This is a genomic window from Pantoea sp. M_10, from assembly GCF_008631515.1.
GTDB classification, from domain to species: Bacteria; Pseudomonadota; Gammaproteobacteria; order Enterobacterales; family Enterobacteriaceae; genus Pantoea; species Pantoea anthophila.
The window spans coordinates 57,672-114,492 of sequence record NZ_VWUL01000011.1; the positions used below are offsets into that span (position 1 = coordinate 57,672).

Annotated in this window: 55 protein-coding genes (2 of these 55 only partly in view); 37 read left to right on the forward strand and 18 right to left on the reverse strand. The window is 55.8% G+C overall.

Annotated features, from left to right (window positions below; all coding sequences use genetic code 11):
* Both F3I47_RS21035 and F3I47_RS21040 read left to right on the forward strand, forming a co-directional pair.
* Positions 1-563, forward strand: partial view of a glycosyltransferase gene (locus F3I47_RS21035; RefSeq protein ID WP_058957366.1) — the end only. Its footprint begins 667 nt before the window's first position; the window shows 563 of its 1,230 coding nt (coding positions 668-1,230); the start codon falls outside the window, past its left edge; its stop codon occupies positions 561-563.
* Positions 556-1,467 carry a hypothetical protein gene (locus tag F3I47_RS21040; protein WP_009088083.1) on the forward strand — a complete coding sequence of 304 codons (912 nt, stop codon included), beginning with the start codon at positions 556-558 and terminating at the stop codon, positions 1,465-1,467. Before F3I47_RS21035 ends, F3I47_RS21040 begins: the two co-directional genes overlap by 8 nt.
* Positions 1,468-1,495: 28 nt before the next feature.
* Here the strand turns inward: F3I47_RS21040 and tdh are convergent, their stop codons facing one another.
* Positions 1,496-2,524: an L-threonine 3-dehydrogenase gene (gene tdh, locus F3I47_RS21045; protein WP_140029948.1), complete on the reverse strand. Its 1,029-nt coding sequence runs from the start codon at positions 2,522-2,524 to the stop codon at positions 1,496-1,498.
* 10 nt (positions 2,525-2,534) lie between these two features.
* The gene (locus F3I47_RS21050) at positions 2,535-3,731 is read right to left on the reverse strand and encodes a glycine C-acetyltransferase (RefSeq protein WP_140029972.1); all 1,197 of its coding nucleotides are present in this window, start codon (positions 3,729-3,731) and stop codon (positions 2,535-2,537) included.
* A gap of 230 nt (positions 3,732-3,961) precedes the next feature.
* On the opposite strand from F3I47_RS21050, the gene rfaD reads away from it, so the two are divergent.
* The 11 genes from rfaD to coaD all read left to right on the forward strand — a co-directional run bounded on the left by rfaD (position 3,962) and on the right by coaD (position 15,211).
* The gene (rfaD, locus tag F3I47_RS21055) at positions 3,962-4,894 is read left to right on the forward strand and encodes an ADP-glyceromanno-heptose 6-epimerase (protein ID WP_009088090.1); all 933 of its coding nucleotides are present in this window, start codon (positions 3,962-3,964) and stop codon (positions 4,892-4,894) included.
* Positions 4,895-4,911: 17 nt separating this feature from the next.
* Positions 4,912-5,967: an ADP-heptose--LPS heptosyltransferase RfaF gene (rfaF, locus tag F3I47_RS21060; RefSeq protein ID WP_150030374.1), complete on the forward strand. Its 1,056-nt coding sequence runs from the start codon at positions 4,912-4,914 to the stop codon at positions 5,965-5,967.
* Positions 5,955-6,932, forward strand: coding sequence for a lipopolysaccharide heptosyltransferase RfaC (gene rfaC / locus F3I47_RS21065; protein WP_150030373.1), 978 nt, complete (start codon positions 5,955-5,957; stop codon positions 6,930-6,932). The genes rfaF and rfaC overlap by 13 nt, the downstream gene beginning before the upstream one ends.
* Positions 6,929-8,005, forward strand: a complete 1,077-nt coding sequence (locus F3I47_RS21070) for a glycosyltransferase family 9 protein (protein WP_009088095.1) — start codon at positions 6,929-6,931, stop codon at positions 8,003-8,005. The genes rfaC and F3I47_RS21070 overlap by 4 nt, the downstream gene beginning before the upstream one ends.
* A 9-nt stretch (positions 8,006-8,014) precedes the next feature.
* Positions 8,015-9,004: a glycosyltransferase family 8 protein gene (locus tag F3I47_RS21075; RefSeq protein ID WP_150030372.1), complete on the forward strand. Its 990-nt coding sequence runs from the start codon at positions 8,015-8,017 to the stop codon at positions 9,002-9,004.
* Between the two features lie 325 nt (positions 9,005-9,329).
* Positions 9,330-10,316, forward strand: a complete 987-nt coding sequence (locus F3I47_RS21080; RefSeq protein WP_223812786.1) for a glycosyltransferase — start codon at positions 9,330-9,332, stop codon at positions 10,314-10,316.
* Between the two features lie 73 nt (positions 10,317-10,389).
* On the forward strand, positions 10,390-11,466 hold the full coding sequence (gene rfaQ, locus F3I47_RS21085) for a putative lipopolysaccharide heptosyltransferase III (RefSeq protein WP_150030371.1): 1,077 nt from the start codon (positions 10,390-10,392) through the stop codon (positions 11,464-11,466).
* Entirely contained in the window at positions 11,459-12,592 is a 1,134-nt protein-coding gene (locus tag F3I47_RS21090; RefSeq protein WP_150030370.1) for a glycosyltransferase family 4 protein, read from the forward strand. The genes rfaQ and F3I47_RS21090 overlap by 8 nt, the downstream gene beginning before the upstream one ends.
* A 92-nt stretch (positions 12,593-12,684) precedes the next feature.
* Positions 12,685-13,959 carry a lipid IV(A) 3-deoxy-D-manno-octulosonic acid transferase gene (gene waaA, locus F3I47_RS21095; protein ID WP_009088102.1) on the forward strand — a complete coding sequence of 425 codons (1,275 nt, stop codon included), beginning with the start codon at positions 12,685-12,687 and terminating at the stop codon, positions 13,957-13,959.
* Positions 13,959-14,735, forward strand: a complete 777-nt coding sequence (locus F3I47_RS21100) for a glycosyltransferase family 2 protein (protein ID WP_150030369.1) — start codon at positions 13,959-13,961, stop codon at positions 14,733-14,735. The genes waaA and F3I47_RS21100 overlap by 1 nt, the downstream gene beginning before the upstream one ends.
* Positions 14,732-15,211 carry a pantetheine-phosphate adenylyltransferase gene (coaD, locus tag F3I47_RS21105; protein WP_150030368.1) on the forward strand — a complete coding sequence of 160 codons (480 nt, stop codon included), beginning with the start codon at positions 14,732-14,734 and terminating at the stop codon, positions 15,209-15,211. The genes F3I47_RS21100 and coaD overlap by 4 nt, the downstream gene beginning before the upstream one ends.
* Here the strand turns inward: coaD and mutM are convergent.
* From mutM to radC, 4 genes are all read right to left on the reverse strand, one after another.
* On the reverse strand, positions 15,208-16,017 hold the full coding sequence (gene mutM / locus F3I47_RS21110; RefSeq protein ID WP_009088108.1) for a bifunctional DNA-formamidopyrimidine glycosylase/DNA-(apurinic or apyrimidinic site) lyase: 810 nt from the start codon (positions 16,015-16,017) through the stop codon (positions 15,208-15,210). The genes coaD and mutM overlap by 4 nt on opposite strands.
* A gap of 69 nt (positions 16,018-16,086) precedes the next feature.
* A complete protein-coding gene (gene rpmG / locus F3I47_RS21115) occupies positions 16,087-16,254 on the reverse strand; it encodes a 50S ribosomal protein L33 (protein ID WP_001051798.1) in 168 nt (55 codons plus the stop codon).
* A gap of 20 nt (positions 16,255-16,274) precedes the next feature.
* Entirely contained in the window at positions 16,275-16,511 is a 237-nt protein-coding gene (gene rpmB / locus F3I47_RS21120; protein ID WP_006121249.1) for a 50S ribosomal protein L28, read from the reverse strand.
* A gap of 240 nt (positions 16,512-16,751) precedes the next feature.
* Entirely contained in the window at positions 16,752-17,408 is a 657-nt protein-coding gene (gene radC / locus F3I47_RS21125) for a DNA repair protein RadC (protein ID WP_150030367.1), read from the reverse strand.
* A gap of 180 nt (positions 17,409-17,588) precedes the next feature.
* Here radC and coaBC point away from each other — a divergent pair, with 180 nt between their 5' ends.
* The 3 genes from coaBC (at position 17,589) to slmA (ending at position 19,960) form a co-directional block, all read left to right on the forward strand.
* A complete protein-coding gene (coaBC, locus tag F3I47_RS21130; RefSeq protein WP_150030366.1) occupies positions 17,589-18,809 on the forward strand; it encodes a bifunctional phosphopantothenoylcysteine decarboxylase/phosphopantothenate--cysteine ligase CoaBC in 1,221 nt (406 codons plus the stop codon).
* A complete protein-coding gene (gene dut, locus F3I47_RS21135; protein ID WP_150030365.1) occupies positions 18,787-19,245 on the forward strand; it encodes a dUTP diphosphatase in 459 nt (152 codons plus the stop codon). The genes coaBC and dut overlap by 23 nt, the downstream gene beginning before the upstream one ends.
* Before the next feature lie 118 nt (positions 19,246-19,363).
* Positions 19,364-19,960, forward strand: a complete 597-nt coding sequence (slmA, locus tag F3I47_RS21140; protein WP_009088113.1) for a nucleoid occlusion factor SlmA — start codon at positions 19,364-19,366, stop codon at positions 19,958-19,960.
* A 28-nt stretch (positions 19,961-19,988) separates the two neighbouring features.
* On the opposite strand, the gene pyrE is transcribed toward slmA, so the two are convergent.
* Both pyrE and rph read right to left on the reverse strand, forming a co-directional pair.
* Positions 19,989-20,630, reverse strand: coding sequence for an orotate phosphoribosyltransferase (gene pyrE, locus F3I47_RS21145; RefSeq protein ID WP_009088114.1), 642 nt, complete (start codon positions 20,628-20,630; stop codon positions 19,989-19,991).
* Positions 20,631-20,679: 49 nt separating this feature from the next.
* A complete protein-coding gene (gene rph, locus F3I47_RS21150; RefSeq protein WP_009088115.1) occupies positions 20,680-21,396 on the reverse strand; it encodes a ribonuclease PH in 717 nt (238 codons plus the stop codon).
* 150 nt (positions 21,397-21,546) lie between these two features.
* Here rph and F3I47_RS21155 point away from each other — a divergent pair, with 150 nt between their 5' ends.
* Positions 21,547-22,731, forward strand: coding sequence for a NupC/NupG family nucleoside CNT transporter (locus F3I47_RS21155; RefSeq protein ID WP_150030364.1), 1,185 nt, complete (start codon positions 21,547-21,549; stop codon positions 22,729-22,731).
* Between the two features lie 35 nt (positions 22,732-22,766).
* Here F3I47_RS21155 and F3I47_RS21160 read toward each other — a convergent pair whose 3' ends face one another.
* The gene (locus F3I47_RS21160) at positions 22,767-23,192 is read right to left on the reverse strand and encodes a DUF3574 domain-containing protein (protein WP_150030363.1); all 426 of its coding nucleotides are present in this window, start codon (positions 23,190-23,192) and stop codon (positions 22,767-22,769) included.
* A 157-nt stretch (positions 23,193-23,349) separates the two neighbouring features.
* Between F3I47_RS21160 and F3I47_RS21165 the strand changes: the two genes are divergently transcribed.
* The 9 genes from F3I47_RS21165 (at position 23,350) to F3I47_RS21200 (ending at position 31,643) form a co-directional block, all read left to right on the forward strand.
* Positions 23,350-24,213 carry a YicC/YloC family endoribonuclease gene (locus tag F3I47_RS21165; protein ID WP_009088118.1) on the forward strand — a complete coding sequence of 288 codons (864 nt, stop codon included), beginning with the start codon at positions 23,350-23,352 and terminating at the stop codon, positions 24,211-24,213.
* A 297-nt stretch (positions 24,214-24,510) separates the two neighbouring features.
* On the forward strand, positions 24,511-25,323 hold the full coding sequence (locus F3I47_RS21170; RefSeq protein ID WP_150030362.1) for a DUF3289 family protein: 813 nt from the start codon (positions 24,511-24,513) through the stop codon (positions 25,321-25,323).
* The gene (locus tag F3I47_RS21175) at positions 25,323-25,802 is read left to right on the forward strand and encodes a DUF943 family protein (protein ID WP_150030361.1); all 480 of its coding nucleotides are present in this window, start codon (positions 25,323-25,325) and stop codon (positions 25,800-25,802) included. The genes F3I47_RS21170 and F3I47_RS21175 overlap by 1 nt, the downstream gene beginning before the upstream one ends.
* Positions 25,803-26,216: 414 nt before the next feature.
* Positions 26,217-26,393, forward strand: a complete 177-nt coding sequence (locus F3I47_RS22400) for a hypothetical protein (RefSeq protein WP_158000249.1) — start codon at positions 26,217-26,219, stop codon at positions 26,391-26,393.
* Positions 26,371-27,294 (forward strand): kdo(2)-lipid IV(A) palmitoleoyltransferase, encoded by a 924-nt coding sequence (gene lpxP, locus F3I47_RS21180; protein WP_009088122.1) that lies wholly within the window; start codon positions 26,371-26,373, stop codon positions 27,292-27,294. The genes F3I47_RS22400 and lpxP overlap by 23 nt, the downstream gene beginning before the upstream one ends.
* A gap of 218 nt (positions 27,295-27,512) precedes the next feature.
* On the forward strand, positions 27,513-28,655 hold the full coding sequence (locus tag F3I47_RS21185) for an alanine racemase (protein WP_150030360.1): 1,143 nt from the start codon (positions 27,513-27,515) through the stop codon (positions 28,653-28,655).
* Between the two features lie 135 nt (positions 28,656-28,790).
* Complete coding sequence (locus F3I47_RS21190; RefSeq protein WP_009088126.1) at positions 28,791-29,186, forward strand: hypothetical protein; 396 nt, start codon at positions 28,791-28,793, stop codon at positions 29,184-29,186.
* A 762-nt stretch (positions 29,187-29,948) separates the two neighbouring features.
* Positions 29,949-30,593, forward strand: a complete 645-nt coding sequence (locus F3I47_RS21195; protein ID WP_111207998.1) for an oligosaccharide flippase family protein — start codon at positions 29,949-29,951, stop codon at positions 30,591-30,593.
* Between the two features lie 432 nt (positions 30,594-31,025).
* Positions 31,026-31,643 (forward strand): trimeric intracellular cation channel family protein, encoded by a 618-nt coding sequence (locus tag F3I47_RS21200; RefSeq protein ID WP_009088129.1) that lies wholly within the window; start codon positions 31,026-31,028, stop codon positions 31,641-31,643.
* Here F3I47_RS21200 and ligB read toward each other — a convergent pair.
* Positions 31,581-33,332 carry an NAD-dependent DNA ligase LigB gene (gene ligB, locus F3I47_RS21205; protein ID WP_150030359.1) on the reverse strand — a complete coding sequence of 584 codons (1,752 nt, stop codon included), beginning with the start codon at positions 33,330-33,332 and terminating at the stop codon, positions 31,581-31,583. The genes F3I47_RS21200 and ligB overlap by 63 nt on opposite strands.
* 239 nt (positions 33,333-33,571) lie before the next feature.
* Here ligB and gmk point away from each other — a divergent pair, with 239 nt between their 5' ends.
* The 7 genes from gmk to F3I47_RS21240 all read left to right on the forward strand — a co-directional run bounded on the left by gmk (position 33,572) and on the right by F3I47_RS21240 (position 42,705).
* Positions 33,572-34,195: a guanylate kinase gene (gene gmk, locus F3I47_RS21210; protein WP_009088132.1), complete on the forward strand. Its 624-nt coding sequence runs from the start codon at positions 33,572-33,574 to the stop codon at positions 34,193-34,195.
* A gap of 54 nt (positions 34,196-34,249) precedes the next feature.
* Complete coding sequence (rpoZ, locus tag F3I47_RS21215; protein WP_003851346.1) at positions 34,250-34,525, forward strand: DNA-directed RNA polymerase subunit omega; 276 nt, start codon at positions 34,250-34,252, stop codon at positions 34,523-34,525.
* 20 nt (positions 34,526-34,545) lie between these two features.
* Entirely contained in the window at positions 34,546-36,651 is a 2,106-nt protein-coding gene (gene spoT, locus F3I47_RS21220; RefSeq protein WP_009088134.1) for a bifunctional GTP diphosphokinase/guanosine-3',5'-bis pyrophosphate 3'-pyrophosphohydrolase, read from the forward strand.
* A 3-nt stretch (positions 36,652-36,654) separates the two neighbouring features.
* Positions 36,655-37,353 (forward strand): tRNA (guanosine(18)-2'-O)-methyltransferase TrmH, encoded by a 699-nt coding sequence (trmH, locus tag F3I47_RS21225; protein ID WP_009088135.1) that lies wholly within the window; start codon positions 36,655-36,657, stop codon positions 37,351-37,353.
* Entirely contained in the window at positions 37,350-39,428 is a 2,079-nt protein-coding gene (gene recG, locus F3I47_RS21230; protein ID WP_046100871.1) for an ATP-dependent DNA helicase RecG, read from the forward strand. Before trmH ends, recG begins: the two co-directional genes overlap by 4 nt.
* A 105-nt stretch (positions 39,429-39,533) precedes the next feature.
* Positions 39,534-40,907, forward strand: a complete 1,374-nt coding sequence (locus F3I47_RS21235; RefSeq protein ID WP_046100872.1) for a uracil-xanthine permease family protein — start codon at positions 39,534-39,536, stop codon at positions 40,905-40,907.
* A gap of 118 nt (positions 40,908-41,025) precedes the next feature.
* Entirely contained in the window at positions 41,026-42,705 is a 1,680-nt protein-coding gene (locus F3I47_RS21240; protein ID WP_150030358.1) for an AsmA family protein, read from the forward strand.
* Between the two features lie 32 nt (positions 42,706-42,737).
* Here F3I47_RS21240 and fabY read toward each other — a convergent pair whose 3' ends face one another.
* The 5 genes from fabY to typA all read right to left on the reverse strand — a co-directional run bounded on the left by fabY (position 42,738) and on the right by typA (position 47,679).
* Positions 42,738-43,685: a fatty acid biosynthesis protein FabY gene (gene fabY, locus F3I47_RS21245; RefSeq protein ID WP_009088141.1), complete on the reverse strand. Its 948-nt coding sequence runs from the start codon at positions 43,683-43,685 to the stop codon at positions 42,738-42,740.
* A gap of 56 nt (positions 43,686-43,741) precedes the next feature.
* Positions 43,742-44,179 carry a D-aminoacyl-tRNA deacylase gene (gene dtd, locus F3I47_RS21250; RefSeq protein ID WP_009088144.1) on the reverse strand — a complete coding sequence of 146 codons (438 nt, stop codon included), beginning with the start codon at positions 44,177-44,179 and terminating at the stop codon, positions 43,742-43,744.
* Positions 44,176-45,045, reverse strand: a complete 870-nt coding sequence (locus F3I47_RS21255) for a virulence factor BrkB family protein (RefSeq protein WP_009088146.1) — start codon at positions 45,043-45,045, stop codon at positions 44,176-44,178. The genes dtd and F3I47_RS21255 overlap by 4 nt, the downstream gene beginning before the upstream one ends.
* A 3-nt stretch (positions 45,046-45,048) precedes the next feature.
* The gene (yihX, locus tag F3I47_RS21260) at positions 45,049-45,645 is read right to left on the reverse strand and encodes a glucose-1-phosphatase (RefSeq protein WP_140029965.1); all 597 of its coding nucleotides are present in this window, start codon (positions 45,643-45,645) and stop codon (positions 45,049-45,051) included.
* Between the two features lie 210 nt (positions 45,646-45,855).
* On the reverse strand, positions 45,856-47,679 hold the full coding sequence (typA, locus tag F3I47_RS21265; RefSeq protein WP_009088150.1) for a ribosome-dependent GTPase TypA: 1,824 nt from the start codon (positions 47,677-47,679) through the stop codon (positions 45,856-45,858).
* A gap of 438 nt (positions 47,680-48,117) precedes the next feature.
* On the opposite strand from typA, the gene glnA reads away from it, so the two are divergent.
* The 3 genes from glnA (at position 48,118) to glnG (ending at position 52,132) form a co-directional block, all read left to right on the forward strand.
* Positions 48,118-49,527: a glutamate--ammonia ligase gene (gene glnA, locus F3I47_RS21270; RefSeq protein WP_009088151.1), complete on the forward strand. Its 1,410-nt coding sequence runs from the start codon at positions 48,118-48,120 to the stop codon at positions 49,525-49,527.
* A gap of 138 nt (positions 49,528-49,665) precedes the next feature.
* Positions 49,666-50,715, forward strand: coding sequence for a nitrogen regulation protein NR(II) (glnL, locus tag F3I47_RS21275; RefSeq protein WP_009088153.1), 1,050 nt, complete (start codon positions 49,666-49,668; stop codon positions 50,713-50,715).
* Between the two features lie 7 nt (positions 50,716-50,722).
* Entirely contained in the window at positions 50,723-52,132 is a 1,410-nt protein-coding gene (gene glnG, locus F3I47_RS21280; protein WP_009088155.1) for a nitrogen regulation protein NR(I), read from the forward strand.
* A gap of 40 nt (positions 52,133-52,172) precedes the next feature.
* Here the strand turns inward: glnG and hemN are convergent, their stop codons facing one another.
* Together hemN and yihI are read right to left on the reverse strand one after the other, a co-directional pair.
* Positions 52,173-53,546 (reverse strand): oxygen-independent coproporphyrinogen III oxidase, encoded by a 1,374-nt coding sequence (gene hemN, locus F3I47_RS21285; RefSeq protein WP_150030357.1) that lies wholly within the window; start codon positions 53,544-53,546, stop codon positions 52,173-52,175.
* A 233-nt stretch (positions 53,547-53,779) separates the two neighbouring features.
* Entirely contained in the window at positions 53,780-54,304 is a 525-nt protein-coding gene (yihI, locus tag F3I47_RS21290; RefSeq protein WP_009088161.1) for a Der GTPase-activating protein YihI, read from the reverse strand.
* Between the two features lie 549 nt (positions 54,305-54,853).
* Between yihI and yihA the strand changes: the two genes are divergently transcribed.
* Positions 54,854-55,489 (forward strand): ribosome biogenesis GTP-binding protein YihA/YsxC, encoded by a 636-nt coding sequence (gene yihA, locus F3I47_RS21295; protein ID WP_150030356.1) that lies wholly within the window; start codon positions 54,854-54,856, stop codon positions 55,487-55,489.
* Between the two features lie 418 nt (positions 55,490-55,907).
* Here the strand turns inward: yihA and polA are convergent, their stop codons facing one another.
* Positions 55,908-56,821, reverse strand: partial view of a DNA polymerase I gene (polA, locus tag F3I47_RS21300; protein ID WP_150030355.1) — the 3' end only. The gene runs 1,873 nt beyond the window's last position; the window shows 914 of its 2,787 coding nt (coding positions 1,874-2,787); the start codon falls outside the window, past its right edge; the stop codon is at positions 55,908-55,910.

Here is a 56,821-nt window from a genome sequence, read left to right on the forward strand (position 1 = left end):
CGACCACCTTTGTGTTTGGCACCATCGGCTCACTGATATTACGTAAATCCAATCATCACATTCTGCAGGCGCTGGGCCGTTTCAAACGGGCTCATCCCGACGCAGACTGGCGGATGGTGATTGTCGGTGCCGGCCCGGAACTCCAGCACCTGCTGCAACTCGCAACGGCGGAGAATATCCAGCAGCATGTGGTCTTTACGGGCTTTCAGAACAATGCGCTGGATTACCTCACCGCCTTTGATACGTTTATTCTTGCCTCACGCAGTGAGGGCTTACCTCGGGTCGTGCTGGAGGCGATGCTGGTGAATACCGCCGTCATCGGTTCCCGTGTGGTCGGTACTGCCGAATTGATCAGTCATGACGAAACCGGGTTGCTGTTTGATTATGGCAACGTGGTGCAGCTGACCCAGCACTTAACCGCGCTGTGGCAGGATGCCGGCTTACGTCAGCGCCTGATCAATGCGGCAGCGAAACGCGTTCGTGAACAGTACGCCATTGAAACCTACATCAGCGGCGTTGAAAATATTCTGCAAAGTGTCGCTAATAAGAAACCTCATGCTTAATTTTTTAAATCCCCGTTATCGCCATATCCGGGCGAGCCATAACCTGCCTTATTCGCTAAAAGAAGTTCAGGGCTCGGTACCGGTTACCTCTGTTGTGATCCCCTGCACGGGCGCGGACTATATCGAAGAGGCGCTGCTCAGTGCCGATTTTGCGGCGCGCTTTGCCACGCAGGCAGAGGAGATTGTGATTGTCAGCGATCAGCCTGCCGACGCCTTTGGCAGCCTGCCCGCTAAAACCCGCGTGGCCACGCTGGATGTACCGCAGCGCGAAGAGCACTATCGCTACAAGCAGATCTATCGCAGTCGCTTAATCAAACTGCAGGCCCCGTTGCAGGCAAAAGGCGACGGCATTCTGATGATCGATTCCGACCTCAATCTGCTCAAGATGCCGGAGATCATGATGAAACCTGGCCATCTCTACTCCAGCTTTCGTCAGGGGAAAATGATTGCCAAGCTGGCTGATGCGCCGCAGGAGGCGATTCCTGCCTACTACCCGCACAGTATCCGGCCTTATCTGGTGGATCACGTTAACGGTGCCTATCTGGCGGCGACCCGTGAGGTCTGGCAGCGTATTTCACCGCTGTGGCTGACGCTGTTCAATGACACCTGGCATCTGATGAACGACAGTCAGCCGCCGACCGATCAGCTGCCGCTCGCGGTGCTGCTGGATATGCTGGACATTAAAACCGTCAATCTGGGCGAATGGGCTAACTGGCCGGTCTCCAAGAAAATCGGCGGTCAGTCTGCGGTGATCCCGGCGGAAGTGGTCGGCGCACACGGCGGCTTTCCGCTGTCGGAATGGCAAAAATATCTGGCCGATCCGCAACAGCCGCTCCACTTTAAAGGTCAGGATTACACGCGCAAGGTGCGCTATCTGACCGACGAAGAGAAGAAACAACGCTGATTATCCGGCCGCTGCGGCGGCCGGTGTGTTAATCCCAGCTCAGTATTACCTTTCCCGAGCGTCCTGAACGCATCTCATCAAAGCCCTGCTGGAAGTCGTCAATCCCATAGCGATGCGTAATGACCGGCGTTAAGTCGAGACCGGACTGGATCAGCGCCGCCATTTTGTACCAGGTTTCAAACATCTCCCGGCCATAAATGCCCTTGATAAAGAGCCCCTTGAAGATCACCTGATTCCAGTCGATAGCCATCTCACCCGGCGGAATACCCAGCAGGGCAATCCGCCCGCCGTGATTCATTACGTCGAGCAGCGCGCGAAACGCAGGAGGCGCACCGGACATCTCCAGTCCGACATCAAATCCTTCCGTCATCCCCAGCGAATGCATGACGTCGCGCAGATTTTCATGGGCCACGTTGACCGCGCGGGTGACGCCCATTTTTCGCGCCAGCGCCAGTCGGTAGTCATTGATGTCGGTGATCACAACGTTACGCGCGCCAACATGGCGGCAGACCGCCGCGGCCATGATGCCGATAGGCCCCGCGCCGGAGATCAGCACATCCTCGCCAACCAGATCGAACGACAGCGCGGTATGCACGGCATTACCAAACGGGTCAAAGATCGCGGCCAGCTCATCGGAAATGTTGTCGGGAATTCTGAAGGCGTTAAAGGCCGGGATGACCAGATATTCCGCAAAGCAGCCCTGACGGTTAACCCCCACGCCCATGCTGTTCCGGCACAGATGCGTTCGCCCGGCGCGGCAGTTGCGGCAATGCCCGCAGGTGATATGCCCCTCTCCCGACACCCGATCGCCAGGCGTAAAGCCCTTTACCTCCTGACCTGTAGCCACCACTTCACCCACATATTCATGACCGACGATCATCGGCACCGGAATGGTTTTGCGCGACCAGTCATCCCAGTTGTAGATGTGGACATCGGTGCCGCAGATAGCGGTTTTACGGATTTTAATCAGCAGGTCGTTGTGGCCCGGCTCAGGAACCGGCGCATCGGTCACCATCCAGATGCCCGCTTCCCTCTTCAGTTTGGCGAGTGCTTTCATAACAGACTCCTCAGGCGATGACGCCCAGCTGTTTACCGATACGGGTAAAGGCGGCCACCGCACGTTCCAGCTGCTGCTGGGTATGTGCCGCAGAGATTTGCGTGCGAATACGAGCCTGCCCTTTTGGCACGACCGGATAGAAGAAGCCGGTAACGTAGATGCCTTCCTGTTGCAGCAGGTGGGCAAACTGCTGAGCGACGCTGGCCTCACCCAGCATCACCGGAATAATGGCGTGATCGGCCCCGGCCAGCGTAAAACCCGCTGCGGTCATCTGCTGCCGGAAGAAACGGGCGTTATCCCGGAGACGCTGACGCAGCCCATCGCCTTCACTGAGCAGATCCAGCACCCGCAGCGAGGCGGCCACAATCGCCGGGGCCAGCGAGTTGGAGAAGAGATAGGGACGGGAACGCTGGCGCAGCCACTCCACCACTTCCGCTTTTGCTGCGGTGTAGCCACCGGAGGCGCCGCCCAGCGCTTTGCCCAGCGTGCCGGTAATGATGTCAACCCGACCCATCACGTCACAATATTCATGGGTGCCACGTCCGCCATTCCCGACAACACCCACCGCGTGGGAATCATCCACCATCACCAGCGCAGAGAACTCTTCAGCCAGGTCGCAGATGGCGGGCAGATTGGCGATGACCCCATCCATGGAGAAAACGCCATCGGTGGCGATCAGGATATGGCGTGCGCCTTTATCGCGCGCCTGCTGCAGGCAATCCCGCAGCGCCGTCATGTCGTTGTTCGCGTAGCGGTAGCGCTGCGCTTTGCAGAGCCGGATGCCGTCGATGATGGAGGCGTGATTCAGCGCATCGGAAATAATGGCATCCTCTGCATCCAGCAGCGTTTCAAACAGGCCGCCGTTGGCGTCAAAGCAGGAGGAGTAGAGAATGGCATCTTCCATACCGAGAAACGCGGCCAGCCGCTTTTCCAGCTGCTTATGGCTGTCCTGCGTGCCACAGATAAAGCGCACCGACGCCATGCCAAAGCCGTGCGAATCCATCCCCGCCTTCGCGGCCTGAATCAGCGCCGGATGATTGGCCAGGCCCAGATAGTTATTGGCGCAAAAGTTAATCACTGCCGGACCGTGATCTACCGCTATCTCTGTCTGCTGGGCAGAGGTGAGGATCCGCTCCTGTTTAAACAGCCCTTCCTGACGTGCATCATCCAGTTGCTGACGAAGTTGTTGATAAAATTGCGCAGGCATCATTGCTCTCCTCAGATGGCAAAAACCTGGCATATCTTACTGAACAGGGCGCTTATTAACGATAAAACGCCCAACATAATGTCATTTTTGCAGCATAGTTCACGCCACGAGGTGGCAGCCCTGTGGCGTTACAGAGTCATCTGGCTGTCTGCACCCTGATGAAATGTTATGATGTGAGGTATTCGTGTGTGAAACCTCCTGTTTCACCCCACAACATTGAAGGTAACAACATGATTATCGTAACTGGCGGCGCAGGAATGATTGGCAGCAACATCGTCAAAGCGCTGAACGATCGCGGTCACACCGACATTCTGGTGGTGGATAATCTGAAGGATGGCACTAAGTTTGCCAATTTAGTCGACCTGGATATCGTCGATTACATGGACAAAGAAGAGTTTCTGATGAGCGTGATCGCGGGCGACGATTTAGGCCCGATTGAAGCGGTATTCCATCAGGGTGCCTGCTCCTCCACGACCGAGTGGGATGGCAAGTACATGATGGAGAACAACTATCAGTACTCCAAAGAGCTGCTGCACTACTGCCTGGAGCGCGAGATCCCGTTCCTTTACGCCTCTTCTGCAGCGACCTACGGCGGCCGCAATGAAAACTTCATCGAAGAGCGTCAGTATGAGCAGCCGCTGAATGTGTATGGCTACTCCAAAATGCTGTTCGACCACTACGTTCGTCAGATGCTGCCGGAAGCGAACTCGCCGGTGTGTGGCTTCCGCTACTTCAACGTCTATGGGCCGCGTGAAGGCCATAAAGGCAGCATGGCAAGCGTGGCGTTCCATCTGAACACCCAGATCAGCAACGATGAAAATCCAAAACTGTTTGAAGGCAGTGACGGTTTCAAACGCGATTTCATCCACGTTGATGATGTGGCAGCCGTAAACCTGTGGTGCTGGGAAAACGGCGTCTCCGGGATCTACAACTGTGGCACAGGCCGCGCCGAATCGTTCCAGGAAGTGGCCGACGCCGTGCTGAAGTTTCATCAGAAAGGGCAGATTGAGTACATCCCGTTCCCGGAAAAACTCAAAGGCCGTTATCAGGCTTACACCCAGGCCGATCTCACGAAGCTGCGTGCCGCGGGCTATGACAAGCCGTTTAAAACGGTGGCGCAGGGCGTCGCTGACTATATGGTCTGGCTGAATCGCAACGCATAAAGGAAGCTGCTCCGGCGATGAAAATTCTGGTAATCGGCCCGTCGTGGGTCGGCGATATGATGATGTCGCAAAGTCTCTATCGCACCCTCAAGGCCGAACATCCCGATGCGGTGATAGACGTGATGGCACCGGCATGGTGTCGTCCCCTGCTGTCACGTATGCCGGAGGTCAGTCAGGCGCTGGCCATGCCCCTGGGCCATGGCGCGCTGGAACTCGGCGAGCGTCGCCGGCTGGGCAAGGCACTGCGCGACAGCCATTATGACCGGGCCTACGTGCTGCCTAACTCCTTTAAGTCGGCGCTGGTTCCCTTCTTTGCCGGCATCCCACGCCGCGTCGGCTGGCGTGGGGAGATGCGCTATGGCCTGCTGAACGATCTGCGGGTGCTGGATAAAGCCGCATTCCCGCTGATGGTTGAGCGCTACGTGGCGCTGGGCTACGACACGCCTGTCGCCTCGGCGGCGCAGCTGCCGCAGCCGCTCCTGTGGCCAAAGTTGCAGGTTGAAGAGCAGGAGATGCTGGAAACGGCCGCACAGTTTCAGCTCACCGCAACGCGTCCGATTATCGGTTTTTGCCCGGGCGCGGAATTTGGCCCGGCTAAACGCTGGCCCCACTACCACTACGCCGCCCTGGCCCGCCAGCTGATCGCCGAAGGCTTTCAGATCCTGCTGTTTGGCTCCGCCAAAGATCACCCGACCGGTGAAGAGATCATCGCGGCACTGCCGGAAGAGAGTCGCAGTCACTGCCGCAACCTGGCGGGTGAAACCCAGCTGGAGCAGGCGGTCATCCTGCTGGCGCAATGCCGCGCCGTGGTCAGTAACGACTCCGGCCTGATGCACATCGCCGCCGCGCTGGATCGTCCGCTGGTGGCACTCTATGGACCCAGCAGCCCTGACTTTACGCCACCGCTGGCCCGCCAGGCGCGTATTATTCGCCTGATTACCGGCTATCACAAAGTGCGTAAGGGCGATGCCGAACAGGGGTATCACCAGAGCCTGATTGATATTCAGCCTGAGCGCGTTCTTCAGACGCTGAATGAGCTCCTTGCGCCGCAGGAGGTGCCATGCACGTCCTGATTGTTAAAACGTCCTCAATGGGGGATGTGCTGCATTCGCTGCCGGCTCTGACCGATGCGATGCATGCCATTCCTGGCATCCGTTTTGACTGGGTAGTGGAAGAGAATTTCGCCCAGATCCCTGGCTGGCACCCTGCCGTGGACCAGGTGTTGCCGGTCGCGATTCGCCGCTGGCGCAAACACTGGTTTGGCAGTCAGCAGCGTGAAGAGCGCGTGCAGTTTAAGCGCGCGTTACAGTCGCGCGAGTACGATATCGTGATTGATGCCCAGGGGCTGATCAAAAGCGCCGCGCTGGTGACCCGTTTATCCAAAGGGGTAAAGCACGGGCAGGACAGCCGCAGCGCGCGTGAACCTTTTGCCAGCTGGTGGTATGACGTCCGCCATGAGATCAGCAAACGCCAGCACGCCGTTGAGCGGACGCGCGAGCTGTTCGCCAAAAGCCTGGGCTATGATAAGCCGCAAACGCAGGGTGACTACGCGATTGCCGGGCATTTTCTGCATCATCTGCCCGCGGATGCGCATCACTATCTGGTCTTTCTGCATGCCACAACGCGTGACAACAAGCACTGGCCGGAATCCCACTGGCGACAGCTGATTGAGCAGATGCAGCCCAGCGGATTGCGGGTGAAGCTGCCCTGGGGGGCCGAGCATGAGCATCAGCGTGCGCTACGCCTGGCTGAAGGTTTTGAGCATGTCGAGGTGCTGCCTAAGCTGACGCTGGAAGCGATCGCCCGACAGCTGGCAGGTGCACGCGCGGTGGTCTCTGTGGATACCGGTTTAAGCCATCTGACCGCCGCACTGGATCGTCCTAATCTCACGCTGTATGGCCCGACCGATCCGGGTCTGATTGGCGGCTACGGGCAGAACCAACAGGCGCTGAGCGCCCCGAATCACAATCTGGCGGAGCTGACAGCTGACGCCGTGGCAGAGAAACTGCAGGCCGTTATCGGGAAAAATGCGCCATGAACTATGTGCTGATCTATCTGCTGCTGCTGCCTTTCCGCACCCTGATGCGGCTCTTTTACCGGCCCACCGGCCGCAGTCTGGTGATTCAGACGGCGAAGATCGGGGATTTTATTAACATCACCCCGATGCTGCGCGCCCTGGGTCAGTCTGAACTGCTGATCAGCAAATCGGTAGAGCCGCTGGCGCGTCACGATGACACGGTCAGCCGCTATTTTCTGATTGAAGAGGCGAAGCGCAGCTTTTTTGCCAAACTCAGACTCGCGTTCACGCTGATGAACCGTTATGACCATGTTTATCTGGTTCAGCCCAACAGCGTTAATCTCTTTTTTGCGGCGCTGTGCAACGCACCGAACAAACAGTTTCTGCGCACCTATGTGCGTAAATCCTATCATGCGATCTTCTATCGCAGCGCCAGTGGCATCGTCGACCACGCAAAAACGGATTTGACGCTCGACAGCTATCTGAAGCTGATTAATCGGGACTACCGCTACACCGATTTTCCCAAGCACGCTACGTCACCGCTCTGGCAGCCGCCTGCGCCTCCCGCCGCGCTGCTGCATCCGCGCAGCGGGATTAAAATCGGTATCAGCATTTCTGCCGGGAATCGGGCCAAAACCATTCCTGCCGCCATCTGGCAGCAGCTGATGGCGTCGCTGGCTGAGCTGCCCTGCACCTTTTATGTCTTTGGTCCACCAGCCGAGCAGCCGTGGCTGGATGAATTACTGAGCCTGACCGGCCCGCAGGAGAATATTGTCAGCCTGATTGGCGCGCTGAAGCTGGAAGAGGTGCCATGGGCCATCTCGCAGATGGATTTTTATATTTCATCGGATTCCGGTAATGCTTATATTGCTGACGCCCGACAGATACCGGTCATTATGCTCTATGGCCCCTGTGAGATCAGGGAACAGCGCCCGGTTAATAATGTCCTGTTTATCGGACCAGACAATATCGCCGCATCGACCTTTGTTTTTGCCACGCGATTTAAGTTTGATCAGCCCGCTGAAAAATTATTCGGGCTGGATGCCGACAAACTGACTAGAATACAAACGTTTATTACTCATAATCTGGAATAGTGAAGCGTAATGGCAATTACCCCTCTTGCTGATGCCGTTCAGCAAAGTCAGCTGCTGGTCAACACGCTTGCGGATGCGGATGATAATCCGGTTCACGTTGCGTTTGGCATCAACCACGCTTACGCGCGTGGTCTGGGTATTACGTTGTTTTCACTTCTCAGCCATCACCCCGACACCGCTTTCCACGCCCATATTTTCTCTGACTCGCTGCAGAAAGAGGATGTGGAAAAGCTGCGCTCAATGGCGTCGGGCCATCGTCTGGCCATCACCCTGCATATTTTTAACAGTGCCTGGGTCGATCAGTTGCCGGCGGTCGGGCGCTATCCCAAAAGTATCCATTACCGCTTTCTGATCCCTGAAACGGTGGCGCGCTACAGCGACCGGGTAATCTACATCGATGCGGACACGCTGGTCGTCGGCGATTACTCCCCCCTGTTCACGCTGGATATCACGGACTATACGCTGGCAGCCTGCAACGATACCCCGCGTGCGCGTCATAACCAGTGCGCGCGACTCGGGTTGCAGCGTCATGACTATTTCAACTCCGGCTTTATGCTTATCAATATTCCACGCTGGCTCGCCAGACAGACTACCGCGCGGATCACTGAGGTTCTGGTGACCCGGGGCGCAGCGTTCGGTTTTCCTGACCAGGATGCGCTGAATATTGTGCTGGAGGATGAGGTGCTGATCCTGCCGGATCGCTACAACCACATCTACGACATCATCGCGAACAAGGTCTGGGACCACTCCCGCGTGCCCGCTGACACCGTGATGATTCACTACACCGGTAAGTGTAAGCCCTGGCATGCCTGGGCCGGCAGCGACCTGTCCCTGCTCTACTACAGCTATTACCAGCGCTCGCCCTGGGCTTCTCAGCCGCTTGATTTACCCAGACATTATAAAGAGATGAAGCGCTTTGCCCGTATCAAGTGGCATCAGAAGCAGTATGCAGAAAGCGTGAGCTGGATGATGCATTACGTCAGGCTAAAATTTTTTTAGTCAGCGCTCTCCACCTGTCAAACCGCTCCGGGCGCGGTGACTGCCGCGCCATCTTTTCCCTCTGACCCCACCGCTGTCTGCCAGATCCTTTTTAAAATGCTGCTGATAAACCCCAGGCACACTATGCTGTTTACCGGCGCGGCCACGTTGCGTAAAAAAGAGGCAGATAGTGCATTATTACGCGCGCGCGTGGTTTTTCGTGAAGCAGGGAGGCGACACCGTTTTATAATCGTGGATTAATGTATGCCATTCTGCTGATTTGGAAATGATTTATGACGAGGCAACGCCCTTTGACAGTGAACAGAATGCTGGTGCAGATATTGTCATGAGTACTTCTCCTCTGCTGAGTATCATTACCCCGATGTACAATGCGGGCAGCATGTTTGATGAGTTCATGCAGGCACTGCTGGCGCAGACGCTGACCTCGCTGGAGATCATCATCGTCGATGATGGTTCTACTGACGGCTCAGGCGAGCGCGCTGACCACTATGCAGAACATCACTCCCACATTCGCGTGATTCATCAGGAAAATGGCGGCGTGTCGCGCGCCCGTAACGCCGGGCTGGCGATAGCGCGCGGTAAATATGTCACCTTTCCGGATGCGGATGACACCATGCAGCCCGGGATGTACCAGACGCTGGTGACGCTGGCGGAAACGGACAATCTGGATGCGGCACAGTGCAACGCCGAATGGTTTTTCAAACACAGCCAGCGGGTAAAACCCCTGATACCACTGGATCGCCTGCGCAGCACGCCGGTGCTGAGCGGCGCTGACTGGCTCAATACCGCGCTGAAAACCCGCCGCTATATGCATGTGGTCTGGCTGGGCATCTACCGCCGGTCGCTAATCGAGCAGCATCAGTTGCAGTTCGAGCCGGGCCTGCATCATCAGGATATTCCCTGGACCACCGAGTTTATGCTGCTGGCAAAACGCGTGCGTTACACCGATGCGGTGCTCTACCGCTACTATATGCATGACGCGTCAATCAGTAACCGCAAACGCACCGGCGAGCGCAACGTCGAATATCAGCGCCACTACCTGAAGATTGCGCGGCTGCTGGAAGAGATTAATATCCGCTATCGTGACCGCGTGCGGATCTACCCGTCGTTTCACGCTCAGGTGACGCATGAAGCGCTCAGTGTCTGCCATAGCGTGAGACGTGAGCCTGATGCCCGCGCACGCCAGGCGATCATCGCCGATCTGTTCGCAACCCGGACACACCGGCGCATGTTACGCAACGCCCGCGGCATTAAGCAGTGGTATCAGTTACTGCTGTGGCTGGGACGGCTCTATCGCTGGCGCGATAAATAACCCCTGAGGCTGGCTTTATCCTAAAAAGCGTTTGCCCTACAATCGGTTCACTGAAATCTGAGAACCTTTGTTTATGGCCAGCCTGACTCCAGCAAACATCTCTCCAAAACGTATTTTACTGATTAAGCTGCGCCACCACGGCGACATGCTGCTCACCACGCCCGCCATCAATGCGCTGCATGCGCGTTATCCGCAGGCCAGTATCGACGTGTTGCTCTATCAGGAGACACGCCCGATGCTGGAAGCGCATCCGGCTATCCGCCATCTGCACGTCATCGACCGGAAATGGAAGCAGGAGGGCACCTGGCGCAAGCTGGGCCATGAACGGGCATTAATCCGTGCCATACGTGACGCCCATTATGACCTGGTGATTAATCTGGCAGACCAGTGGCGTGCGGCGCTGATCACCCGGCTCTCCGCTGCGCCGGTGCGCATTGGTTTCGCCTTTAAAAAACGCGATAACGTCCTGTGGCGCTGGTGTCACAACCGGCTGGTCCCGACGCATAATCACAGCAGACTGCATACCGTTGAGCAGAACATGTCCGCGCTGGCCCCGCTCGGTATCAGCAGCGACAATGCGCGCGTTTCGATGCACTACAGTGACGCTGACCAGCAGATCGTGCTGACCCGCCTGTCAGAACATCAGGTGACCACCCCCTATATCGTGGTTCAGCCTACCTCACGCTGGGGCTTTAAATGCTGGGAAGAGGAGAGCGTGGCCGCCACGGTCGATGAGCTTGCACGGGCTGGACGGAAGGTGGTGCTGACCGCCGGGCCGGACAAACAGGAGCTGGCGATGATCAACCGCATCCGCGCGCTGTGCGCCTCGCCGGATGTCGTGTCGCTGGCGGGTCAGTTTACGCTGCCGCAGCTGGCGGCGCTTATCGATCACGCCACGCTGTTTATCGGGGTCGATTCTGCGCCGATGCACATGGCGGCGGCGCTGGAAACGCCCTGTATCGCCCTGTTTGGCCCGACCAAGCTGCAGCACTGGCGGCCATGGGGGAACAACAACCATGTCATCTGGGCGGGGGATTATGGTCCACTGCCCTCACCCGATTCTATCGACACCCGAACGGATCAGCGTTATCTGTCAGCCATTCCGGTGAAGGATGTGGTCGCGGCGGCGAGGAGCTTCCTGAATGAGTAAGTTAAGGCTGGCGATTGTCCGGCAGAAATACCGGCCGGATGGCGGTGCTGAGCGTTTTATCTCCCGTGCGCTGGAAGCCCTGGGCAGCGAACAGCTCGATCTCAACATCATTACCCGCAGCTGGCAGGGCACGCCCAATCCGGACTGGCATCTCCATATCTGTAATCCTGCAAAGCTGGGCAGGGTTTCCCGCGAGCGCGGCTTTGCCCGTGCCGCACGCGCCTGCTGGGAGCGTGAAAAATTCGATATTGTGCAGAGTCATGAACGCATCGCTGGCTGTGACATCTTTCGCGCGGGTGATGGCGTGCATCGCGTCTGGCTGGAGCAGCGCGCCCGCATCGTCTCACCGTGGCAACGACTGAGCGCAACCCTCAGTCCCTATCATCGCTACGTTCTGCAGGCGGAAGCGGAGATGTTTAATTCGCCGACGCTGAAAGCGGTGATCTGCAATTCAGAGATGGTTAAACGCGATATCCTGCGCTGTTTCTCACTCGACGCCGGAAAAATTCACGTCATCCATAACGCTATCGATGCCCGTCGTTTTCAGCCCGCCACGGATGCGACCCGCCATGCGACCCGCCAGCAGCTGGGGCTGCCGGATGCGGCCACCGTACTGATTTACGTCGGTTCCGGCTTTGAGCGCAAAGGGCTGAAAGCAGCGATTCAGGCGCTGGCCGCCAGTGACCGTTACCTGATTGTGGTGGGTCAGGATAAACAGCTGCAGCGTTATCAGCAGTTGGCTAACCAGCTGAACTGCCTGGATCGCCTGCGCTTTGTTGGCGTACAGCAGGATGTGCAGCCGTTTTATCACGCGGCGGACGGCCTGCTGCTGCCCACGCTCTACGATCCTTTTCCTAACGTGGTGCTGGAGGCGATGGCCTGCGGCCTGCCGGTTATTACCAGCACCGGCTGCGGGGGGGCTGAGTTTATTACCGCCGGTCAGGAGGGCTTCGTCTGTGATGCGCTGGATATCAACGGATTAAATCAGGCCGTTTGCGCCATTCCGCCGCTGACGGAAGATTCACGCATGGGTGATGCGGCCCGGCGTAAAGTTGAACCCTATGGCCCGCAACGGCTGGCACAGGCGCTGACTTCGCTTTATCAACAGGTATTGAGTACCAACTGACAATCCGGGATGAGTGCATGCGGGGTTTCTGATAACATGCCGCCATCTGATTTTAACCTGTTTTTAGACGCGAACCTGCTGTAACGGTAACTATGACGACCATTTACACCGCATTGCTCTACTTTATTCAGCCACTGATTTGGCTGCGCCTGTGGCTGCGCGGTCGTAAAGCACCGGCGTATCGCAAACGCTGGGCGGAGCGCTATGGCTATTGCGTTGGCAAAGTGAAGCCCGACGGCATTGTGCTGCATTCGGTTTCCGTGGGGGAAACCCTGGCCGCGGTGCCGCTGGTGCGCGCGCTGCGTCATCGTTACCCGACCCTGCCGATTACCGTCACGACCATGACGCCAACCGGCTCTGAGCGTGCACAGTCAGCCTTTGGCAAAGATGTGCACCACGTCTATCTGCCTTACGATCTGCCCGGATCGATTAATCGTTTTCTGGACACGGTCAACCCCCGGCTGGTGATCATCATGGAAACCGAGCTGTGGCCGAACATCATCCGCATTCTGCATCAGCGTAACATTCCGCTGGTGATCGCCAACGCGCGTCTCTCAGCCCGATCCGCCAAAGGCTATCGCAAGCTGGGTAAATTCATGCGCAGGCTGTTGCAGAGCATCACGCTGATAGCAGCACAGAACAGTGAAGATGGCGACCGCTTCCTGGAGCTTGGCCTGAAACGCTCTCAGCTGGCGATCACCGGCAGCCTGAAGTTTGATATTTCTGTCACGCCAGAGCTGGCCGCCAGAGCCGTTACGCTGCGTCGCCAGTGGGCGCCACGCCGTCCGGTCTGGATTGCCACCAGCACTCACGAAGGCGAAGAGGCCATTGTGCTGGATGCCCATCGCCGCCTGCTGCAGACGTTTCCTGATCTGCTGCTGATTCTGGTTCCGCGTCATCCTGAGCGCTTTAACGATGCGCGTGAACTGACCCAGTCGCGCGGCTTCAGCTTTATTCTGCGCAGCAGCGGCGAGATCCCCTCGGGCTCCACCCAGGTGGTCATCGGCGACTCGATGGGTGAACTGATGCTGCTTTACGGCATTGCCGATCTGGCGTTTGTCGGCGGCAGCCTGGTGGAGCGCGGCGGACACAATCCGCTGGAGCCTGCAGCGCACGCGATTCCGGTTCTGATGGGTCCACATATCTGGAACTTCAAAGATATCTGCGGCAAATTGCAGGAAGGCCAGGGACTGATTACTGTCACCGACGTGTTCTCGCTGGAAAAAGAGGTCACCAACCTGTTGCAGGATGATGACTATCGTCGTTATTACGGCCGTCATGCCGTGGACGTGCTGCACCAGAACCAGGGTGCCTTACAGCGTCTGCTCCAGTTACTTGAACCGCATTTACCTCCACGGGCTCACTGATGTCAGCACGCCAGCGTCTTTCAGTCGTTATGATCGCCAAAAATGAAGCGGAACTGCTGCCAGACTGTCTGGCTTCAGTCAGCTGGGCGGATGAGATTATCGTGCTGGATTCAGGCAGTCACGATAACAGTGCCGATATTGCCACGCAGGCTGGCGCGAAGGTCTACCACAGCGATGACTGGCAGGGGTATGGCATCCAGCGCCAGCGCGCGCAGCACTATGCCACCGGCGATATGATTCTGATGATCGATGCCGATGAGCGCGTCACACCGGAACTGCGCGCGGCGATTGAGCAGGTGCTTATCGCGCCGCCGGGCCGCACGATTTACAGCCTGGGCCGCAGCAATCTGTTTCTGGGGCGCTTTATGCGCCACAGCGGCTGGTACCCTGACCGCGTGATGCGGCTCTATCCGCGCACCTTCCGCTACAATGATAATCTGGTGCATGAATCGCTGCAGCGTGACGGGGCACCGGTGGTGGCGTTACCCGGCGATTTACAGCATCTGACCTGCCGCGATCTGATCGCTTTTCAGCGTAAGCAACTGGCCTATGCCGAAGCTTGGGCCACGGAACGCCATCAGCGTGGTAAGCGTTGCGGTCTGTTCTCGCTGTTCGGTCATACCCTGGGCGCGTTTGTGAAAACGCTGCTGCTGCGCGCCGGTTTTCTCGACGGAAAGCAGGGCTGGATACTGGCGGTGGTCAACGCACAATATACCTTTAACAAATATGCCGCCCTCTGGGCGCTGAATCAGGCTGCGAAAAAAGGGCAGGTATGAGCACGAAAGCCATCTATCCCGGAACATTTGATCCTGTCACCCTTGGCCATCTCGACATCGTGACGCGGGCCGCGCAGATGTTTGATCAGGTTATTCTGGCCGTTGCCGCCAGCCCCAGCAAAAAGCCGCTGTTCAGCCTGGAGGAGCGCGTGGCGCTGGCGAGTGAGATGGTGGTCCATCTGCCCAACGTTAAGGTGGTGGGATTCAGCGACCTGATGGCCAATTTTGCGCGAGACCAGCAGGCGAATGTGCTGGTGCGCGGATTGCGTGCGGTGTCAGACTTTGAGTATGAAATGCAGCTGGCGCAGATGAATCGTCACCTGCTGCCGACGCTGGAGAGCGTTTTCCTGATGCCGTCTGAGGGCTTCTCGTTTATCTCCTCTTCGCTGGTCAAAGAGGTGGCGCGTCACGGCGGTGATGTCTCCGCCTTCCTGTCCGCGCCCGTCCATCAGGCGTTGCTGGCTAAGCTGGCTTAGTGCTGGCAGCGGGGGCACCAGTAGGTGCTGCGCTGCCCATGCCTGCCGCTGATAATGGGTGTCCCACAGGCCCGGCAGGGCTCACCTGCCCGTCCATAGACCTGCAGCTGCTGCGCAAAATAGCCCGGTTTACCGTCGCTCTGTAAGAAGTCCCGCAGCGTGGTTCCGCCCTGCTCAATGGAACGTAACAGCACCGCCTTGATGGTGTTGACCAGCAGCTCTGCTTCCGCCTGCGACAGACTGCCGGCGGCACGATCGGGCAGGATCCCGGCGGTAAACAGTGACTCGCTGGCGTAGATGTTGCCCACCCCCACCACAACTTTGTTATCCATCAGCCACTGCTTAATCACCGTTCGCTTGCCGCGTGACTTCTCAAACAGGTAAGCCGCGTCAAACTGGTCGCTCAGTGGCTCCGGTCCCAGATGCGCCAGCACGCTGCTGCCTGCCAGTTCGCTGCTCCAGAGCCAGGCACCAAAACGCCGCGGATCGGTGTAGCGCAGCACTTTGCCGTTGCTCATCACCAAATCAACATGGTCATGCTTCTCCGCAGGCCGCTCTTCCGGCAGCACGCGCAGGCTGCCGGACATGCCCAGGTGGATAATGATCCAGCCATGCGGCAGCTCCAGCAGCAGATATTTCGCCCGGCGCTGCACGCTGAGCACCGGCTGATCGCTCAGCGCATGGATCTCCTGTGAAACAGGCCAGCGCAGACGGGAATTACGCACCACGGCGTGAAGGATGGTTTCACCCACCAAATGCGGCTCGATACCGCGGCGGCTGGTTTCAACCTCTGGCAACTCTGGCATACCCTCTCCTCAGCGTTTTACACAAACAAAAAACCCGGCCGGAGCCGGGTTTTTAGCAGAACACTAAAATTACTTAATTTTAGCTTCTTTGTAGATCACATGCTGACGTACAACCGGATCGAACTTTTTCAGTTCCAGCTTCTCTGGTTTAGTACGTTTGTTCTTCGTGGTGGTATAGAAGTGACCTGTACCAGCAGAGGAAACCAGCTTGATCTTCTCACGAATACCTTTAGCCATGATTCAGTTCCTTAGTACTCTTAGTACTTCTCACCACGGGCACGCATGTCGGCTAACACCGTATCAATGCCCTTTTTATCAATAATACGCATACCTTTTACAGATACACGCAGAGTAACGAAGCGCTTCTCGCTCTCAACCCAAAAACGGTGTGAGTGCAGGTTCGGAAGGAAACGGCGTTTCGTCGCGTTCATTGCGTGGGAACGGTTGTTACCGGTCACCGGACGCTTTCCAGTTACCTGGCAGACTCGTGACATGTCTATTCTCCAAAAATCAAATCAGCTCGAGCTTTAAAAATTAGGTTTTGGCCGCCTCGTCAGGCTTGCAGCCCGCCAGGCGAGTTCCATGGAACCCGCTAAGCTGGCCTAACCGCCAAACCCGAGATTCTCAAAGGTGGCGTAGTATACGCCGCTCAGCCCAAGTGCTCAAGTCCCGAACAGATAAAGATCCCGAATGATCGGGCAAAAAGCCGCCACCTGGCGCGAATTTTCCCGCTATCAGAGCCATCCCCGCTCAGCAAAGGAGACATATTCGCCATGACCTATCACCAGATGATCGAGCAGGCGGATGTCGAGAAGCTGGCAGGCTTCGCTGACTTTATGGGTCACCTGGCGGTCAGCCCGGCTCGGTTCCGCCATGCCCGACGGATGATTATGCGCCAGAATCAGCGCGGCGGCGTTGAGCTTCAGCGCCTCCCGGACGATCTCGCGTGGGTGCACTTCCACGCTGTTAATCGACCCTGAGAACATTGTCTGTGCCCGCAGCACCCGGTGCTGATTATCCAGAAAGAGCGCCATAAAGATCTCGCGCTCCTGATGGGCTAATAAACTTTGCAGATACTGGCGGGTAATCTGGGGATTTTCCATGACGCTTTCGCGCGCCAGCTTGCTGGCGAAGAAACGCTTCGCCAGTTCGGCAATCGCGTGCAGCTGGGCCAGCTTGGCATCACCAACGCCTTTTATGTTACTGAATGCCGCCTTGCCCGATGTCATCAGCTGATAAAGCGAGCCAAACTCCTGCAGCATCTGTCCGGCCAGCTCAATGACGTTCTGCCCCGGCGAGCCGGTGCGGAGAAAAATGGCCAGCAGTTCGGTATCGCTGAGGGCATGCGCGCCCAGCTTCTGCAGTTTTTCCCGTGGTCCACTGTTTTTCATGTCTGCTCTCCCTGAGATCAACCCCAGCATGACCCAGCCATGCCCAGGGTGCCATCAGCGCAGCCACAATCTTCGAGGCGGCTCGCAAACGCAGTCCGTGAAAAGGCGCATCCGCACTTTTGTGATAAAGTCCGTGCATTCGCCGCCCCGTGCGGCAGAGAGCTTAGTGAGGCCAACATCATGATGGGATTAGCCGGCAAAAAAATTCTTCTTGGCGTAAGCGGCGGCATTGCTGCTTATAAAACTCCGGAGCTGGTGCGCCGCCTGCGCGATCGCGGTGCCGATGTCCGCGTCATGATGACGCAGGGCGCGAAGGCGTTTATTACGCCGCTCAGCTTACAGGCCGTCTCCGGCTATCCGGTGTTTGACGATCTGCTCGACCCGGCGGCGGAAGCCGCGATGGGTCACATTGAGCTGGCAAAGTGGGCCGACCTGATTGTACTGGCACCGGCGACGGCTGATCTGATAGCCCGTATTACCGCCGGTATGGCAAACGATCTGGTGACCACCGCCGTGTTAGCGACCGCCTCGCCCGTGGCCGTGGTGCCCGCCATGAACCAGCAGATGTATCGCGCGGCGGTGACGCAGCACAACCTGGAGCAGTTACAGGCGCGTGGCGTGCTGATCTGGGGACCGGACAGCGGCAGCCAGGCCTGCGGCGATGTCGGCCCCGGCCGGATGCTCGATCCGCTGGCGATTGTGGACCATGCGGTCACGTGGGCCACTCCCGTCAACGATCTGCAACATCTCAACATTATGATTACCGCCGGCCCGACCCGTGAGGCGCTCGACCCGGTGCGCTACATCACCAACCACAGCTCCGGAAAAATGGGGTTTGCGATTGCCGCCGCCGCCGCCCGACGCGGCGCAACGGTTACGCTGGTCAGCGGCCCGGTCACGTTGTCTGCCCCTGCCGGCGTGCGGCGCATTGATGTCACCAGCGCGCTGGAGATGCAGGCCGCGGTGATGAGTGAGATAGATAAACAACATATTTTCATTGCAAGCGCAGCCGTGGCAGACTACCGGGCAGCCGATATTGCGGCCGATAAAATCAAGAAACAGGGCGGCGATGATACCGTTACGCTGAACCTGATAAAGAATCCCGACATTGTTGCCGGCGTCGCCGCACTTCAGGAAAACCGGCCATTCGTCGTTGGATTTGCTGCTGAAACACAGAATGTGGAAGAATACGCCCGGCAAAAACGGGTGCGCAAGAATCTGGATCTGATCTGCGCTAACAACGTCGCTCAAACCGGACAGGGGTTTAATAGCGACACCAATGCTCTTCACCTTTTTTGGCAGGATGGAGAAAAGCGCTTACCGCTCAGCGATAAGTCTCTCCTTGGCCAACAATTAATAGACGAGATTGTCAGCCGTTATGATGAAAAAAATAGACGTTAAAATCCTCGATGCGCGCGTCGGCAAAGAATTTCCTCTGCCAACCTACGCCACGTCAGGTTCCGCTGGGTTAGATTTACGCGCCTGTATTGATGATGTTCTCGACATCGCACCGGGCACCACGACGCTGGTTCCGACCGGTCTGGCGATTCATATTGCCGATCCCGATCTGGCTGCGGTCATCCTGCCGCGCTCCGGCCTTGGCCATAAGCATGGCATCGTGCTGGGCAACCTGGTCGGTCTGATTGACTCCGACTATCAGGGGCAGCTGATGGTTTCCGTCTGGAACCGCGGTCAGGAAAGCTTCTCACTGCAGCCTGGCGAACGCATGGCGCAACTGGTCTTCGTTCCGGTAGTGCAGGCGGAATTTAATCTGGTAGAAGAGTTTGACGCCAGCCTGCGCGGCGAAGGCGGCTTCGGCCACTCAGGCCGCCAGTAACCCGTATTACCGACTTTCACTTACGCCCGTTATTTTTCCTCATCGCCATGAGACGCGTTCTTGTGGCAGATGCGTAGGTGTTGCCTGTTTCAGGTGAATTTCAGGGGTTTTTAAGGTCATGGCAGAAAAAAAAGTCGTGAAGCGAAATCGTCGTGAAGAGATTTTGCAGGCGCTGGCGCAGATGCTGCAGTCCGGTGATGGCAGTCAGCGTATTACCACAGCCAAACTGGCAGCCAACGTGGGCGTATCCGAAGCGGCGCTCTATCGTCACTTTCCCAGTAAAACACGGATGTTCGACAGTCTGATCGAGTTTATCGAAGACAGTCTCATTACCCGCATCAATCTGATCCTCAAAGATGAAAAAGAGACCATGACGCGCCTGCGTCTGATCGTGCAATTGATTCTGGGTTTTGGTGAGCGTAATCCGGGACTGACGCGCATTCTGACCGGTCATGCGCTGATGTTTGAGCAGGACCGGCTGCAGGGACGTATCAACCAGCTGTTTGAGCGGATTGAAGTGCAGCTGCGACAGGTCATGCGTGAGCGTAAAATGCGTGAGGGTGAAGCCTTTCAGGCTGATGAAGCGCTGCTGGCGAGTCAGCTGCTGGCCTTCTGTGAAGGCTTACTGTCGCGCTATGTCCGCTCGGAGTTTCGCTTCAGTCCTACCGCAGACTTCGATAGCCGCTGGCCACTTATCGCGGCCCAGCTGGTCTGAACAAAGGCGGGCATTACGCCCGCCCGGGTTAAATCCCGTACGCCTGCTGATAGGCACGCACCTGAGCCAGGTGATCGGCCATCTCCGGCTTCTCTTCCAGCCACGTAATCAGGTCTGCCAGCGTAATAATCGCCGTCACCTTACAGCCATAATCACGTTCCACTTCCTGAATGGCTGACATGTCACCACGGCCACGCTCCTGACGATCAAGCGAAACCAGCACGCCCGCCAGCGTAGCGTTGTGCGCGCCAATGATATCCATCGACTCACGAATCGCCGTACCTGCGGTGATCACGTCATCAACCAGCATCACTTTGCCCTGCAGCGGGCTGCCCACCAGCAGGCCGCCTTCGCCGTGATCTTTGGCTTCTTTGCGGTTGAAGCAGTAAGGCACGTCGCGGTCATGATGATCCGCCAGCGCCACCGCGGTGGTGGTCGCAATCGGAATACCTTTGTAGGCCGGGCCAAAGAGCAGATCGAAATCGACAGCGCCATCCACCAGCGCCTGCGCGTAGAAGCGTCCCAGCAGCGCTAAATCCCGTCCGCTGTTAAACAGACCGGCGTTAAAGAAATAGGGACTTTTACGTCCGGACTTTAAAGTGAACTCACCGAACTTCAGCACCTGTTTGTTCAGGGCGAATTCAATAAACTGACGCTGCCAGGCTTTCATTTCTCACTCCTCAAATAAAGAAAAGGCGACTCTGTGGTCGCCTGTTACATCAACTGTTCAGTGCCGCTTTCTGCGCCTGAATTAACTCCTCAATTCCGCCGCGTGCCAGCGCCAGTAGTGCCAGCAGCTCTTCATGGCTGAACGGCTCGCCTTCGGCGGTGCCCTGAACCTCAATCATGCGGCCATCTTCCATCATCACGACGTTCATGTCGGTTTCTGCGGCTGAATCTTCCACATACTCCAGATCGCACAGCGCTTCGCCCGCCACGATCCCTACGGAAATAGCGGCGACCATGCCTTTCATCGGATTGGCTTTCAGCTTGCCGCTGGCGACCAGTTTGTTCAGCGCGTCGGCCAGCGCCACACAGGCGCCGGTGATGGACGCGGTGCGGGTGCCGCCATCGGCCTGGATCACGTCACAGTCGAGTGTAATCGTAAACTCCCCCAGCGCTTTCAGATCGACGGCGGCGCGCAGTGAGCGGGCAATCAGACGCTGAATTTCCAGCGTGCGGCCACCCTGCTTGCCTTTTGCGGCCTCACGCGCCATGCGGCTGTGGGTCGAACGCGGCAGCATGCCATATTCAGCTGTTATCCAGCCCTGGCCCTGCCCTTTAAGGAAACGCGGAACCCCTTCGTCTACGGAGGCAGTGCAAAGCACTTTCGTTTCGCCGAACTCCACCAGAACGGAACCCTCTGCGTGTTTGGTGTAATTGCGGGTCAATGTGACTGGACGCACCTGCTGTGCGCGACGGCCTGCTGGACGCATGGGTTATCTCCGGCTTGCTAATGATTGGCTGCGCATTATACGGACTTCCTTGCCCGCTGTCTCTTGCGCTGGTCGGGCGCAGGCTCCAGATGAAATTCCGCGCCAGCTGTGGCTAAATGCGCGTTCCTTTCACTCTGATTAAAAAGACATATGGCCGCCATTCTTCATTTCCTGCTGGCGCTGGTGGTGATTTTCGCCCTTGCGCTGCTGGTCAGTCATGACCGTAAACAGATTCGCCTGCGCTTTATTATTCAACTGATTGTGGTGGAAGCCGCGCTGGGTTGGTTCTTCCTTCACTCTGCCGGAGGGCTGGCGCTGGTCAGTTCGTTCGCCGGCTTCTTTGAGACATTGCTGGGCTTCGCTGCACAGGGCACGGAGTTCGTGTTTGGCGGCATGAGCAAACAGGGGCTGGCCTTTATTTTCCTCGGTGTGCTCTGCCCGATTGTCTTTATTTCCGCGCTAATCGGCATATTGCAGCACTGGCGTATCCTGCCGCTGCTGATCCGTATTTTCGGAACGCTGCTGTCGAAAATTAACGGTATGGGCAAGCTGGAATCGTTCAATGCCGTCAGCACGCTGATTCTCGGTCAGTCGGAAAACTTTATCGCCTATAAAGGGATCCTCGGTGATATCCCGCCGCGCCGGATATACACCATGGCGGCGACCGCGATGTCTACCGTGTCGCTGTCGATTGTCGGCGCCTACATGTCGATGATCGAAGCAAAGTATGTGGTTGCCGCACTGCTGCTTAACATGTTCAGCACCTTTATTATCCTGTCGATCATCAACCCGATGAAACAGCAGGATGAGCAGCCTATCGCCCTGGAAAAACTGCATGAAGAGCAGAGCTTCTTTGAGATGCTCGGCGAGTACATCCTGGCGGGTTTCAAAGTGGCCATGATCATCCTGGCCATGCTGATTGGCTTTATCGCCCTGATTGCTGCCGTTAACGCGCTGTTCGCGGCGCTGTTCGGGTACAGCTTCCAGCAGCTGCTCGGCTATCTGTTCTATCCGCTGGCCTGGCTGATTGGCATTCCCAAAGCCGATGCCCTGCAGGCGGCCACTATTATGGCGACAAAGCTGGTGGCAAATGAGTTTGTGGCGATGATCGAGCTGCAGAAGGTGGCGGCAGGTATGAGCGCACGCGGACTGGGGATTCTGTCGGTCTTTCTGGTCTCCTTCGCCAACTTCGCCTCAATCGGCATCGTGGCGGGGGCGATAAAAGGTCTGAACGAGACGCAGGGTAATGTGGTGTCCCGCTTTGGCTGGAAGCTGGTTTACGGCTCTACGCTGGTCAGCCTGCTTTCTGCGGCCTTTGCCGGTCTGTTTATCTGATGATGCAGGGGCGGTGGCTCTGCCGCCCCTTCGCCCTAGAACCCGACACAGACGGGCGCATCCACCCGCATGACCGACTCCTGATGAAAGCGTTTTTTATAGAGGCTGCGTAGCGCCTCAATATCATGGTTGATGGCGGGATCGATGCCGTGGATCAACATCAGCGCTTTACTGTTTTCTCGTGCCAGCTTCCCGTTTTCCCCCAGCCACTGACCTTTAGCGTCATAGACCGACAGACCCGATTTGAAGCGTGGCGTGACCTCATTGTCCACAAAGTTCATCCAGTCGAGTGAGCTGACCGTACCGCCATCAGGCTTGCTCAGTCCAAACCACAAGGTGGTCTGCATCATCATGTCGCCACCCGCGCAGATTGGTTGCGGTTTAGTGGGTGCCGGATGGCGAGTCTGGCAACCTGACAGCAGCAGCGCCAGCATAACGGGAAGAGCAATCACGCGAGACATCGATCAGTAATCCTCACACAGGGGGTCAGTGGTCATCATAAGTGGCTGTCACTGAAGGCGTAAAGCGTTCGTTATTGCCCAGTGAGACGCTTATGCCTGTTATGCCGTGGCTCGCCTCGCTATACTTCACCCATCTTTCCGTAAAAGAGTGCCACTTATGATCCGCAGTATGACCGCTTATGCCCGCAGCGAAGCCAAAGGCGAATGGGGCAGCGCCGCCTGGGAGCTGCGTTCCGTGAACCAGCGTTATCTGGAAACCTACATCCGCCTGCCGGAACAGTTTCGCGGGCTGGAGCCGGTTATCCGCGAGCGCATTCGCCAGCGTCTGACGCGCGGGAAAATCGAGTGCAACCTGCGTTATGACGCCGATCCCAGCGCACAGGGCGAGCTGATGCTGAACGAAACGCTGGCAAAACAGCTGGTTCAGGCCGCTAACTGGGTCAAAATGCAGAGCGATGAAGGTGCGATTAATCCGCTGGATATTCTGCGCTGGCCTGGCGTGATGTCTGCCCAGGAGCAGGATCTGGATGCCATCAACACGCAGTTATTGCAGGCGCTGGACAATGCGCTGGATAACTTCGTTGCAGCTCGCGAAAGCGAAGGCACCGCGCTGAAAGCGATGATTGAACAGCGTCTGGAAGGCGTTTCACAGGAAGTCAGTAAGGTTCGCGCACAGATGCCTGAAGTGATCAAATGGCAGCGCGAGCGCCTCGTCGCTAAGCTGGAAGATGCGGAAGTCCAGCTGGAAAATAATCGCCTTGAGCAGGAGCTGGTGATGATGGCGCAGCGTGTTGACGTCGCTGAAGAGCTGGATCGTCTGGATGCGCACGTTAAAGAGACTTATAACATCCTGAAAAAGAAAGAGGCCGTGGGCCGTCGTCTCGATTTCATGATGCAGGAGTTTAATCGCGAATCAAACACGCTGGCGTCAAAATCGATTAACGCCGATATCACCGCTTCAGCCATTGAGCTGAAAGTGCTGATCGAGCAGATGCGCGAGCAGATTCAGAATATCGAGTAATATTTATATCTATCCACCGATATCCATAAGCCCATGTTAAATGGGCTTTTAAATAGGTCCTGAGTTCCGGTTAATTCAGCAGGAAAAACCGAATCAAAATGAAAAGTGAGACACATACCACTTCACTTTCTCAATTATGCCGTTTAGCATTGCAGGGATCGGTTCTATCTTTAGAGTGGTAGCTTTATGAGCTGTACTGTAATAAACAAGGGTTCAGTTTTTACAGATGTAGCGATTCTGAAATATTTAATAATTTTAAAATTGAGTACGAAATATTGATATCACAAGGAGGTTATCATGTCAGTATTAACGTTGCCTGCTACGATCTATCAAACAAAGCATAAGTTTAACGATTATAGTACTGATGATATGAAGTGTGGTGATCTTACTGAGAAGCAACTCAGAGGCGATTTGGGTCTGGATGATGTTTCTGATGTGGTTGATCCCTGGACTGGAAAAGAAGTATCAATCTTCAACTCATTCCGGGATACCCGTCAAAAATCCAGAGCAGAAATGGCTGAACTTCTTTTCAATGAGTTTCTTCGTGTTTCTATGCCTGCATATTATCTTGGACAGCACCAAATATTCAACAATCTTGTAAAGCATCTTTATCACGGCAATGGAAAGATTTATTCCAGCCCTTTTCTTGATAGCGCATATAAAAATCTAATTTTGAACGGACAATCTTCGCCACTTTCCCCCCTTACTGTAATTAAGTCTTCATTAGATAAGATTTTGTTTTCTGGACAAAAAAGCTTATCAGATACAGATAAATATTTAATAACACAGGCTTTAAGAAATTCGATACTTCCCAAGTTCAATAGATGGGCTGACAGCTTCAATGGATTAGGCATGTCGATACATGATATTCATGCTACAAACATACAGATAAATCAGCTCGATATAACTGATAATGGTTATGTAGCAAAAATAACATTTACAGGGCAAGATCATTTCGGCCTCGATAAAAATGACATCATGAATCCTAAGTTTCATTTTATCAGAGCGTTTCGTATTTGGTTTGTCCTTCAAAGATGGGAACACTTCGCTTTCAAACCTTTCTTAACAAATATGAAAGCTGAGTTTGAAATAAATAGCAGGAGAAATTAATGAGATTCAAAAAGAGTACAGTTTTCATAGTGGCATTGACAATGTTAGCATTATTTTATGTTAGCTTCTTTAATTCTCCAAAAGTGCTAGCAATTCATGGTTCTGATACCAGAAAAGATTTTTTGGTTAAAAACATGCCTTTCTCAGATAGTGATAAAATAAAATGGTGGGATAAAAATGGAGTCAACACCATTTTTTCCCGTGAAACCTACAATGTTTCAATCTGGAAATCCGATGGTAAGTATCAAAAGCTCGCTCCTAAAAACTCAGGTGCTTTTCCAGACCACGACACTGACTACTTACTGTGCTTTGATGACATGAAATCAGATGAAAATTGTATAGACAAGTCAAACTGGATCATGGACATCACAAAAACAAAAGATGGATACACTTACTACCGACTTGATGGCGAGTCTTACTATCGAAAACCTTCTGGTGAACTGGTCAAAGGTGAGCAATTTACGACAACCATTAAGTGAGCATGTTAGCCGACGAGATTGTAGAAGTGCTCACTGAAGAGTGACTTAGTGAGAAAAATCAAATAAATCGCAATAAATCAGTCACTTAATTGATATGTATTACTAATTTCAAACAATCAACCTTCAGATTCTTAATATTGAGTAAGCCTTTATATGGTGGAAAGTGAGTAAGCGTCAGCGATGGCAGCTTACTCACATTTTGTACAAGGTGGGCTGAGATGTAGTGGTATACAGAAGGATAGTGCTGCTTAACTGCCGCATAATTTCGTAAAGATAGATAAATAATCATTTCCGGACTGTTCCTGAACGGTCATTTGTCACGTTTTTCCTTTCAGAACTACATCTTCTAATGCACTGAATTAAGGAGACTTTTCTATAAAATCCTCTTCTGAACACCCTCAATGCGCTCGCTCCATGAAACTGGTCAATCCTGTGGAGTCAGTAGTTTCCCTTTCTTTGAAGGCACTTTTTGATAAAGTGCTGGTCGAAATCAGTACAGCTGTAGCGCCTGGAGACTTTATGGAAGTGTTCTTTATGCGATGCATCCATTTATCTCATGAAGGTTTTAATGAAAAACACCGGAAAATTTAGCAGCTCGCTGCTGCATCCGCGTTATTGGTTTACCTGGTTTGGTCTTAGTGTGCTGTGGCTCATCGTCCAGCTTCCCTACCCTCTTCTTATGCGTCTGGGTGCCGGTGCAGGCAAGATCTCCCGTCATTTCCTGCAGCGTCGCGAGCGCATCACTCGCCGGAATATTGAACTCTGCTTTCCGGGCATCAGTGAAGAAAAAACAGAGGCGATGATCGCCGGCAATTTTGCCTCACTGGGCATGGCACTGGCAGAAACCGGTATCGCCTGGTTCTGGTCAGATCGTGCTGTAAGGCGTCTGTTTAATGTCACCGGGATGGCAAATCTTCATGCGGCGCAGAACGAAAAGCGTGGCGTGATGCTGATTGGCGTGCATTTTATGTCGCTGGAACTGGGCGGTCGCATCAGCGGTCTCTGCCAGCCGATGATGGCGATGTATCGCCCGCATAACAATCAGGCGATGGAGTATGTGCAGACCCGGGGTCGGATGCGTTCAAACAAAGCGATGATCGACCGTCGCGACCTGCGCGGTATGGTGCATGCGCTGAAACAGGGTGAATCGGTCTGGTTTGCACCGGACCAGGATTACGGCCCTAAAGGCAGCACCTTTGCGCCACTGTTTGCGGTAGAAAAAGCCGCCACCACCAACGGGACGTTTGTCCTGTCGCGTCTGGCGAAGCCCGCGATGGTGCCGATTATGCTGATTCGTAATCCCGATAATTATGGCTACCACCTGATTATTGAACCGATGCTGGAAAACTACCCGCATACGGATGAAGCAGCGGCCGCGGCTTATATGAATAAAGTCATTGAGAATCAGATCCTGCGAGCGCCCGAGCAGTATCTCTGGCTGCATCGTCGCTTCAAAACCCGGCCACCGGGCGAAGCATCGCTCTACGTCTGAATTAACGGATAAAGCAGGCCACGCGCCTGCTTTATTTTTTCAGCTTCTCCTTCCTGCGGTCTGGCGTTCGCGCCTTCTTCCGGTTCCCTGTCGGGCTTTGCTTAACCTGTTCCTGCCATTCCTGCTGTCCGGACTCACGCGGCGAGTGGGCAGACTGGTATCAGATCGTTAATTCAGCAATCATAAACACCCTTATTACCTCAAGGCCGGACCTTCATATGGATATCAACGATAAACAGCAGTGGCAGCGGCCGCTGATTGATGACCGTCTCACCCCCTATATTGAAGTGGATGCAGCGCGACTGGAGCAGAACCTGCAGCAGATGCAGCAAAAAGCACAGGCGGCCGGCGTTGCACTTCGCCCTCATATCAAAACGCATAAAAGCGTCTGGATTGCTCAGCAGCAGCTTGCGCTCGGCGCACAGGGCGTCACCGTTTCTAAACCCAGCGAAGGCATCACCTTCATTCAGGGTGGCATTCGCGATCTGCTGTTAGCCTATCCGGTGGTGCAACCACAGAGCGTGGCAGAATTACTGCGTCTCGCCGTGCAGTACCAGGCGAAAGTCACACTGATTGCGGACAGACTGCAGGGTGTGGAGGCGATAGCTGCGGCCTGGCAGCAGCAACCGCAATGCAAACTGGCGGTGGCGATTAAAGTTGATGTCGGTTTACACCGGATTGGCGTCAATCCTGAGAGCGATGAAGCTGAGGAGATAGCGCAGGCGTTGCGGGACAAAGGGTTACGTTTTGCCGGACTGGTGTCGCATGCCGGTCACGCTTATGGTGCCGGTCATGTCGCGGCCATCGCTGAGATTGCCCGACAGGAAATGGCCCTGATGCAGCGACTGCAGTTAAAGTTGCAGGCTGCCGGGTTTGGCGACTGCCCTGTTTCTGTCGGCTCAACCCCGACCGCGCTGGCGGCAGATATTGCGCCCGGCACCAGGGAAATCCGGCCCGGCAATTATGCCCTGCTGGATCTGACCGCCTGCCGTCTCGGTTTAAGCCACGTCGATCAGCTGGCAATGAGCGTGATTACCCGTGTGGTCGCGGTGAACGATCACTTTGTGATTGTGGATGCAGGATCAAAAATGCTGAGTTCGGATAAAGGGCCGCACGGCACCAATGCCAGCGGCTTTGGCATTGCCGTGGATGAAGCAGGTCAGACCTATGAGGTTACGAAACTATCGGAAGAACATGGGTTCCTGCTTTATCAGCATCATCGCCCTGAAGTCGGCACGCTGCTGCGCATTTTCCCCAATCACAGTTGCGCCGTAATGGCCCAGTCAGATGGCTTTGTTCTGCGTCACGCCACCGGCCAGAGTGAAGAACAGGCGGTGTCTGCGCGCGGTAACTTCATCTGAATCCGTTGCAGACAGCGCCTTACGCTGTCTGCGCCCTGTACGAAACCCTGCCAGCACCACACTTCTGTCGTTACAACGTTTTAACATACCGGTGGCCGTGCTTTAATGCTTTTTTGCTTCTCCCCCGGAGGTTATATGCTCTCCTCGCGCACGCTGAGCCTGACGATTCCGCGCCACTGGTTAGATCTCTATGAAACCATCTGGAAGCCCGAATTTTTTCCTAAGTGGGCTTCCGGCCTGACGCACAGCGCGTTAGAACCTGATGGCAATCGCTGGCGTGCTAAAGGCCCGCAGGGAAATGTGAAGCTCCGTTTCTCGCCCCATAATCCGTTTGGTGTGATGGATCACTGGATTGATAGCGGCTCTGGCAGAGAGATTTACGTGCCTATGCGCGTGATAGCAAATGAACAGGGCGCCGAAGTGATGGTGACGGTCTATCGCCAGCCATTTACCTCTGATGAGAAATTTAAGCAGGATATTGAATGGGTTAGCAACGATCTGGAAAAACTTAATCATTTGCTGACTCAGTAAATCAATAACTTAGCGCGATTTCTTTCTGTAGTTATGGCTGGCCGGTAATGAAAAAAAACAGAAAAATTTGCGCGGATAAAGCATAAAGCACTTATCTGATTGATGACCGCGCCTTCACCATTAGTAACAACCCTGCTTAAGCTTCCCTTCCAGGAAAATTCCTGGGAAAACCCTGTCAGAAGCAGGGATTCCCCGGGATTTCAGGGCTTTTAATGTCTCCTGCATGTTTTGATTGTTTCCTGCACACATTAATCCTTAATCGGCGTTTATTATGCCACCACTGAGGATTTAATATTTATCATGCACAAAGTGAAACCATTTATTTCTGCGGCCCCGTTATCAGACTTTTCTTATGGTGTTAAATTAAATAAAACAATGTATAAATCATTTCACACACAGCAATACCCATAATGATAAAGCAGTAAAAAGTCATGGACCGCTCAGCGAATCTTTAAATGAAAGCGTTGAGTTTGCCGCAAGGATGCTGGCAGGAGAATATAAAACAACAACAGGATTTATTCGTGATCTGGCGGAATTCTTTGTGACAGCAGGGAATTCCGCCATGACACGAAACAGGGACTTTACCAGGGATACTTTCCGGGATTATTTAAAGCAGCACATAATAACAGGGCAAGCCTGATAAATTTTTCCAGGACTCCGCTCAGAAAGAATTGCACTCATTAACGGTGTCACAGCAATCACCTCTTGCCGTTGCACAAAGACAACATTCTCACAGAGTCGCGGGACTCTAACGAGTATATTATGGCAATACGCGAAAGCAGTCTTAATAGCGCAAAATGGTCTCTGCTCTCTTCCATTAAAATTATTGGCATCGGCGTTCTGCAGCTTTCGTTGCTGGCGCAGATTCTGCAGGCAAACGAACTGAACCTGCTGGCGATTGCCGTGATTGCTCTGCTGGCTATCGATACGCTGGCCGATCGGGGCTTCTCAAACTCACTGATCCGCCGCTGCATGCTCTCGATCAATGATCTGTCCATCCTTTACTGGGGGAATGTCCTGGTGGGTGTGGCAATATTTGGCCTGCTCTTTTCTGGCAGCCATCTGCTCAGTAACCTGTTTGATCAGCCCGAGCTGGCATTAATGCTGCAGATGGTCTCAGTGGTCTTTATTATTATTCCACAGGGCCAGCATTATCGTGCGATATTACAGCGCGAAAAACAGTACACCCGTATCGCCTTTGCGGAAACATCGTCAGTACTGGCCGGACTGGGCGTGACCTTATTTACCGTCTGGCTGACACCTTCCGTATTATGTGCAATCTGGGGTTATCTGGCGATGGCGTCTATTCGCATGCTGATTTACTGCTACTACGGTCGTTCATGGTTCCAGCCAGAATATCGTTTTAGCCTGAATGCCTTTGCTAAAATTCGTGCAAGAAACAAATAATATAATAAGTCTGTAAGGTGGGCTCTGAGCATCCGAAACGATGCGTTGGCGTGCTGTTAACCAGCACGCCTTTCTTTTTTATTGCGCCGGATATCTTTTCCCTGTGACCGGTTATTTCCTCTATCCTCACCTCTGCTTATTCCTTCCTGTCCGGATGAATCTCCGCCGGGTAGCGAAAAAGCCTTTGCGGTCACGACGTCCCCCGTTCTGCGTAAGCGCAATCCGGACAGAAACATGCCCCGGATCTCTGCGCCTTCATCTCAGTTTTTCTCATGCGTTCAGCTCAGTCCGCTCGTCAGAGAGCCTTTATATGCTGACGCCATCGCTGGCTGGTATAAACTGCGCTCATCCCGGACGCCGCTCGCCAGAAAATCTCAGTCGCTGGCGCTAAGGTAATGCCGTAGCCTTGTCGCCGTCTCACTGGAGCCTGCTATGTTACTGACTGTTCTCTACATCATTGGTATTACCGCCGAAGCCATGACCGGCGCGCTGGCGGCCGGTCGCCGCAAAATGGATCTGTTCGGCGTCATTATTATCGCCTCGGTGACCGCCATAGGCGGCGGGTCAGTGCGCGATATTCTGCTCGGTCACTATCCGCTGGGATGGGTAAAGCACCCTGAATACATCATGATCGTTGCGGCAGCAGCGGTGGTGACGACATTCGTGGCTCCCCTGATGACGCACCTGCGCAAAGTGTTTCTGGTGCTGGATGCGCTGGGCCTGGTGGTCTTCTCCATCATTGGCGCACAGGTTGCTCTGGATTCCGGACATGCCATGATTATTGCCGCCATCAGCGCGGTGATTACGGGTGTCTTCGGCGGCGTACTGCGCGACATGTTCTGCAATCGCATTCCGCTGGTGTTTCAGAAAGAGCTCTACGCCGGTATCGCCTTCGCCTCGGGCTGGATGTATATCCTGCTGCTGAAAACAACCCTGGCGCATGAAGCCGTCATCATCATTACTCTGCTGTTCGGATTCTTTGCGCGCTTACTGGCGCTGCGCTTCCGTCTCGGTTTGCCCATTTTCAACTATCCCCATCCCGAGCATTGAGGAAGCGGGGATGTTCTGCTGCTGCAGGAATGCGATCACGGCCTGCAGCCGGGCATCATGAAACTGCGCAACGAGGCGCCGGGCCAGTGCTGCGCCCACACCCGGCAGGGTCTGCCAGGCCATCACATCCCGCTGCGTTAAGCTTTCCCACTGCCTGTCGGGCAGCGTGTTCAGCGCCTTGCGTGGTAGCGAAACGCCGGACGCCGCCACCCAGCGGCGAAGGGGCTGCTGGCGGGTGAGATTAAAGCGGTGCCAGATCGCCATTGCCCGTTCCGGAGAGAGGCCTGTTGCGGCGGCGATCTGTTCCGGTGTTAACGTCAGCCAGCCAAAGAGGTGCGTCATTGCGCCGCTTTCCAGTAAGCGCAGCCAGGTGCTGCGCTCTACGCCCGGAATATTCAGCACCGCTTTCTGGCTGAGCCAGCGTAATTTTGCCAGCAGCTGTTTCTGACATGCGGCACTGAAGGTGAAACAGCTCAGCGGCGTGTAGCGCGCCACATCGGGAGGCTGAGGGTAGTACCTTTCTGTCACGCGCCAGATCACCCGCTCCAGCCGGGGAATACCCTGGCCCGCCAGGCTCAGCGTAATCAGATCGCCTGCAACGATGTCCATCTCCTGCCAGCGACGCAGCGATCCGATGCTGACCCGTCTGACGGTCTTATCATCCAGCTGAACCGGCTGCAGATTGAGAACCGCCGCGATTTTACCGGTCCGGCCGATGGGGAAATCGACCGAGAGCACTTCCGCGCTCACTTCAGGAGGATCATATTTCCAGGCAACGGCCCAGCTCCCCTCGCCCGGCAGCCAGTTTTTACCCGCAGGTCGCTGGGCCTGATGTACCACCACACCGTCAGTCACAAAAGGCAGCACAGCATGGAACCAGCGCGTTCGCCAGGCGGCGACATCCTCTTCGTCGTTTACCCGGTGACTCCATTTTTCCGCCACACCCAGTCCCCAGCGGCTGAGTTGCTGCAGGCGTTCCGTCATTGCGGCGGGACCATCGGGCCAGGCCCAGATAAAGATATCGAGCGACTGCCGCAGCGGAGTCCGCGTTTTGCTCATCATGGCACCCGCCACCTGCGCGCGCGCATTCCTGCCGCCATCCGTTGCCTGCTGATGACCGGTCATCGACAGGAAAAGCTCACCCTGCAGCACCACCTCGTCAAGGCGGGTGTCGATATGCTGTGGGATCGCCGGAATCTCAGCGGCTTTACTCAGCCACTCTTCACCGCGTAAGCCATCGCCGCGACTCAACAGGGAAACCAGCCGGCCCTGGCGATAAACCAGCGAAACAGCAATGCCATCGACTTTCGGCTGTACCCAGAGATCGTGCCGTCCCTGCATCCAGTAGGCCAGAGCCAGCTTGTCCCGCAGCTTTTTCACGCCGGTATGCGCAACCGGATGCAGATGTTCTCCCTTGCGTGGCAGTTGCGGTGTATAGGCAGGCTGCGAAGGACTGAAGCAGTGCTGCCAGTGATTCAGGCGCTGCTGCAGCGCATCGTAATCGCTGTCCGCCACCGGGCTCTGCCCCTGCTGATAGTAGGCCTCGTCCCAGTGTTGCAGCTGCTGCTGCAGGCGAGCGATCTCTTTCTCCGCCCGGATGGGGGTCCAGACCGGACACAGGGCGCTGTGCGCCGGACAGAGGACGAATCCCAGCGCCACACCAAACAGCCTCCAGCCAACTCCTTTCATCTTCTCTCTCCTGAGGTTTTGTGGCATTCAACCTCAGGCCATCAGCACCAGCCAGCGGCAATGTACAAAGATGGAAGAGAGGCTGTCGTCATCTGCCCGCTATTGCAGCGGCACGACAGGTCATTGCGTCAGGATGCGCAAAAACTGGCTATTGCCGCTGCGCAAACGCTGCGTGGCAACCGGAAGCTGTGTATACTGTGCAGGAAATCGACTCCGCTTTTAATCAATTCAAGAAAACCATGGCTCAAGGCACGCTCTATATTGTTTCTGCTCCCAGCGGCGCAGGTAAATCCAGCCTGATTCAGGCACTGTTAAAGACCCAGCCGTTGTATGACACGCAGGTCTCTGTTTCGCACACGACGCGCGGTATGCGTCCGGGTGAAACCCATGGCGAACACTACTTCTTTGTTGAAAAACATGAATTTGAGCGGATGATTGAGGAAGAGGCTTTTCTCGAACACGCCAAAGTTTTCGACAATTACTACGGCACCTCACGTCAGGCAATTGAGCAGGTGCTGGCGACCGGCGTGGATGTTTTTCTCGATATCGACTGGCAGGGCGCGCAGCAGATTCGCGCGAAAATGCCCGGCGCACGCAGCATCTTCGTTTTGCCGCCGTCGAAAGAAGAGCTCGATCGCCGTCTGCGCGGTCGTGGCCAGGACAGCGAAGAGGTCATCACGCGCCGCATGGCGCAGGCCGTCGCGGAAATGAGCCACTACGCCGAATATGACTATTTAATTGTGAATGATGATTTCGATCTGGCGCTGTCCGATCTGAAAACCATCATTCGCGCAGAACGTCTGCGCATGGCACGTCAGAAGGCGCGTCACGATGCTTTAATCAGCAAACTGTTGGCAGTCTGAATACAGTTTCAGTATGATGCGCAGTCATTTCTTCATCTGTGGAGTAGCACACCTATGGCACGCGTAACCGTTCAGGACGCAGTAGAAAAAGTTGGTAATCGTTTTGACCTGGTGTTGGTCGCTGCACGTCGTGCACGTCAGATGCAGGTTGGCGGTAAAGATCCGCTGGTTCCGGAAGAGAACGACAAACCTACCGTTATCGCTCTGCGCGAAATCGAAGAAGGTCTGGTCACCAATCAGATTTTAGATGTGCGTGATCGTCAGGAACAGCAAGAGCAGGAAGCCGCTGAGTTACAGGCCGTTACCGCTATCGCTGAAGGTCGTCGTTAACAGCCACCTGCAGGTCGCCCTTGTATCTGTTTGAGAGCCTCAATCAACTGATTGAAAAATACTTGCCAGAGGAGCAGATCAAGCGCCTCCAGCAAGCCTACCTTGTCGCACGTGATGCCCACGAGGGACAGACACGCTCCAGCGGTGAGCCTTATATCACCCATCCGGTGGCCGTGGCCTGTATTCTGGCGGAAATGAAGCTCGACCATGAGACCCTCATGGCCGCGCTGCTGCATGACGTCATCGAAGATACGCCTGCCACTTACCAGGACATGGAACAGCTGTTCGGTAAAAGCGTGGCGGAACTGGTCGAAGGCGTTTCCAAGCTGGATAAGCTGAAATTCCGCGACAAGAAAGAGGCGCAGGCAGAGAACTTCCGCAAGATGATTATGGCGATGGTGCAGGATATCCGCGTCATTCTCATCAAGCTGGCTGACCGCACCCACAATATGCGCACCCTGGGGTCATTACGCCCGGACAAACGTCGCCGCATCGCGCTGGAGACGTTAGAGATTTACAGTCCGCTGGCGCACCGCCTGGGTATTCACCATCTGAAAACGGAGCTGGAAGAGCTCGGTTTTGAGGCCCTCTATCCGAACCGCTATCGGGTGATTAAAGAGGTGGTGAAAGCCGCGCGCGGTAACCGTAAAGAGATGATCCAGAAGATTCTTTCTGAGATTGATGGCCGTTTACAGGAAGCGGGCATCCCCTGCCGCGTCAGCGGCCGTGAAAAGCATCTTTACTCGATCTACCGCAAAATGACGCTGAAAGAGCAGCGTTTTCACTCGATTATGGATATCTACGCCTTTCGCGTCATCGTGAAAGACCTGGATACCTGCTATCGCGTTCTGGGCCAGATGCACAGCCTCTATAAGCCGCGTCCGGGTCGCGTGAAAGATTACATCGCCATCCCCAAAGCTAACGGCTATCAGTCGCTCCATACCTCCATGATTGGCCCGCACGGCGTGCCGGTTGAAGTGCAGATTCGCACCGAGGATATGGATCAGATGGCGGAGATGGGGGTTGCTGCGCACTGGGCCTACAAACAGGCGGGCGAAAGTGGCACCACCGCACAGATTCGCGCCCAGCGCTGGCTGCAAAGCCTGCTGGAGCTGCAACAGAGTGCGGGCAGCTCATTTGAATTTATTGAGAGCGTGAAGTCCGATCTCTTTCCTGACGAGATCTACGTCTTTACGCCTGAAGGCCGCATTGTGGAACTGCCCACCGGCGCGACGCCGGTGGACTTCGCCTATGCGGTTCATACCGATATTGGTCATGCCTGCGTCGGCGCGCGCGTCGATCGCCAGCCTTATCCGCTGTCGCAGCCGCTGACCAGCGGGCAGACGATTGAGATCATTACCGCCCCAGGCGCCCGGCCTAACGCCGCATGGCTTAACTTCGTCGTCAGCTCCAAAGCCCGTGCCAAAATCCGTCAGCTGCTGAAAAATCTTAAGCGCGAAGACTCGGTCAATCTGGGTCGCCGCCTGCTCAGCCATGCGCTGGGCGGCAGCCGTAAACTGGCTGAAATCCCGGCTGAGAATATCCGCCAGGAGCTGGATCGTATGAAGCTGACCTCGCTCGACGATCTGCTGGCCGAGATCGGTCTGGGCAACGCGATGAGCGTGGTGGTGGCGAAGAACCTGCTGCAGGCTGACAACAAGACGATCAGCAACAGCAAACGCGGTAAGCTGCCGATCAAGGGCGCCGATGGCGTATTGATTACCTTCGCCAAATGCTGCCGCCCTATTCCTGGTGACCCGATTGTGGCCCACGTCAGCCCCGGAAAAGGGCTGGTGGTGCATCACGAATCCTGCCGGAATATTCGCGGCTATCAGAAAGAGCCCGAAAAATTCATGCCGGTCGAGTGGGACAAAGTCACCGAGCAGGAGTTCGTGGCGGAGATCAAGGTCGACATGTTTAACCATCAGGGCGCGCTGGCTAACCTGACGGCGGCGATTAATACCGCCGGCTCGAATATTCAGAGCCTGAATACCGAAGAGCGCGATGGCCGCGTTTACAGCGCCTTTATCCGCCTGACCGCGCGTGACCGCGTCCATCTGGCCAACATCATGCGGAAAATCCGCGTGATGCCGGATGTGATTAAAGTCCACCGTAACCGTAATTAGTGCATGAACGATCAACGTTTTGCCCGGATTCAGGCGATGCTGGCACTGCGCCAGCACGATCTCACGGTCTGTATGGAGCAGGTGCATAAGCCGCACAATGTTTCCGCAGTGATCCGCACGGCCGACGCCGTGGGCATCCACGAAGTGCATGCGGTCTGGCCCAGCCAGCGGATGCGCACGCAGGCTTCTGCCTCTGCCGGCAGCAACAGCTGGGTGAAAGTGGTCACCCATCCCACCATCGGCGATGCCGTAAAACAGCTTAAACAGCAGAAGATGCAGGTTTTAGCGACCCATCTCTCTGCGGATGCCGTTGATTTCCGCGAGATCGATTACACCCTGCCGACCTGCATCCTGATGGGACAGGAAAAAACCGGGATTACCGAAGAAGCACTGGCGCTGGCCGATCGGCAGATCGTTATTCCGATGGTGGGGATGGTTCAGTCGCTGAATGTATCGGTCGCCTGCGCGCTGATCCTGTACGAAGCACAGCGGCAGCGGCAGAATGCGGGGCTCTATCTGCGCGACTACAGCCTGCTGGACGAAGAGGAACAGCAGCGCCTGCTGTTCGAAGGCGGATTCCCGGTGCTGGCACGCGTCGCCAGACAGAAAGGGTTGCCCTATCCGCGCATCAACGCTCAGGGTGAAGTTGATGCCGATCCCAGCTGGTGGGCCACCATGCAATCGACCGGTAAAAGACGATGAAAGGCCGTCTGCTGGATGCCATCCCGCTCAGTACCCTGACCGGCGTCGGTGCCAGCCAGGCAGCAAAGCTGGCCAGAATAGGCCTGCACACCATCCAGGATCTTCTGCTTCATCTCCCGCTGCGCTACGAAGATCGCACTCAGCTCTATGCCATTAACGATCTGCTGCCTGGCATCTGGGCCACCGTAGAAGGCGAAGTGCTGCACACGGATATCACCTTTGGTCGCCGCCGGATGATGGTCTGCCAGATCAGCGATGGCAGCGGCGTGCTGACCATGCGCTTCTTCAATTTCAATGCCGGTATGAAGAACAACCTGTCGCCGGGTCGTCACGTTACCGCCTATGGTGAAATCAAGCGCGGCCAGCGTGGTGCTGAGATTATCCATCCTGAATACCGCATCCAGGGCGAACAGAGCAGTGTGACGCTGGAAGAGACCTTAACGCCGGTTTATCCCACCACCGAAGGTATCCGCCAGGCCACGCTGCGTAATCTTACCGATCAGGCGCTGACGCTGCTGGAGAGCTGCCCGATAGCCGAACTGCTGCCGCAGGAGCTGAGCGGCGGTCTGATCAGCCTGCCCGATGCCTTACGCACGCTGCATCGCCCACCACCCGACCTCCGGCTCAGCGAACTGGAGAGTGGCCGCCATCCGGCCCAGCGCCGTCTGATTCTGGAAGAGCTGCTGGCGCACAACCTGAGTATGCTGGCGGTGCGCGCCGGTGCGCAGCGCTATTACGCGTTGCCCATGCCGCCGCGCCATAACCTGAGTGACCAGCTGCTGGCCGCGCTGCCCTTCTCGCCCACCCAGGCGCAGAAGCGCGTGGTGGCGGAGATAGAAAACGATCTGGCGAATGACTTTCCGATGATGCGGCTGGTGCAGGGTGATGTTGGCTCAGGCAAGACGCTGGTGGCTGCGCTCGCTGCGCTGAACGTGATCGCCCACGGTAAACAGGTGGCGCTGATGGCACCGACCGAACTGCTGGCTGAACAGCACGCCAGTAACTTCCGTCAGTGGTTTGCGCCGCTGGGAATTGAAGTCGGCTGGCTGGCCGGGAAACAGAAAGGCAAAGCGCGTCAGGCGCAGCAGGAAGCGATCGCCAGCGGTCAGGTGGCGATGGTCGTCGGCACCCATGCTCTGTTTCAGGAACAGGTACAGTTTAAGGGACTGGCGCTGGTCATCATTGATGAACAGCACCGGTTCGGCGTCCACCAGCGCCTCGCGCTGTGGGAAAAAGGTGAGGAGCAGGGTTTCCATCCGCATCAGCTGATCATGACCGCCACCCCCATTCCGCGCACCCTGGCGATGACCGCCTATGCCGATCTGGATACCTCGACCATCGACGAGCTGCCGCCGGGACGCACACCGGTGACCACCGTGGCCATTCCCGACTCCCGACGGGATGAGATCGTCGCACGGGTGGAACACGCCTGCCGCGAAGGGCGTCAGGCCTACTGGGTCTGCACCCTGATTGAAGAGTCAGAATTACTGGAGGCGCAGGCGGCAGAGGCGAGCTGGGAAGCCCTTAAAACGGCCCTGCCTGGGTTGAATATAGGCCTGGTACATGGCCGGATGAAACCCGCCGAGAAACAGGCGGTGATGCAGGCGTTTAAAGCAAACGAGCTGCAACTGCTGGTGGCGACCACCGTGATTGAAGTCGGGGTAGACGTGCCTAACGCCAGCCTGATGATTATTGAGAATCCGGAACGGTTAGGCCTGGCACAGCTGCATCAGCTGCGGGGCCGGGTCGGTCGCGGTGCGGTGGCTTCACACTGTGTGCTGCTCTACAAAGCGCCGCTCAGCAAGACGGCGCAGAAGCGTTTGCAGGTGCTGCGAGACAGCAACGATGGCTTCGTCATTGCCCAGTTCGATCTGGAGATACGCGGGCCAGGTGAGCTGCTGGGCACCCGCCAGACCGGTAACGCCGAGTTTAAAGTGGCCGACCTGCTGCGCGATCAGGCGATGGTGCCCGAAGTTCAGCGTGTGGCGCGTCACATCCATCAGCACTATCCCGAACAGGCCAGCGCCCTGATTGAACGCTGGCTGCCTGAAAATACCCGTTATACCAACGTCTGAGTCACGCCCCTGCCCGCACCCACTTTTCACCTCAGCCGGGCAAACGATTGCTTTTGGGCTGCGGATGATTACAATCGCCACACACTTTTTCGGGAAGAGCAGAAGATGTCCACCAATCCGCAGCCAGACCAGCCCTCCGCCCTGCAAAGCGAACTGATTTACCGCCTCGACGATCGTCCTCCCCTTCCGCAGACGCTGTTTGCTGCCGCTCAGCATCTGCTGGCCATGTTTGTTGCCGTCATCACGCCCGCGATACTGATCTGTCAGGCACTGGGCCTGCCCGCAGAAGACACCCGGCACATTATCAGCATGTCGCTGTTTGCCTCGGGTGTGGCATCACTGCTGCAGATCAAAACCTGGGGGCCGGTCGGTTCGGGCCTGCTGTCGATTCAGGGAACCAGCTTTAACTTCGTCACCCCCTTAATCATGGGGGGGATGGCGCTGAAAAACGGCGGTGCGGATGTTCCCACCATGATGGCGGCCCTGTTTGGTACGCTGATGGTGGCCTCCTGTACTGAGATGGTGCTGTCCCGCGTCCTGCACCTGGCACGCCGGATCATTACCCCGCTGGTGTCCGGTATCGTGGTCATGATTATCGGCCTGTCGCTGATTCAGGTGGGACTCACCTCTATCGGCGGGGGATTCGGTGCGATTAACGATCACACCTTTGGCGCGCCGAAAAACCTGATGCTGGCCGGCGCGGTGCTGCTGGTGATCGTGCTGCTTAACCGGCAGAAAAACCCTTACCTGCGTGTCGCCTCCCTGGTGATTGCGATGGCGGTCGGCTATCTGCTGGCCTGGGCAATGGGCATGCTGCCTGCCTCAGGTCTCCCGACCGATCAGCCACTGATCAGGGTACCCAGCCCGCTCTATTACGGACTGGGCTTCGACTGGAACCTGCTCATCCCCCTGATGCTGGTGTTTATGGTGACCTCACTGGAGACCATCGGCGACATCACGGCCACCTCAGATGTATCAGAGCAGCCGGTGAGCGGCCCTCTCTATATGAAACGCCTGAAGGGCGGCGTGCTGGCGAATGGCCTGAACTCCTTTGTCTCTGCGCTGTTTAACACCTTCCCTAACTCCTGCTTCGGACAGAATAACGGGGTGATTCAGTTAACCGGCGTGGCCAGCCGCTACGTGGGCTTTGTGGTGGCGCTGATGCTGATTGTGCTGGGGCTGTTCCCGGCGGTCAGTGGTCTGGTGCAGCTGATCCCTGAGCCGGTGCTTGGCGGTGCCACCATTGTGATGTTCGGCACCATTGCTGCTTCGGGCGTTCGCATCGTGTCACGCGAGCCGCTCAACCGCCGCGCCATCATGATTATCGCGCTGTCGCTGGCCGTGGGCCTGGGTGTTTCCCAGCAGCCACTGATCCTGCAGTTTGCCCCTGACTGGCTGAAAACCCTGCTCTCTTCGGGCATTGCCGCGGGCGGTATTACCGCTATCCTGCTCAACCTGATTTTCCCGCCAGAGAAGTAAGGCCACGGGCAGGCTTCGGCCTGCCTGCTATTTCTTCGTATTTACATCCAGGCTGTTGAGCTGTAACGGTAATTCAGGCATAACAACCTCTCACCGGATTGAACGCGGGAAGGATGCGATGAAATTTCTTGGAAAGTTTTTCCTCACCATACTGTTACTGCTGCTTTTCACCCTGGTGGTGATCTATGTGCTGCTGCAGACACAGTGGGGTGCAGGCTGGTTTAGCCGGTGGGTGAGCGACAAAACCGAATGGCATCTCTCCCTGAGTAAAATTGAACACAATTTCTCCTCGCCCTCTCACATCATTCTGGATGATTTCAGCTTTGGTCACGATGGGCAGCCTGCAGTACTCGTAGCAAAGCGGGTCGATCTCGGTCTGGCCCTGATTCAGTTCAGCGATCCGCTGCATTTCAGCAGCCTTGAGCTGCGCGACGGGGAAGTGAATCTGGCTAACCTGACGCCAGACAGCGCGCTTCCGATTCAGGCTGACCGCCTGCAACTCAATAACATGCGTCTCGACAGCCCCGGCAGCGCGTTACCACTGTTTGCTCAGCAGGTGAATGGCGGCATTCTGCCGTGGAAACCGACCGCCCGCGATATGCTGGGCCGCGATGCCCGCTTCCAGATGAGCGCAGGCAGCATGACGCTGAACAACGTGGCGGGCGAGAACGTACTGATTCAGGGAAGTGTGTCCCAGGGCCGGATGCGCTTTGACAACATCGGTGCCGATCTGGCGCGCGGCTCCATGACCGGTAACGGTGAACGGGATGCCCAGGGCAACTGGAAAATCAACCAGCTGCGACTGAACGATATCCGTCTGCAGACGGCCAGCAGTCTGAAAGATTTCCTGCACAGCCTGCAGGTGGTTCCCTCCATCGCGATTACGCGACTCGATCTGACCGATGCCCGTCTGCAGGGACCGGACTGGGCGGTAACCGACCTCGACCTGACGCTGAGAAACGTTAACTGGCAGGGAGACGACTGGCAGAGTAATGATGGTTCACTGGCGCTGAATGCCAGCAATTTTATCAACGGGGGTTTCGAGCTTAACGACCCTATCGTTAACCTGGATTTTTCTCCGCAGGGCATCGCACTGACGCAGTTCAGTTCACGCTGGGCGAACGGTGTGATTCGGGCTGACGGTGACTGGTCGCGCAGCGATAAACGCCTGACCCTGAAAAATCTGGCCGTTGCCGGACTGGAATATACCCTGCCGCAGGACTGGCGCGATCGCTGGCAGGCAACCCTGCCCGCGTGGCTGGAGAGTGTAGAGGTGACGCGTTTCATGTCGAACCGGAACCTGATTATCGATATCAATCCGGCCTTTCCTTTCCAGCTGACATCACTGGATGGCACGGGTGAGAATCTGCGACTGGCGCAGCAGCATCAGTGGGGGATCTGGTCGGGTAAGCTGAGCCTGAACGCGGCGGAGTCCACCTTTAACCGTACCGATCTGCGTCACCCATCCATTGCGCTGAGTGCTGACGCAAAGCAGATTCAGGTAACGGAGCTGAGCGCGTTCAGTAACAAGGGACTGCTCGAAGGAACGGCCACCGTGGGCCAGCAATCCGCCCGTCCGCTGACGCTGCAGCTGACCGGTCGTGCGGTGCCGGTGAACGTATTGCAGAACTGGGGATGGCCCGCGTTGCCGCTAACGGGAGACAGCAATATGCAGCTGCAACTCAGCGGTGCGTTACGCGCTGATCAGCCACTGCGTCCGACGGTAAATGGCACGCTGTCGGTGACAACCGACAGTCAGCAGCTGCAGCAGACCATGCAGGCCGGTGAGGTCCGATAATCGCAGCAGGGCCGCGGGTGCGGCCCTGCTGATTAATTGATACGTGCGCCGGAACCACCCTCTTCCAGCGGTCCGTCGGGATCGGCGGGCAGCACGATATAAACGCCTTCAAACACTGCACCACACTCATCATCGCCGAACAGCTCCACTTCAAGCTGCACGCGCGCTTTACGGCCACGCGCCAGACGATCGAGATCGCCGCTTAATGAGCCCAGATCGGCAATCGCGCCGGGCCGCCCGCTGATGGGATGGCTATAGCGAATGTGGGCATCTGCCAGAATAATCGTTCCACCGAGATGACGCTCGCGCAGCAGCAACCAGATCAATCCCCAGCCGGTCAGTGTTGCCAGCGAAAAGAGGCTGCCGGCGAACAGGGTATGGTGCGGATTCTGGTTGCCCGCCTCGGGCATGGTGGTAATAAATTTCTGCCCGGTAAACTGCAGAATGCGGACCCCCATCTTCTCGCTGAGCGGGATGTGATCGTACCAGGCCTGTTGCAGCTGCCCGCACCAGTCGGCGCGGTGCAGAATGTCATCCAGCGTAATGACCGGCTTAATCATCAGAAAGTGACGAACCGGCGTGGTCTGCGGCGCGGTTATCTCGCCCTGATTGACGTAGCCAAGTTTCGCGAAGAAAGCCACAGCATCTTCCCGGGCACTGCAGGTCACCCGCTTTGCACCTTCCTGACGCGCCACTGACTCCAGCGTCATCGCCACCAGCGTTCCCAGCCCTTTGCCCTGCACGGAGGGATGAACGGCCATGAAGCGGATCGCGGCCTCGTTGTCGGCATTAATGTAGAGACGACCGATGGCGACCGGATTTCCCTGCTCGTCCACCACCATCTGATGATGCGCTAAGGCATCCCAGGCGTCACGTTCAGACCCCTGCGGCTGACGCAGTGGTTTACGTAACATTTCCCAGCGGAACTGATAGTAGATATCCAGCTCTTCCGCTGTCTGAGGCACACGAAGGTGATACATAAAATGTTTCTCCCGCTCGGAGGTGTGGCCTGTTCCCTGCCGCTCAGCTGACGATCTCACACCTGTAACCAGAACGTCACCGGACCATCGTTCACCAGTGAAACCTGCATATCTGCCGCGAAACGGCCATTCGCTGTGGTAATGCCCTGCTGCCGACAGCAGTCGCTGAAGTACTCATACAGACGCTCAGCCTCAGCCGGCTCGGCGCCACCAGAAAAGGAGGGGCGCATCCCTTTTTGCGTGTCAGCGGCCAGCGTAAACTGTGACACCACCAGCACGCTTCCCCCCGTCTGGCGGAGACTCAGGTTCATTTTGCCCTGCTCATCACTAAAGATGCGATAGCCCAGTACGCGTTCTGCGAGACGTTCCGCACGCGCATTGTCATCGCCCTTCTCCACCCCCAGCAGGACCAGTAGTCCGGCACCAATTTCACCGGTCACATCCTGATCGACGCTGACGCTGGCGCGCGTTACGCGCTGAATCAATGCAATCATCTTTCCTCGCGTTGCTCATCTTTGTGCTGCTGTTTCAGCTGCCGGTAGTCGGCTAACGTCACGGTTATTTCAGCGCCCAGCAACACAATACACCAGGTCCAGTAGACCCAGAGAAACAGAATCGGGATTACGGCCAGAACACCGTAGATCAACTGATAAGAGGGGAACATCGTAACATAGAGCGCAAAGGCCTTTTTGCCCAGCTCAAACAGCGCCCCGGCGACCAGTGCACCAATCAGCGCATCACGCGGCGGCACGCGCTGGGTGGGCACAATACTGTAGAGCAGCCAGAAGGCGAGCCACGACAGCAGAAGCGGAAAAATACGCAGCATCTGATCAACCAGGCTGGTGACTCCGGTGGCATTAATCCAGCGCAGCGACAGCAGATAGGAGCTGATCGCCAGGCTGGCACCGGCCAGCAGCGGGCCGAGAGTCAGGATCATCCAATAGACCGCAAAAGAGTAAACCATCGGCCGCTTCTTGTGGCTGCGCCAGATGGTGTTCAGCGCGGTATCGACCGAATGCATCAGCAGCAGGGCGGTCACAATCAGGCCGACGGCCCCGACCGCCGTCATCCGGTTGACGTTAGCCACAAACTGCTCAAGATAACGTTGCAGCGTATTGCCTGCGGCGGGCATCAGGTTGTTGAAGACAAACTGCTTCAGCTGCACGCTGATGTCGGAGAAGACCGGAAACGCCGCAAACAGCGCAAACACCACCGCAATCAGCGGCACCAGCGCCAGCAGTGAGACATAGGCCAGGTTGCCCGCCTGGGTTGTCATGCCATCTTCGTCAATGCGTTTCCACAGCAGCCTGAGCCACAGCCAGAAGGCATGCAGCCCGGGACGAAATGTTCGTGACTTCATGCGTTACTGTCGACCTGCAAACCAGTCGGGAACCGTGCGGCTGTCCGTCACCAGCACGCTTTCGATACCCAGCGCCCGGGCCGCCTCGATATTTTCTGCATTATCATCAAAAAAGACCGCCTGCTCGGCCGTTACCCCTTCCGCATCCAGCACATGCTGATAAATGCGGGCTTCCGGCTTCCGCATGCCCAGCTCCTGTGACAGGTAGAGCTTGTCAGCCGCCTGCTGCACGTCGGGGTACTGCGTCGGCCAGAAGGCGCAGTGCAGCTTATTGGTATTGGAGAGGATCACGACCCGATGCCCCTCCAGCCGCAGCCGGTTCATCAGCGCCAGCGTTTCCGGACGCACGTCAACGAACACCGCCTGCCAGCCCGCGGCAAACTGTTCATAGCTGAGAGCGATCTCCAGCTTTTCGCAGAGGGCCAGCGCAAAATCTTCATCGCTGATCTCACCGCGTTCATGCTGTTCGAACGCCTCATCCATCCGGAAATGGCTTTGCAGTGAGGCCAGCGGCACACGGCTAAGGTCACTCCAGACGCCCAGCACGCGGTTAAAGTCGATATCGATAATCACATTGCCTAAATCAAAGATATACAGCATGGTGCGCCTCCTTCGGTTCCCTGGAGTATTCACTCTAGCGGCAAAAACGCAGGCTGAACAGCCAGCACCGGAGAGAAAAGCGTAAACGGCAGCGGGGGGGCAAAAAGCGTGTCACAGCAGACAATAATTGGCTGGCCCGGCGGGCAGGCGCGGAATCGCAGGCAAAAAAAAGCCCCGCATGGCGGGGCTCTTTATTACGCTAAAGCGTGATTACGCGTCTTTAGGACCACGTGAAGCACGTTTACGGTCGTTTTCGGTCAGATGGCGTTTACGGATACGCACTGACAGAGGAGTCACTTCTACCAGTTCGTCATCATCGATGAACTCGATAGCCTGCTCCAGCGTCATTTTCTGCGGTGGAACCAGGGTGGTGGCTTCATCTGTACCGGAAGCACGCATGTTGGTCAGCTTCTTACCGGTCAGACAGTTCACGGTCAGGTCGTTAGAACGGCTGTGAATACCGATGATCTGGCCTTCATAGACTTCTGCACCGTGACCCAGGAACAGCTTACCGCGATCCTGCAGACCGAACAGGGCGAACGCAACCGCTTTACCCTGACCGTTAGAGATCAGGACGCCGTTCTGACGCTGACCCACTTCGCCCTGACGAATGTCGTCGTAGTGGCTGAAGGTGGAGTAAAGCAGACCGGTACCGGAAGTCATGGTCATGAATTCGTTACGGAAGCCGATCAGACCACGGCTTGGGATCACGTAGTCAAGACGTACGCGGCCTTTACCATCCGGATCCATGTTTTTCAGGTCGCCTTTACGCTCGCCCATGGCTTGCATAACGGAACCCTGATGCGTTTCTTCGATATCCAGCGTCACGTTCTCGAATGGCTCCTGTTTACGGCCTTCGAATTCACGGAAGATAACTTTCGGACGGGATACCGCCAGTTCGAAACCTTCACGACGCATGTTTTCGATCAGAACAGACAGGTGCAGCTCACCACGACCTGAAACGCGGAATGCGTCCGAGTCTTCGGTTTCTTCAACGCGCAGTGCCACGTTGTGAACCAGTTCTTTGTTCAGACGCTCCAGGATCTGGCGCGACGTCACGTACTTACCTTCTTTACCGCAGAACGGTGAGGTGTTGACGTTGAAGAACATGGTTACGGTAGGTTCATCGACGCTCAGGGCTGGCAGCGCTTCCACATTCTGCGTGTCACAGATGGTGTCAGAGATGTTCAGCTCACCCAGACCGGTGATAGCAATGATATCGCCCGCTTCAGCCAGATCGCTGTCGATACGCTCAAGACCCAGGTGAGTCAGGACTTTGCCGACTTTACCGTTACGGGTTTTGCCTTCGCTATCGATGATAGTGACCTGCTGGTTAGGCTTCACTTTACCGCGCTTGATGCGGCCGATGCCGATCACGCCCAGGTAGTTGTTGTAGTCCAACTGCGAGATTTGCATCTGCAGTGGCGCTTCAACTTCAACCTGTGGAGGTGAAACGTGGTCAACGATGGCCTGGTACAGCGGGGTCATATCGTCAGCCATATCGGTGTGGTCAAGACCTGCAATACCATTCAGCGCAGAGGCGAAAATGATAGGGAAGTCGAGCTGCTCATCAGTCGCATCCAGGTTAACGAACAGGTCAAACACCTGATCCACAACCCAATCCGGACGTGCGCCCGGGCGGTCTACCTTGTTGATAACCACAATCGGCTTCAGACCATGCGCGAACGCTTTTTTGGTCACGAAGCGGGTTTGCGGCATAGGGCCATCCATCGCATCTACAACCAGCAGCACCGAGTCCACCATGGACATGACGCGCTCAACTTCACCACCGAAGTCGGCGTGTCCTGGGGTATCAACGATGTTGATACGGTAGTCATTCCACTTAATGGCGGTGTTTTTTGCGAGGATGGTAATCCCACGCTCTTTCTCCAAATCATTGGAGTCCATCACGCGCTCGGTTGCTTCGGTACGGGCATCAAAAGTACCGGATTGTTGCAGCAGTTTGTCAACCAGGGTGGTCTTTCCATGGTCAACGTGCGCGATGATGGCGATGTTACGCAAATTTTCGATCACAGCTTTGCCTCAGGCATTAGAAATAGCGCGCTATTGTACACGGATTAAGCGGAAGACTGAACACGATCACACTTTTCACTGAAAGATTATTGCATTGACGCAAATTCGCACTGTTCCCGGTGCAGAAAATGCACTAAGTTGGTCCTATGCACCAAAATGGTGCCTGTAAATTCACCTTCAGCACTGTTATGGTGCATTAAAACCATCGTGGTGCAGCCGCATTACGACAAAAAGGTGCATCATAAGGCGATTTAAGCAACATCAAAAAAGTTGGCACAGAATTCGCTTTATCTGTAACAAGCGTAAACGCCAGTCAGATGTCGGTTGAAGAGCGTGCCGGAAAAGAGTGGTCAGGAATTTCCTTTCCCGCCACGCCCTCCGGAAACGACGTTTCCTCGCCATGTAGATAATGAAAGACCATTTCCAGGAGAGTTGAGTATGTCCGCTGAACACGTTCTCTCGATGATGAACGAGCATGAAGTTAAGTTTGTTGACCTGCGTTTTACCGATACCAAAGGTAAAGAACAGCATGTTACGATCCCTGCTCACCAGGTTAACGCTGACTTCTTCGAAGAAGGCAAAATGTTCGATGGTTCGTCTATCGGCGGCTGGAAAGGCATCAACGAATCAGACATGGTGCTGATGCCTGACGCTACCACGGCGGTCATGGATCCTTTCTTCGAAGATTCTACGCTGATCATCCGTTGTGACATTCTCGAGCCAGGCACCATGCAGGGCTACGACCGCGATCCACGTTCTATCGCCAAACGCGCTGAAGATTTCCTGCGCTCTTCCGGTATCGCCGATACCGTCCTGTTTGGACCAGAACCTGAATTTTTCCTGTTCGATGACATCCGTTTCGGTTCATCGACTTCCGGCTCACACGTTGCTATCGACGATATCGAAGCGGCATGGAACACCGGTAAAGAGTACGAAGGCGGTAACAAAGGTCACCGTCCAGGTCTGAAAGGCGGCTACTTCCCGGTTCCACCGGTTGACTCATCACAGGACATCCGTTCTGCCATGTGTCTGACCATGGAGCAGATGGGCCTGGTGGTTGAAGCGCATCACCACGAAGTGGCGACCGCAGGTCAGAACGAAGTGGCGACCCGCTTCAATACCATGACCAAAAAAGCTGACGAAATTCAGATCTACAAATATGTCGTTCACAACGTCGCGCACGCTTACGGTAAGACCGCGACCTTTATGCCGAAGCCAATGTTTGGCGACAACGGTTCAGGCATGCACTGCCACATGTCACTCTCTAAAGGTGGCCAGAACCTGTTCGCGGGCGATAAGTACGGCGGCCTGTCTGAAATGGCGCTGTTCTACATCGGCGGTATCATCAAGCACGCTAAAGCGATCAACGCCCTGGCGAACCCGACCACCAACTCCTACAAGCGTCTGGTTCCGGGTTACGAAGCACCGGTTATGCTGGCTTACTCTGCCCGTAACCGTTCCGCGTCTATCCGTATCCCGGTAGTGGCCAGCCCGAAAGCCCGTCGTATTGAAGCGCGCTTCCCGGATCCAGCGGCTAACCCATACCTGGCGTTCACCGCACTGCTGATGGCTGGCCTTGATGGCATCATCAACAAAATCCACCCTGGCGATGCGATGGATAAAAACCTGTACGACCTGCCACCGGAAGAAGAAGCTGAGATTCCAAAAGTTGCAGGCTCGCTGGAAGAAGCGCTGAATGCACTGAACGAAGATCGCGAGTTCCTGACCCGCGGTGGTGTCTTCACTGATGAATCTATCGATGCTTACATCGAACTGCGTAAAACTGAGATGGACCGCGTTCGCATGACGCCACACCCGGTTGAGTTCGAGCTGTACTACAGCGTTTAACTGATCAGACGTTTTTGTTGCCGTGGAAACTTTTAGCCCATCTTCGGATGGGCTTTTTTCTCCGCGAATTCACCGTTCATTCTCCCGCTTTTCGGCTTAAACACCAGAATGCACCTATTTAGTGCAGAGGAACGTTGTATGGCAACTGGCTCTCTGCCCGACGCCGGGCAGATTCTCAACGCTTTAATCAACAGTATTTTGTTGGTGGATAACGACCTGGTTATTCATTACGCCAACCCGGCGGCGCAGCAATTACTGGCGCAGAGCTCACGCAAGTTGTTCGGCACGCCGTTACCGGATTTAACCGGCTACTTTTCGCTGAATATTGAGGTGATGCGCGAGAGTCTTGAGGCTGGCCAGGGATTCACTGACAGTGAGGTCACGCTGGTAGTCGATGGTCGCGCACATATTATGTCGCTGACCGCACAGCGTTTACCCGATGGCTTGATTCTGATGGAAATGGCGCCGATGGATAACCAGCGTCGCCTCAGTCAGGAGCAGTTACAGCACGCCCAGCAGGTGGCTGCACGCGATCTGGTTCGCGGCCTGGCCCATGAGATAAAAAATCCGCTGGGAGGATTGCGCGGCGCGGCACAGCTTTTATCACGCGCCCTGCCCGATCCCTCGCTGAATGAATATACCAGGGTCATTATTGAACAGGCCGACCGGTTGCGGAATCTGGTGGATCGTCTGTTAGGGCCACAGCAGCCGGGGATGCACATTACCCAGAGCATTCACCAGGTGGCTGAGCGGGTGGTTAATCTGGTGTCGATGGAGCTGCCGGAGAATGTCTCCCTGGTGCGGGATTACGATCCCAGCCTGCCGGAACTGCCGCACGACCCTGACCAGATTGAACAGGTGCTGCTTAACGTCGTACGCAATGCGCTTCAGGCGCTGGGCGACGACGGCGGGACGATTGTTATTCGCACCCGTACGGCTTTTCAGCTGACGCTGCACGGCACCCGTTATCGCCTGGTAGCACGAATAGATATTGAAGATGATGGCCCCGGTATTCCGGCCCAGCTGCAGGATACGCTTTTCTATCCGATGGTCAGTGGACGTGAAGGCGGAACCGGTTTAGGTCTCTCCATCGCCCGTAGCCTGATTGATCAGCATTCAGGAAAAATAGAATTTAACAGTTGGCCGGGTCACACCGAATTCTCGGTCTACCTGCCTATTCGCCAGTGAGGTTTCTATGCAACGAGGGATAGTCTGGATCGTCGATGACGATAGCTCCATCCGCTGGGTGCTTGAACGCGCGCTCACTGGAGCCGGTTTGAGCTGTGCGACGTTTGACAGCGCAGGTGAGGTGCTGGATGCCCTCTCAACCAAAACCCCGGACGTTTTACTGTCAGATATTCGCATGCCCGGTATGGATGGCCTGGCGCTGCTGAAACAGATTAAACAACGTCATCCGATGCTGCCGGTCATCATTATGACGGCACATTCCGATCTCGATGCCGCAGTCAGCGCCTATCAGCAGGGGGCGTTTGATTACCTGCCTAAGCCGTTCGATATTGATGAGGCGGTTGCGCTGGTAGAGCGTGCCATCAGTCACTATCAGGAGCAGCAGCAGCCGCGTAATCAGCCGGTCAGCGGACCGACCACCGATATTATCGGGGAAGCGCCCGCGATGCAGGATGTGTTCCGCATCATCGGGCGGTTGTCGCGCTCCTCAATCAGCGTCCTGATCAATGGTGAGTCGGGCACCGGTAAAGAGCTGGTCGCCCATGCGCTGCACCGGCACAGCCCACGCACCAAAGCACCGTTTATCGCGCTGAATATGGCGGCGATCCCCAAAGATTTGATTGAGTCAGAACTGTTCGGTCACGAGAAAGGCGCCTTTACTGGTGCAAACCAGATCCGTCAGGGCCGTTTTGAGCAGGCAGATGGGGGCACGCTGTTTCTGGATGAGATTGGCGACATGCCGCTGGATGTGCAGACCCGACTGCTGCGCGTGCTGGCCGATGGTCAGTTCTATCGCGTCGGCGGCTATGCGCCGGTCAAAGTGGATGTGCGGATCATTGCGGCTACCCACCAGAACCTGGAATTACGCGTGCAGGAAGGCAAGTTCCGTGAGGATCTGTTCCACCGCCTGAATGTGATCCGTGTACATCTGCCGCCGCTGCGTGAGCGTCGTGAAGACATCCCGCGTCTGGCACGTTATTTCCTGCAGGTGGCGGCCCGTGAGCTGGGGGTAGAAGCGAAGATTCTGCATCCGGAAACCGAAACGGCGCTGACCCGTCTGCACTGGTCAGGTAACGTGCGCCAGCTGGAAAACACCTGTCGCTGGCTGACGGTAATGGCGGCCGGTCAGGAAGTGCTGATTCAGGATCTGCCCGGCGAGCTGTTTGAGTCCAGCACACCGGAAAACCCGGTGCAGTCACTGCCTGACAGCTGGGCAACGCTGCTGGCTCAGTGGGCCGACCGCGCCCTGCGTTCCGGTCATCAGAATCTGCTGTCAGAAGCCCAGCCCGAGATGGAGCGGACGCTGCTGACTACGGCGCTGCGCCATACCCAGGGCCACAAGCAGGAAGCCGCACGTCTGCTGGGATGGGGACGCAACACCCTGACGCGCAAGCTGAAAGAGCTGGGGATGGAATAGGGGTTCAGTTCGGGCTGGCGAGGTCTGCCAGCCCGTTTCTTTAGATCACGCGCGAAAACTGCTGCTGACGAACTTTCTGCCGCAGATAGCGATCAAAGCACATGCAGATATTGCGGACCAGCAACCGGCCAATCCCCGTCACTTCCAGCCCCGTCGTCGTCTGCTCCACCAGCCCGTCGGCAATTAAGGGTTTCAGCAGCGCCAGATCTTCAGCAAAGTAGTCATGAAAGCAAATTCCCCACTGCGCCTCTGTTGCGGAAAAATCGAGCGAAAAGTGGCAAATCAGTGTTTTAATCACATCCCGCCGCAGACAGTCATCGCGGGTTAAGGCGACGCCGCGCCACAGGCCATTCCCCTGCTGTTCCACACTGCTGTACCAGCTGTTAAGGTCTTTCTGGTTCTGCGCATAGCTGTCACCCACCATGCTGATGGCGGAGACACCCAGCCCCAGCAAGTCGCTGTCGCCCTGCGTCGTGTAACCCTGAAAATTGCGATGCAGCTTCCCGTCGCGCTGCGCGACAGCCAGCTCATCCTGCGGCTTCGCAAAGTGATCCATGCCGATATAGTGATAGCCCTGCTGCGTCAGGGTCGCGATGGTCTGCTGCAAAATATCCAGTTTCTGCCGGGCCGAGGGGAGTTCATCCTCTTTGATTTTGCGCTGTGCCGCAAACAGCGCCGGCAGATGCGCATAGTTGAAGACGCTGAGACGGTCCGGATTCAGCGCCACGACCCGCTCCAGCGTCCAGGCGAAGCTGTCGGGCGTCTGCAGAGGTAAACCGTAGATCAGATCGATGCTGGTTGAGCGGAAGCCCTGTTCACGAGCGCGGGCCATCAGACTGAAGATCACCTCCTCATCCTGCACCCGGTTAACCCGCGCCTGCACCGCTTTGTTGAAGTCCTGCACGCCCATACTGAGACGATTAAAGCCCAGCGATCGGAGATGATCGATCATATCCGGCGCCATTTCCCGCGGATCGACCTCGATCGACATTTCGGCATCATCGGTCACATTGAAGTGTTGCTTCAGCAGGCCCACCAGCCGCGAAACCTGCTGCCTGTCGAGAAAGGTCGGTGTGCCGCCGCCCCAGTGAAGCTGTGTCACCCGGCGCTGGCGGAACAGCGGCGCGCGCTGAATAATCTCCTCCTCCAGCACATCCAGATAGCGGTCTGCTTTGTGGCGCTGACGCGTCACCTGCTTATTACAGCCGCAGAAGTAGCAGAGACGGTGGCAGAAAGGGATATGAACGTAAAGCGACAGCGGACGCCCGGGATAACGCGCCACGGCATGCTGAAAATCGGTTTCCGTATAGTCTTCGCTGAACTCCAGCGCAGTGGGATAGGAGGTGTAACGTGGCCCGGCGTAATTGTACTTTTCAATTAACGCCTGATCCCAGGCAATCTGCAGCGATGGCATGCTCACTCCTTCCGGTGACGTCGTCTGAGAGAAGGTCGCGAAGAAGAAGGGATGAAAGGTGAGCGGGATGAGACCCGACGTAAACGTTGCTTCAGACGCGACAGGCGTCGTAGTTTAAACAATAACCACAGCAGATAACATGTCGCCAGCAGCGCGAAAATTGATCCAGGCCAAAACATTGTCGTTTACCTGAGAAGCACGGCATGCGGAACTCGCATGCCGATCAAATTTGCTTAGTTGCCCTTCAGCAGACGGTACATATCCTCTTCTGCCTGTTCATCTTCGCCATCGTCCATCACGATGCCTAACTGCTCCATCAGTTCGTCGATGCGATCCAGCGAGGCATCCAGCCAGCCCTGATCTTCTGCCGACAGCGTTTCGCCATTTTCCAGGCGATCCAGCAGCGCATCCAGACGTTCATCGTTTTCCAGCTTCGCCAGCTCTTCTTCCGGCGTCAGGCGCACTTTCTTCGGGGCTGCCGGTTTATCTGCACTTTTCTGTGGCCTGACGGCGGTGGTTTTGCCATCGGCGATCAGGGCCACCGGCTTCTTACTCCCGATGCGCGGATCTTTTGCGGGGGCTGACTGGCGTGCGCCATTGCTGTCCGACGCCGCCGGATTAGCACGGCTGCCAGATGCATGTCCGCGATGCTTTTTATCGCGTTTGCGATCGCGCGCTTCGAGGTTAATTTCGTCACGCGATTTGCGTTTGGCTTTGACGGCAGGTTTGCCGTGGGCAGCTCGTGCAGGTTGCTTCATAGTATTCGGTCCTGGCTTTTTTATTCAGTATAGAATTGCGGCGAAATCTAGCAGAAACCCGACAAAGAAAAAAGGCGACAGCTCAAGCTGTCGCCTTATTTCATACCTTCACAAGAAGGAATCATGTTTTAAATCCTTTTCGGCTCGTAACATCCCGGTCAATCCCGCGCCTGCTCAACTCCTGAGCTATTCCCTGTCCCTGTCTGGCCATGTCCCTGACCTGTTCCATTCCATCGCTCATTGCCATCCTGACATCCCTGAGCGCATCATCCTGATGTGTGCTGCCATTCACTGCACAATAATGTAGACCAACTGGTAAAAGCCTCAAGTCAGCGCCACCGATAGTTGGCTTAAAAAAAGAGCAAAAATTATTAACTCATTGAAATAGTGATGATTTTATTTTCAGAAATCCGCGTAAAAATCGACATAACCCGCAGCGCGAATGGTCAATCTCTTACATGGACTGTTATCACGACGCGATTGAGCACTTTCGCGCCATAACGCGTATAATCGCCGCCATTGCCCTAATGCGTTTTCTGGAGTGTTACCTTGTCTGAATTGAATTATCACGTTACCCACTTTGTCATGAGCGCGCCGGATATCCGTCATCTGCCTGCCGATACCGGAATTGAGGTGGCTTTTGCTGGCCGCTCGAACGCGGGAAAATCGAGTGCGCTGAACACGTTAACCAATCAGAAAGGGCTGGCGCGCACCAGTAAAACACCGGGACGTACTCAGCTGATCAACCTGTTTGAAGTTAAAGAAGGGAAGCGTCTGGTCGACCTGCCAGGCTACGGTTATGCCGAAGTGCCGGAAGAGATGAAGCTGAAGTGGCAGCGTGCGTTAGGCGAGTACCTGCAAAAGCGTCAGGCGCTGAAGGGGCTGGTCGTATTGATGGACATTCGTCATCCGCTGAAAGATCTCGACCGCCAGATGATTCAGTGGTCGGTGGAAAGCGCAATTCCGGTTCTGCTGCTGCTCACCAAAGCCGATAAACTCGCTTCCGGTGCCCGCAAAGCCCAGCTCAACGTCGTGCGTGAGGCGGCGCTTAGCTTCGGCGGCGATATCCAGGTAGAGCTCTTCTCATCGCTGAAGAAAATCGGCGTGGATAAGGTTCGTCAGAAACTGGACAGCTGGTATGCGATGCCTGATGAGGCGACTGAGGATCAGCACGGAAACGCGTGAGCAGCATCGCTGATCCGCTGACACTGCGGTAACAAAAATCCCAATAAAAAACGCCCCAGTCACAGAATGACTGGGGCGGCTAAATTCAGCCAAATCCGATTACGTGAAGTAAAAGGTCTGAAAGATAGAACATCTTACCTCTGTACCCTACGCGACGAACTTTACCTGATTTTTTGTGCCTGACAAAGGCTTTTTTGTTGCTTACTTACATCAAAACAGGACTTTTTTTACCATACCCGTCACAAAAATAGCGTTGTGATGTAGTTTAATGACGAAAAAAATGTTTAGCCGATAAGCAGTTAGAAACGCGCTTTCGCTCCCGGTGTCGCCCGGTTACAGCTGACCGCTCAACTAAACGAATTACTTATGCCTGAATCAGGGCCAGTTTTGTGCGACAGAACCGGCCCGGAGGCGGTAATCAGTGTGCTTCGTCCCAGTTGTCACCGACGCCGACTTCAACCAGTAACGGTACGTCGAGCTTCACACTGCCTTCCATTAACGCACGGATTTTCTTGCTGGCCGCTTCCACCGCCTCCGATTTCACTTCGAACACCAGTTCATCGTGAACCTGCATGATCATTCTTACTGCGCTGTCATTCTGCTGCTGAAGCCACTCATCCACGGCAATCATCGCGCGTTTGATGATGTCTGCTGCCGTTCCCTGCATCGGCGCATTGATGGCGGCACGCTCTGCGGCTTTGCGGCGAATCGCATTGCTGGATTTAATATCCGGCAGCCAGAGCCGGCGCCCTTCCAGCGTTTCAACATAGCCTTTATTCGCCGCCAGCTGCCGGGTGTTCTCCATATAGCGCAGTACGCCCGGATAGCGTTCAAAGTAGAGGTCCATATACTTTTTCGCTTCACCTGCACCGATGTTGAGCTGACGTGACAGGCCAAAGGCACTCATGCCATAAATCAGACCAAAGTTAATCGCTTTGGCGCTGCGACGCTGTTCTCCACTCACCTTATCCAGCGCGACACCAAACACTTCCGATGCCGTAGCACGGTGAATATCCTCACCCTGGGCAAAGGCATCCAGTAAGCCTTTATCCTGAGAGAGATGCGCCATGATACGCAGTTCAATCTGGGAGTAGTCGGCCGCCACGATGCGATAACCTTTATCGGCAATAAAGGCCTGACGGATTCGGCGTCCCTCGTCATTACGCACCGGGATGTTCTGCAGGTTAGGATCGGCAGAGGACAAGCGTCCGGTGGCGGTAACGGCCTGATGATAGGAGGTATGCACCCGTCCGGTCAGCGGATTGATCATCTGCGGCAGCTTATCCGTATAGGTCGATTTCAGTTTCGACAGGCCGCGATGCTCCAGGATCA

What these genes read in the sequence shown, in the direction of transcription:
- slmA (WP_009088113.1), top strand. Translation starts at nt 19,364, where the DNA reads ATGGCAGAAAAAAAAGTCGTGAAGCGAAATCGTCGTGAAGAGATTTTG.
- F3I47_RS21075 (WP_150030372.1), top strand. Translation starts at nt 8,015, where the DNA reads ATGGCAATTACCCCTCTTGCTGATGCCGTTCAGCAAAGTCAGCTGCTG.
- F3I47_RS21255 (WP_009088146.1), bottom strand. Translation starts at nt 45,045, where the DNA reads ATGAAGTCACGAACATTTCGTCCCGGGCTGCATGCCTTCTGGCTGTGG.
- fabY (WP_009088141.1), bottom strand. Translation starts at nt 43,685, where the DNA reads ATGTATCACCTTCGTGTGCCTCAGACAGCGGAAGAGCTGGATATCTAC.
- yihI (WP_009088161.1), bottom strand. Translation starts at nt 54,304, where the DNA reads ATGAAGCAACCTGCACGAGCTGCCCACGGCAAACCTGCCGTCAAAGCC.
- rfaC (WP_150030373.1), top strand. Translation starts at nt 5,955, where the DNA reads ATGCACGTCCTGATTGTTAAAACGTCCTCAATGGGGGATGTGCTGCAT.
- F3I47_RS21175 (WP_150030361.1), top strand. Translation starts at nt 25,323, where the DNA reads ATGAGATTCAAAAAGAGTACAGTTTTCATAGTGGCATTGACAATGTTA.
- F3I47_RS21160 (WP_150030363.1), bottom strand. Translation starts at nt 23,192, where the DNA reads ATGTCTCGCGTGATTGCTCTTCCCGTTATGCTGGCGCTGCTGCTGTCA.
- rfaF (WP_150030374.1), top strand. Translation starts at nt 4,912, where the DNA reads ATGAAAATTCTGGTAATCGGCCCGTCGTGGGTCGGCGATATGATGATG.
- lpxP (WP_009088122.1), top strand. Translation starts at nt 26,371, where the DNA reads ATGAAAAACACCGGAAAATTTAGCAGCTCGCTGCTGCATCCGCGTTAT.
- F3I47_RS21090 (WP_150030370.1), top strand. Translation starts at nt 11,459, where the DNA reads ATGAGTAAGTTAAGGCTGGCGATTGTCCGGCAGAAATACCGGCCGGAT.
- F3I47_RS21070 (WP_009088095.1), top strand. Translation starts at nt 6,929, where the DNA reads ATGAACTATGTGCTGATCTATCTGCTGCTGCTGCCTTTCCGCACCCTG.
- dut (WP_150030365.1), top strand. Translation starts at nt 18,787, where the DNA reads ATGATGAAAAAAATAGACGTTAAAATCCTCGATGCGCGCGTCGGCAAA.
- F3I47_RS21185 (WP_150030360.1), top strand. Translation starts at nt 27,513, where the DNA reads ATGGATATCAACGATAAACAGCAGTGGCAGCGGCCGCTGATTGATGAC.
- pyrE (WP_009088114.1), bottom strand. Translation starts at nt 20,630, where the DNA reads ATGAAAGCCTGGCAGCGTCAGTTTATTGAATTCGCCCTGAACAAACAG.
- F3I47_RS21080 (WP_223812786.1), top strand. Translation starts at nt 9,330, where the DNA reads ATGAGTACTTCTCCTCTGCTGAGTATCATTACCCCGATGTACAATGCG.
- mutM (WP_009088108.1), bottom strand. Translation starts at nt 16,017, where the DNA reads ATGCCAGAGTTGCCAGAGGTTGAAACCAGCCGCCGCGGTATCGAGCCG.
- rfaQ (WP_150030371.1), top strand. Translation starts at nt 10,390, where the DNA reads ATGGCCAGCCTGACTCCAGCAAACATCTCTCCAAAACGTATTTTACTG.
- recG (WP_046100871.1), top strand. Translation starts at nt 37,350, where the DNA reads ATGAAAGGCCGTCTGCTGGATGCCATCCCGCTCAGTACCCTGACCGGC.
- glnA (WP_009088151.1), top strand. Translation starts at nt 48,118, where the DNA reads ATGTCCGCTGAACACGTTCTCTCGATGATGAACGAGCATGAAGTTAAG.
- F3I47_RS21200 (WP_009088129.1), top strand. Translation starts at nt 31,026, where the DNA reads ATGTTACTGACTGTTCTCTACATCATTGGTATTACCGCCGAAGCCATG.
- F3I47_RS21190 (WP_009088126.1), top strand. Translation starts at nt 28,791, where the DNA reads ATGCTCTCCTCGCGCACGCTGAGCCTGACGATTCCGCGCCACTGGTTA.
- rpmG (WP_001051798.1), bottom strand. Translation starts at nt 16,254, where the DNA reads ATGGCTAAAGGTATTCGTGAGAAGATCAAGCTGGTTTCCTCTGCTGGT.
- coaBC (WP_150030366.1), top strand. Translation starts at nt 17,589, where the DNA reads ATGATGGGATTAGCCGGCAAAAAAATTCTTCTTGGCGTAAGCGGCGGC.
- yihX (WP_140029965.1), bottom strand. Translation starts at nt 45,645, where the DNA reads ATGCTGTATATCTTTGATTTAGGCAATGTGATTATCGATATCGACTTT.
- waaA (WP_009088102.1), top strand. Translation starts at nt 12,685, where the DNA reads ATGACGACCATTTACACCGCATTGCTCTACTTTATTCAGCCACTGATT.
- F3I47_RS21100 (WP_150030369.1), top strand. Translation starts at nt 13,959, where the DNA reads ATGTCAGCACGCCAGCGTCTTTCAGTCGTTATGATCGCCAAAAATGAA.
- rpmB (WP_006121249.1), bottom strand. Translation starts at nt 16,511, where the DNA reads ATGTCACGAGTCTGCCAGGTAACTGGAAAGCGTCCGGTGACCGGTAAC.
- gmk (WP_009088132.1), top strand. Translation starts at nt 33,572, where the DNA reads ATGGCTCAAGGCACGCTCTATATTGTTTCTGCTCCCAGCGGCGCAGGT.
- rfaD (WP_009088090.1), top strand. Translation starts at nt 3,962, where the DNA reads ATGATTATCGTAACTGGCGGCGCAGGAATGATTGGCAGCAACATCGTC.
- F3I47_RS21050 (WP_140029972.1), bottom strand. Translation starts at nt 3,731, where the DNA reads ATGCCTGCGCAATTTTATCAACAACTTCGTCAGCAACTGGATGATGCA.
- F3I47_RS21235 (WP_046100872.1), top strand. Translation starts at nt 39,534, where the DNA reads ATGTCCACCAATCCGCAGCCAGACCAGCCCTCCGCCCTGCAAAGCGAA.
- coaD (WP_150030368.1), top strand. Translation starts at nt 14,732, where the DNA reads ATGAGCACGAAAGCCATCTATCCCGGAACATTTGATCCTGTCACCCTT.
- hemN (WP_150030357.1), bottom strand. Translation starts at nt 53,546, where the DNA reads ATGCCATCGCTGCAGATTGCCTGGGATCAGGCGTTAATTGAAAAGTAC.
- F3I47_RS21170 (WP_150030362.1), top strand. Translation starts at nt 24,511, where the DNA reads ATGTCAGTATTAACGTTGCCTGCTACGATCTATCAAACAAAGCATAAG.
- ligB (WP_150030359.1), bottom strand. Translation starts at nt 33,332, where the DNA reads ATGAAAGGAGTTGGCTGGAGGCTGTTTGGTGTGGCGCTGGGATTCGTC.
- radC (WP_150030367.1), bottom strand. Translation starts at nt 17,408, where the DNA reads ATGAAAAACAGTGGACCACGGGAAAAACTGCAGAAGCTGGGCGCGCAT.
- tdh (WP_140029948.1), bottom strand. Translation starts at nt 2,524, where the DNA reads ATGAAAGCACTCGCCAAACTGAAGAGGGAAGCGGGCATCTGGATGGTG.
- F3I47_RS21165 (WP_009088118.1), top strand. Translation starts at nt 23,350, where the DNA reads ATGATCCGCAGTATGACCGCTTATGCCCGCAGCGAAGCCAAAGGCGAA.
- trmH (WP_009088135.1), top strand. Translation starts at nt 36,655, where the DNA reads ATGAACGATCAACGTTTTGCCCGGATTCAGGCGATGCTGGCACTGCGC.
- glnL (WP_009088153.1), top strand. Translation starts at nt 49,666, where the DNA reads ATGGCAACTGGCTCTCTGCCCGACGCCGGGCAGATTCTCAACGCTTTA.
- rpoZ (WP_003851346.1), top strand. Translation starts at nt 34,250, where the DNA reads ATGGCACGCGTAACCGTTCAGGACGCAGTAGAAAAAGTTGGTAATCGT.
- F3I47_RS21240 (WP_150030358.1), top strand. Translation starts at nt 41,026, where the DNA reads ATGAAATTTCTTGGAAAGTTTTTCCTCACCATACTGTTACTGCTGCTT.
- rph (WP_009088115.1), bottom strand. Translation starts at nt 21,396, where the DNA reads ATGCGTCCAGCAGGCCGTCGCGCACAGCAGGTGCGTCCAGTCACATTG.
- dtd (WP_009088144.1), bottom strand. Translation starts at nt 44,179, where the DNA reads ATGATTGCATTGATTCAGCGCGTAACGCGCGCCAGCGTCAGCGTCGAT.
- F3I47_RS21155 (WP_150030364.1), top strand. Translation starts at nt 21,547, where the DNA reads ATGGCCGCCATTCTTCATTTCCTGCTGGCGCTGGTGGTGATTTTCGCC.
- F3I47_RS22400 (WP_158000249.1), top strand. Translation starts at nt 26,217, where the DNA reads ATGAAACTGGTCAATCCTGTGGAGTCAGTAGTTTCCCTTTCTTTGAAG.
- F3I47_RS21195 (WP_111207998.1), top strand. Translation starts at nt 29,949, where the DNA reads ATGGCAATACGCGAAAGCAGTCTTAATAGCGCAAAATGGTCTCTGCTC.
- F3I47_RS21040 (WP_009088083.1), top strand. Translation starts at nt 556, where the DNA reads ATGCTTAATTTTTTAAATCCCCGTTATCGCCATATCCGGGCGAGCCAT.
- glnG (WP_009088155.1), top strand. Translation starts at nt 50,723, where the DNA reads ATGCAACGAGGGATAGTCTGGATCGTCGATGACGATAGCTCCATCCGC.